Below are 56960 nucleotides of genomic sequence, written 5' to 3'. Positions count from 1 at the left end.
CCCTGAATTATCAAACAATAGAAGAATTTAACAATCAAAACAAAATTTACAAAAATGTAGCTTAACTCTAACTGGAAATTTTATTTGCATATCCATTTCTTTGTGTACCTTGTCTTTTACATGATAAGGAAAACTGCCTTCATAAATAGAATGAGTGTCATTTTGTGAGTGTCCGGTTAATTCTTTTATTACATCTCTGTTAAGATAAAGCTCCTTACCTCCAATATTGATAAAGGTATATCTGGGTGATTTTGAATCGATATAGGATTCAATCTTCAGTAATTTAAATTTTTTCCGAATTTCCCTGACGTATTTATCTCTGTAAGGCTTGTAAGAATATTTATGAATTGGAGTAATAAAATCTGAATCTGGATCGTGGAAAAAATCAAGAATTTCCTGTGCTTCTTCAAAAATAAAATTGTCGATGAATTCCTGAGTATTTCCTTTGAATCTTACAAATTTCACGCGCCCTTTTATGATATGTTCTTTTTTCAATGATGCAATATCAATAAAATCCAAACCTCCTAAGTAAAATGACAGCATAAAATATCTATAGAAATTATTATCTATAGGATTTTTGAATAAAATTTTCATTTCAGAAATTGAAAGATACTTGTCTTTCGTTTTTACTTTGGCCTCCATTATTCCGTCAAATGGATTTCTGAAGGATTCCGGGGAATATACGCCTCTTTTTATTGCTTCGTTATATACAGCTCTCAAATTAGCCATATAGGTATTTATACCACCTTCATTGCACGTTGATGATTTTTTTAGTTTGAATTGATACAGGAAATTATAAGTAATGTCCGAGAAAAGTAATTCTTTTTGGTACTTTTTAAACACGCTTAAATTATTAGAATATTTCTTTGCCGTTCCACCGGTATTAATATCAGTTTTAGATCTGTTTTGTCGGTGTTTTTCCAACTCTTTAATACGGAGCTCCCAAAAATCATAAATACTTTCTGAATTTCCAATCAAATAACTTTCGATCTGGTTTGATGTTTTTGTTTCCCTGGAGTTTAATAAGTTTAAAATTTTACGCCTTTTTTCAAAAAGAAAGTCAGATATAGCATTGTACAGCGGGTGGCTTCTTTTGGGTTCTTCTTTTGTAAAATCCCAATCGTTGGCTTGGGAATAATATTTTGTAAACGGATATTTTCTATCTTTACTCGAAACGTAGATATAAAGTCGAAGAGGGTGCCCCTCTTTTTTAGTAATTGACTTATCTAAGTAAAATCTAATTTTCATAAGTGCATTTTTGGTTTGTAAATAGTTTGTAAAATTGGCATATTTTATCCCTATTTTATCCATATTTTATTATGGTAAAACTATGAAAATTTTCAATATTTTTCAAAAGAAGAAACTATTAGAATAAAAAAAGTACTGAAAATCAGTACCTTAATATGCAGAAAGGAAGGGATTCGAACCCTCGATACAGTTACCCGTATACTACCTTTCCAGGGTAGCTCCTTCAACCACTCGGACACCTTTCTAATTGAGATTGCAAAAATAGAGTAATTTCTCGAATTAGCAAACTATTGATAAAAATTAGTCAGAAATTTCTCCACAAAGGCTTTTTGTAAAGTTATCGGTAAAACTTCCGGTATACTGAGGATTGTCGATTAAATGCATTGCTTTTGTAATCGCACTTTCCGCCGTAATGTCTTTTCCGCTTATCGCCCCGATTCTTGAGAAAATATTGCTATTTTCATATTTTCCAAATGATATTCCCCCTGAAATACATTGACTTACCACTACGATTTCTGTCCCGTTGTTTCTTATTTCCTGCAAAGTCTGCTGTGTATTTTCGCTGCTAAAAATCGTTCCTGAACCAAAAACCTGAAGAATTAAAACCTTCATTTTGGGAATTTCTTTAAAATGGTTCAGTTTCATTCCCGGAAAAATTCTCCAAAACAAAACATCTTCCGAAATATGGTCATCCACATGAAATTCTACATCAGGATTTCCACGGTGAAGATTTTCTTTAATAATATTTAGATGAACCCCGGACTGCCCAAGAATAGGGTAGTTCGGGCTCGCATAGGCATCGAAATACTCTGCCGAGTATTTCAAAGTACGGTTTCCTCTCAATAATTTATACTCAAAATAAATCGCAACTTCCTGAATAACCGCTTTGTCATTTTCATACAAACTGGCATAATAAAGGCTGGTCAGAAGATTTTCTTTCGCATCCGTCCTCAAGTCTCCGATTGGAAGCTGGGAACCGGTTAAAATTACAGGCTTGTTCAACCCTTTTAGCATAAAACTTAAAGCAGAAGCCGTATAAGACATTGTATCTGTTCCGTGAAGAATTAAAAATCCATCATATTTGTCATAATTTTTATGGATGTAATGGGCTATAATTTTCCATTCATTCGGCCCCATATCCGAAGAATCAAGTGGTTTAGCAAAAGGATGAACGAAAACCTCACATTCCATCAGCTTCATTTCGGGCATTTTCTCAAAAATATTTCCAAAATCAAATGCGCGAAGGCTTCCGGTTTCATAATCTTTCTCCATACCGATCGTACCACCGGTATATATTAGCAGAACTTTTCGTTTCATAAAAAGGGCTTTTGTTAGAAATTTCATCTCCTGTTCAGGAGGATTCCTCAAAATTACGTTAAATTTGCAAAAATTTGAAAATGAATGAAACGTTTATGACAAAAATTATAATTAAGGCTATCATTATGAGTATTATATCTGAATATTGAAAAATATATATTATCAGATGAAAGATTTGGCGAAAACTTTTGAGTACTTAAAACAGTTTTTAACGGAGGAAAGATTGGCAAAAATTGAGTATTATTCCCAAGAAAGTTCAGATTTTGTCTTACCTGTGATGGAAGATATTTATCAGTTCAGAAATGCTGCTGCCATTGTCCGTTCTGTGGAAGCATGCGGTTTTCATAAAGTGATCGCTTTGCAGGAAGAATATAGTTTTGAACCTAATCTCCGAGTTACAAAAGGAGCTGATACATGGGTCGAGGTGGAAAAACTTCCCAGAAATATAGAATCTTTTCAGAAAATCAAAAATCAAGGGTATAAAATAGTGGTGGGTTCACTGGAAAGCCACGCAAAAATGCTGCCTGAATATGAGATTACAGAACCTATTGCCTTAGTTTTCGGGACGGAAATGAAAGGAGTTTCCCAGGAAATTCTGGATTTTGCAGATGAAACACTGGCGATTCCTATGTACGGTTTTACGAAAAGCTTTAATGTTTCGGTGGCGGCATCGATTTGCATGTATGATTTGAAGCAAAAGCTTTTAAAATCTAATATTGATTATAAGTTAAATGAAGAAAAACTCTTTAAAATGAAAATTCGCTGGGCAGTAAATTCAATAAGAAGTGGACAGCAGATTTTTGATAAATACTTGAAAGATAATAATTTAAAATCTTGCTTTGATTAAAATTGCTCTATAAAACACAATATTTATATGCAAAAATATACCAAATATCTTTTTTTTATTTCCATATTCCTTTCTTTTGTTTCGTTGTATATAATTGAAAAAGGAGGGAAGGAGATTTATCCTTTTTTCAGTTGGAAGTTATTTACCAGCCCAAGTGGAAGCGAGAAATTTGAGGAGCAATACAGGCTATATAAAGTTAAAGGAAACGATACGATTCGTGTTTTATATAAGGCGACCGATCTGTATGATGAAAATAATCTGGCTTTAATTACAGGGTTTTATGGAAAAAAAATTGAGAAAAACGAAGACAGAGAAAGAAACATCCGAAAGATGAAAATTTTCATTAAAAGTTATCAGCAGGAAAATATTAATTTTCTTTTGTTTAAAGAAAATTTCAATCCGTGGGAGTTGGGAAAACCGACTTTTAAAATTAAAAAAACTCTTATAGCCAGACTGTAATGAAATACAAAGAACTTACTGTTTTCAATTATAAAATTGCGTATTATATAATGCGTATTTTCGGGCTGTATTGGTTGCTGATGCAATATTTAGTATTTAAAAGAATAAGCCGTTGGCCGAAAGAAATTTATGAACCCTTTTTAGATATTCAACGATTTATTTTCCCGGAATATCCAAGTGAGATTCTATATGTAAGTATTTTGATTCTTTGTGCTGTATTTTTAATTATAACATTGTTTAGACAGAATTATTTTCTTAATTTTTTAATATTCGTTTTAATAGCAATTATTAATTTCCCCATTTCTCTTAATTTCAGTGTAGGGCATAATAATCATCTTGTTATTATCGGCTTTTTTATGGCAATTTTTCTGCTTCCAAAGAACCTGAACAAAGTAAATGATTTCAAATGGGTTCAATATTTCTACCTCGGAATTTTGACAACTTATAGTCTGGCGGGGTTCTCAAAGTTTTTAGGTATTGCAAAAAATCTAATCAAAGGAACCGAAAAAATAACATGGCTCGATAAAAATGCTGCAAAAATCAATACGTTAGATAACTATTGGATGGCTGATATCAAGGTCCCCAACTGGATTCTTCACTTGTACACCTATGAAAATTTCTGGGTTTTTATAACGCTTATCGGAATTATTGCCCAGGCTTCGAGTTTTTTAGCAGCGTTTAATAGAAAATATCTAACCTTTATAATGATTTTCCTGTACGTTTTTCATTGGTATACAGACTTTTTTGTATTGGCGGATTTCCAGGATGCCAAAAATTTCGTCCTAATTTCATTATTTCCTTACCATATTTTTGCCCCTTTATTAGGAAGCTTTAAACAGAAATTAGAAAATAATAATTAGCTGCTCATTTTGGAATAGTTCCAGGCTGCTACAAAAATCCCTGCAGTTTCTGTTCTCAATCTTTGATTTCCAAGAGAAACCGCTTTTATTTGGAGGTCCGCCAAAAAAGAAATCTCTTTTTCCGAAAAATCACCTTCCGGCCCGATCAGGAAAACAATTTTTTCCAGCGCCGGAATTTGTTTCAAATCTATTCTTTCCAGATTTTCATGGCAGTGTGCCACGAAAGTATTTTCAGGGTTAATTTTTTTCAGAAAATCCTGAATTTTAATTAAATCATTAATGATAGGAAAATGAAATCTTAAGCTTTGCTTGGACGCTGCAACGGCTTGTTTTCTTAATTTATCGATATTAATGTTTTTACGTTCAGTTTTTTCTGTATTTAAAATCGTTATTTCAGAAATGCCCATTTCTACTGCTTTTTCTACAAAAAACTCAATGCGGTCAATATTTTTCGTCGGAGCAATCGCAATGTGAAGTTTAGGATTAAAATCACTCAGCCCTGCTTTAATTTCATCTACTTCAATATTTGCTTTTTTACCTTCAATCAACAGTTTTCCGAACGCAAGATTTCCTTTTCCATCTGTCACATGGATTTCTTCACCATCTTTCATTCGAAGGACTTTTACAATATGCTGTTGTTCTTCATCATTGATTATTACTGTATTTCCGTTGATTTCTCCGTAGAATAGTTTCATTTTTTTTCTTTTTTTAAAGAGCCACGAAGTGGCGGAATAATTAGCAAAGACTGTAGGTCTTTTTGTTCTGATTAAGATTATTTATGAGCTCTGAAAGAGCGAAATATTAATCCCAAACATATTTTTCATCAAATTCAATTTCATAGTTTTTTAAAAACAGTAAAAACTCTTCTTTAAAACTTTTAATTCTATGATATTCTTTTTGGTTACTAATATACTGTACTACAGTTTCAACCTCTCTCGGATTTACTGAAAAACTTCCATATCCATTTTGCCAATAAAAATTGGAATATTGAATATCTTTGGTCTTTATCCATTTGGAGGAATGAGATTTTAAACTTTCCAAAAGTTTCACTAGAGTTATTTTTTTTGATAAAAGACAAAGGATGTGAACATGATTTTTGTATCCTCCGATTTTGATAGGATTGCATTCCATATTTTTGCAGATTCCGGCTAGATATGAAAATAATTCTTCCTGTATTGCTTCAATTATGGGTTCTCTGTTTTTAGTAGAGAATATAATATGAATATAATTTTTAACAAGAGATTGTCCCATTTTATCTCGCTACTTCGTAGCTCGTGAATATTTACATTTAATCAAAATATTTTCAAAGGACTGAAACCCTTTGCTTTTTACGTCACCACTTCGTGGCTCCGCATTCTCCTACAAATCGTATTTTGCTGTCGCCGTTGTCCTCAAATCCGTAAATTCTCTTCTTTCAAATTTCAACTGTGCCACCATGGCAATCATTGCTGCATTATCGGTTGTGTATTCAAATTTTGGGATGTAAATATTCCAGCCCAGCTTTTCATTATTGTCTTGCATGGCTTTTCTTAGGGCAGAATTGGCGGAAACCCCGCCTGCGATTGCTACTTCTTTTATGTTTAAATCTTTTGCTACTTTTTCTAATTTATTCATTAAAATTTCAATGATGGTTTTTTGTACAGAGGCACAAAGATCATTGATATTATTTTTTATGAAGTCATTCTCTTTTTTAACTTCTTTTTGGATAAAATATAATACAGAAGTTTTTATTCCGCTGAAAGAATAATCGTAATTCTCTAGTTTTGGTTTATTAAATTTAAAAGCGTCAGGATTTCCCTCCCTGGCCAGCTTATCAATGATAGGTCCTGCAGGATAGTCCAGGTCAAAGATTTTTCCGATCTTATCGAATGCCTCTCCGGCCGCATCATCAGTGGTTTTCCCGATGATTTCCATATCAAAATAATCTTTCACCAGAACAATCATGGTGTGTCCACCGCTTACGGTAAGGCATAAGAACGGAAATTTTGGCGGCATAGGATTTGCATCGTCAATGAAATGGGCTAAAATGTGCGCCTGGAGGTGGTTTACTTCAATTAAAGGAACGTCCAGACTCATTGCCAATGACTTAGCAAATGATGTTCCGACAAGAAGTGAGCCTAAAAGTCCGGGGCCGCGCGTAAATCCTATCGCAGAGATTGCATTTTGTTGTATATTTGCTTTAGTTAGAGATTTTTCAACAACGGGGATGATATTTTGCTGATGTGCACGCGATGCCAGTTCAGGGACGACACCGCCATATTCCTTATGGATTACCTGATTCGCTGCAATATTCGATAGAATAGAATTTCCCTTGATGATAGCTGCTGATGTATCGTCACACGACGATTCAATACCTAAAATTATAGAGTCGCTCATAATAATGGCAAAGTTAGAGAATAATAACGAGAATGAGAACAAAAAATCAGTAGCTGAAAACTTAGGTAATCAGGTACAAAAAGCTGTTGAAAATGCAGAAGGTGTTGTAAAGGAAACAGTTAAGGAGGCGTCTGAGCTGGCTTCAGATGCTATTCATCATCCCATTGAGACGGCTGAAGAGTTTGGTAAACAGGCGGTGAAGGATGTTACCAGTTATTCCTGGTGGGCAAGGCTTCTGCTCATTCTTTTCTGGCTTGGCTTGGGGCTTGTGGGTGCCATTTTCATTATTATTAATCTTCCGGTAACTAAGCAATGGGCTGCAAACCAGGCATTACAGATCGTCAATAGAGATTTTAAGGCACAGATGTCTACTCAGAGTGTTGAAGTAAATTTTTTTGGAAATGTAAAGATAAAGGGCTTAAAAATCAAAGATTATAAAGGTTATGATTTTATTGAGGCTAAAGAGTTTACAGCAAATTCCGACTGGTTTTCACTTGCTACCAATATAGGAAAAAACAATTCTTTAAGTTTCAATTCGCTTACTTTAAAAAATGCGGATGTAAAAGTCATTACCTATAAAGGAGACAGTATTTCCAACTTCATACGCTTTACCCAGTTATTTGACAGCGGTAAAAAAAGAGATCCCAATAAACCTCCATTTCAGCTAAACTCAAGATTGCAAATCCTTGATTCTAAGGTTTCTATTGTCAATCAGAATTCCCCGGGTGAGGCAGGAAAATGGCTTACTGCTACAAACTTTAATTTGAAAGCTCCCAACGTAAAAGTAAATGGAGCCAATATTTCAGCTTTAATCAACAATATGTCTTTTGTTACAAAAAGATGGGGAAAATCTCATTTTGTAGACACATTTTCCACGGAATTGTCAATGACGTCGGATTATCTTTCTTTAAAGGACCTTACCCTCAATACAGATCATACCCTTTTGCAGGGAAATATTAAATTTCATTTAAATAAAGGTTCGTGGGCCGAGTTTGCAGACCGTGTCCGCTGGGATATGAATCTTCATCAGGGAAGCCAGTTAAGTGGCTATGATATAAGCTATTTTGTGACCAATTGGGATAATTTCAAGCCATTTAATGTTTCTGGTAAAATGACTGGCCCACTGAATAATTTTTATCTCGAAAATTTTCTTATCCGAAATCCAGCGGTAAATATTGCTACCAAAACGATGAAGGTGAAAGATCTTCTGAAAGGTAAATTTTTAATTGAAACCAATAATCTTTCAACAGATTTTACCTATAAAGATCTGAAAGCAATGATGCCTTCCTTTATTTCTAAAAAAATGAAGAACTTTGCTGATGATTTTGGAAAATTAAAATATAATGGATCTGCAAGGGTAAATCCTGATCAGGTCTATGTTTCCAATGGAAATTTAATGACCGGAATAGGGCAGGCAAAAATTACAAAATTTTCACTGACAGGCTATAGCACGCCAATGCCGAAATATGTAGGGATTGCTGAGGTAAAAGACTTAAACACATCCGTCATTACCAAGAATAAAACTGTCGGATTGATCTCGGGAAGATTTGACATTAATGGACAGAGTTTTGATGTAAATACCATGAAACTCACCACAAAATCTCAAATTTCCAGTATTGAGATCATGAACAAGGAGATCAATAACCTTTATCTCGACGGATTATTGGATCATAAAAAATATAACGGATTAATTACTGTTAATGACGAACAGGCGAAGGCTACGGTAAAAGGATTAATTGATTTCAGTACTTCAAGGATTTCTATGAATGTGGATGCTGATGTTAATTATTTAAATATGAATTATTTTACTAATAAGCCCGGAAACCAGATTGTAAGTGGAAAGGTAAGCGGTAAAATGGCCATGTCTTCCATCAATGATCTTACATTGGATGTTGATGCAAATAATATCAATTTTGCAACAGCGACTCAAAAATATACGATTCCAAATGCAAAAATGAAGACCTTTATTGAAAATGGAGGCCGTGTCATTGATGTGGATGCACCGGGAGCAGTTAATGGTAAAATATCAGGACGATATAACCTTGGTGATCTTGCCGGAATGGTGGAAAACGGTTTAAACAAAATTTTAGTAGGGCCGACTCCAAGAAAAATGTACAGAGGGCAGAATTTTACAATGAGTTTTGATGTTCAGCAGGGGTTGGTGAGTTATTTCATGCCTGATCTTAAGATTCCTCAGGGGGCAAAAGTAGAAGGCCAGTATGACGGAAATTCAAACAACCTGATCCTGAATGTAGATGCTGCTTCTTTGAAATATATTATGACCAAAGTTGAGGAAATCACAGAAGCTGATAAAGCATTAGCCGCGGCGAATCCTGAATATAAGATCAATGAAAGGGATAAGGTCACCAGAGACAGTGCGCTGGTTGACAGTGTCATGGTGAGGATTAATACAGCTAATCTGGATGAGCAAATTTTTGCCAAGATCAACAGAGTAAAATACAATAAGAACATCCTTAAAGATATTACCTTAAGCGGCAGAAATGAAAACAATACAATACTTCATTTAGCTACAAAATTCAAGCACGGAAGTTCGGAAGAGGAATTGGATGATCAATTGAAAGAATATGCTATCAATATTAATCAGTCAACCAATAATGCAGGAGATTTTGTTTTCCGTTTTGAGCCTACACAGGTGAAATTTAATCAAGTGACCTGGACCATTGATACGAGCCCGGATCTCAATCACTCCATTACCTACAGGAAGAAAGAAGGGGATTTTGACATCAGAAACCTGAGGATTTACTCTGATAACAGTGCACTGTTTGTGAAAGAAGCCCAGTTCAAATCTGCTAAGGATTTTTATCTGGATGCTGAAGTAAAAGATTTTGCCATAGAAAAGCTTCTGGAAATGGATGCAGGTGGAAATTCTCTAGATCTTCAGGGGCTGGCAAATGGAAGTGTTAAGATTAAAATGGATAAAAGCACGCTTCAGCCTTTGGTAGATATGACGGTTGATGATATCAGGATGAATGGAAATGATATGGGAGATATTACCATTTCTGCAACCAACGGATTTTCATTAAATGTTTATGATATTGATATTAAGGTAAATTCTGCCGGGGTTATAGGAAATAACAGCCTTCATGTAACCGGAACTGTCAATAACAATACAGCCTCGCCAACCATTGACCTGACTGCAGAAATGAGAGATTTTGATGTAGCTTTTGCGCAGCAGTTTGTCAAAACTGTTTTTGGAAATATGCGAGGGAAGGCTACAGGAGACCTAAAGATTACCGGTAAATTCAATGACTTGGATTACAGCGGGGATATTGGTCTGAAAGGTTTCGGACTAAAGCTTCTATTCACCGGGGTAGATTACTCTTTTGGGAATACGGTAATTCCTTTGTCTAAAGGGTTAGCAATTTTAAATAATATTGAAGTTCACGACGGAAGATCAAATTCCAACGGAAATATTTCCGGAGCTATTCAGTTTGAAACACTTTCTTCAATGGGGGTGAACCTCGTGATGCGTGCTGATAATTTATTAATGTTGAATACCACTCAGAAAGATTTTGATCTGTTCTGGGGAAGGGTTTACGGGCAGGGTGACTTATATGTTGACGGGCCAGTTTCAGGATTAAGTATTACTACACCTAATATGAAGGCTTTGAACGGAAGTACGTTTACTTTCAATTCCGGTTCTACATCTAATGTGGAAGAATTTAAAATGTTGAGATTCTTAAATGAGGGGAAAGATGGTCTGGTAACACTTGAGAAAAAGAAAAAGGCTGGGGCAAATATGAATATCGATTTCTCTTTGGATGTAGATAAGGGAACTACAGTAAATGTTTTAATTGGTGATGATGTAGGAAACATTATGGTAAAAGGGGCGGCTGAAAAACTGCGTTTTCAGATGAGCAGACAAGGAAATATTGCAATGAATGGTGCTTATAAGGTAGATAATGGTACTTTTGTTTCTAAAGCAATTCTGAATAAAACTTTCCAAATCCAAAAAGGAAGCAGTATTCGCTGGGATGGGGATGCAATGAAGCCAGCTCTTGATATCACGGCAAACTATGTAAGAATGGTATCTAATGCTGGGGAATATCTTAATCTAGGAAAACTGCAGCCTATCAGTATTTTGCTTCAGGCTAATATTTCACAATCCCTCATTGATCCTAAGGTAGATTTAGGCGTTACTGCGATGGATGTTTCAAGCCAGGTAAGTGAGACGCTGGCGGCCAAGATGAGTCAGGAGGGAGAAAAAGTGCTCCAATTTGGATCTGTGCTTCTATTAAGTAGTTTCAACGTTTCCAATACAGGTGGAGTGGATGTAGATGTGGCAGGGGTAGCAAAATCTTCCGGATATAATATGCTGTTAAAACAATTAGGCTCTGTTCTGAACACAATGAGCAATGAATTTCAGATTGATCTTAATTATGTTCAGGGTGATCAATATTCCAATACTGGAGACCGTGCCAATGCAGGGGTGAGCTTTGCTCTTTCGCCAAGGATTAAAGTAAAAACAGGCCTCGGGATTCCTTTAAATAAAACTGAAAATACAGAAGCCAATTATCTTTCCGGGGAGGGTACCATTGAATATGATATTTCTAAAAAGAATGATGGAAGTCTGATCTTAAGAGGGTATTCCAAACCGTCAAACATAGGTATGGTAAACGGTGCCGGATCAAACGGTACTGCTAATCAGGCTTATGGAGGGGGAATTGTCTGGAGTAAGAGCTTTAATTCTTTATTCAAAAAAAAGAAAAAAGATAAAAAAGTTCAAGATTCTAAAAATGAAATAAAAACAGATTCTACAAAATCAGAAGCAAAATAATTGTAAATTTTTAATGATTTTTATCATCTGTGTTAATTATTGTTAATGTTTGATATAATTTTTTTAGTTAAATTATTTTTTATAAATTTGCAAAAAATACATAGATTTTTTAAGAAAATTGTAATTTAACTAATATGAACTATCAACTGGACGAAATAGACAAGAAAATTCTTGATTTCTTAGTAGAAAACACAAGAATGCCTTTTACTGAAATTGCAAAACAGATGGATGTGTCTGCAGGAACAATTCACGTAAGAGTGAAAAAGATGGAAGATGCAGGTATTATTTTGGGATCATCTCTTAATATCGATTATGGAAAATTAGACTATCATTTCACAGCCTTCATCGGGATTCTTTTAACAAAATCAAACAGAACTCAGGAGGTTTTAAAAGAATTATCAACGATTCCAAACGTAATCGAAGCTAGTGTTATTTCTGGGAAATATAATATTTTCTGTAAGGTAAGAGCGAAAAATACGGACGACGCTAAAAGAATTATCTATCAAATAGATGATATTCAGGATGTAATGAGAACTGAAAGTATGATTTCTATGGAAGAGTATCTAAGTGACAAAAACAGACTGATTAACGCGATCTCTATCTAATTCAAATTTTAAACGAATTATATAAAAGAACTTATGAAATTTCTCGTAAGTTCTTTATTTTTGTATCTATGGAAGAATACAGCTATTTTGATGAAGATCCAAAAAAAGGATGGGGTTTTATTCTGGCATTTGCGGCCTTATTGTTATTTACTGTAATGGGGTTTGGGATTGATCTGGATGAATATCTGCAGCATGAGACATTAAATATTCCGGCTTGGTATGCTTATACTGTTTTTGCGATCGATGCATTAATGGTCATAAGTCTCATTTTAATGTTTTTCTACCGTAAAATTGGCACCTTTGCCTTTCCTGCGTTGTTGGTTTTGCATTTCTTTATGCATAATTATTATTTATCGACATTTTTATACACAGACGTTACGAATCTTTTCCTTTTTACAGGCTTTGGAATGTTAGCAATTATCCCAAAATGGAAGTTTTTTAGATGATGACCAATATTAAAAAAAATTAAATTTTATATAATTTTATTGGAAATTTGCAGAGTGCAAAGGCTTTTTAATTTTAAATGCTGTTTTTAAGAAGCAAGAAAAGATTTTCATTTTATACATAATCAATTTTATCAAAGATAAAATCCTTGCGCCTTGCGAATTTCCAACAAATCCAAAATAAAAAAGCATCCAAAAAGGATGCTTTCATATTATTTTAAAATAAAATTAAGCTAAAATTCTCTTCACAGCCTCTTTCACCGCAGCAGCATCGATTTTATATTTTTTCATCAATTCAGCAGGAGTAGCAGATTCTCCAAAAGTATCGTTTACAGCAACGAATTCCTGTTTTGTTGGCCTTTTTTTAGCTAACATTCCCGCAATAGATTCACCCAAACCACCAATGTAATTGTGCTCTTCTGCAGTTACAATTTTTCCTGTCTTTTCAACTGATTTTAAAATGATTTCTTCGTCCAAAGGCTTAATTGTGTGGATGTTGATTACTTCACAAGAAATTCCTTCTTTTTCAAGCTCATCCGCAGCCATCAGAGATTCCCATACAAGGTGTCCGGTAGCAACAATAGTTACATCCGTACCTTCCTGAAGCATGATTCCTTTTCCGATCTTGAAAGGCATATCTTCCGGAATGAAAACCGGCACCGTAGGTCTTCCAAATCTTAAATATACAGGACCTTCATGATCAGCAATAGCAATGGTGGCAGCTTTAGTCTGATTGTAGTCACATGGGTTAATAACAGTCATTCCAGGAAGCATCTTCATCATTCCGATGTCTTCCAAAACCTGGTGTGTTGCCCCGTCTTCACCCAAAGTAAGGCCTGCATGAGATGCACAGATTTTTACATTTTTTCCGGAGTAAGCGATTGACTGACGGATCTGGTCATACACTCTTGATGTAGAAAAGTTGGCGAAAGTTCCCGTAAAAGGAATTTTGCCTGTAATACTCAAACCAGCAGCAAGCCCCATCATATTAGCTTCAGCAATGCCCACTTGGAAGAATCTTTCTGGTGCTTTTTCAATGAATTTTTCCATTTTTAAAGAACCGATAAGGTCTGCACAAAGCGCTACAACATTAGGATTCTTATCGGCAAGCTCAGCTAATCCGGCTCCAAATCCTGAACGTGTATCCTTTTTTTCTGTATATGTATATTTCATTATTGATTTAAAAATTAAAGATTTAAAAATTACTTATTACTAATTACTTATAATAATTAATAATCCGCAGGAGCTTCTATATATAATTGTTTGAAAGCAGTATCCAATTGCTCATCGTTAGGAGCTTTACCGTGCCAAGCGTGGGTTCCCATCATGTAATCCACTCCGTAGCCCATTTCTGTATGAAGAATAATGGCAACAGGCTTTCCTTTTCTGGTTTCTGTTTTTGCTTTTTCCAAAATAGCGATTACGGCTTCAAGGTCGTTACCGTTTTTCTCATTAAGGACGGTCCATCCGAATGCTTCTAGTTTAGCATGAAGATTTCCAAGGCTCAGTACATCATCAGTATCACCGTCAATCTGGCGTCCGTTATAATCAATGGTAGAAATGATATTATCCACTTTTTTTGCAGCGGCATACATCAATGCTTCCCAGACTTGTCCTTCCTGCAATTCACCATCGCCGTGAAGTGAGTAAACAAGAGAGTCATCACCATCTAATTTTTTACCTTGAGCAACACCAAGAGCCACAGAAAGTCCCTGCCCAAGAGAACCCGAAGCGATTCTTACACCCGGAAGCCCCTCATGAGTGGTAGGGTGCCCCTGTAATCTTGAATCTAATTTTCTGAAAGTTCTCAACTCATCCACCGGAAAAAAGCCGAATCTGGCTAAAGTAGAATAAAATACCGGTGAAATGTGCCCGTTTGAAAGATAGAAATGATCTTCATTTTTACCTTCCATTGTGAAAGGAAGCTTATAGTTCATTACTTTTCCGTAAAGGGCTGTGAAGTACTCAGTACAGCCTAAACTTCCTCCCGGGTGGCCGGAATTTACAGCATGAACCATTCTTAAAATGTCTCTTCTGATTTGCGTAGTAAGAGATTTTAACTCTTCGATACTTTTACTCATTATATAAGATTTATTTGATCGCGAATTTACAATTTTTTACTGGGTTACGGAAATACAAAAATCCGGACATAAAACCCGGATTATGAATTATTTAAATATTTTGATACTTTAGCAGCCCTCGTTGATGAAAACCGACATCTCAGTTACAATATTATTTACGATTGTAAAGCTAAGAGTGGTTCCTGCATCAAGGTCGTTTAATACAAAATTGCTTGAGTTGTTCTGCTTGTTGCCTTTATCGTCATAGTTGGGATAAACGCTGTAACTCGGGTAGTTTTTATAAGCATTAATGATATCATCTTTTGTGCTTCCAATCCCGATTCCACTTTTTGTTTTAAATTTTTTACTTTTTGTGGAAAGTCCCTGGATCACCATTTTTCCATTTTCTTTACCCTGATCGTCATAGTCTGTATTGGTGGCGATTAAAATTGTTTCGCCATTGTATTTTACAACATTTTTGAGTTCATAGTTGGTTTGCTTTAATTTTATCCCGAATTTATCAGCTTCATCATTTTTCATAAAAATTTTATACGGCCCAATTCTCAATGTGGAAATTTCAAATTCCTGGGCAGAAATAAAGCTTACAGAAAAGGCTAATAAGATTAACGGAATAATTTTTTTCATGATTTAATATTAAGTTTAATATTCTGAGTTTTTCGTTTAAAGTTAATAATTTTGTGTCACTCATGTAATTCTGACGAAGGAAGAATCTCTAGATAATTTTTAGATTACATCTTCATTAATCAATAAATTTTGCGGTAATTATTCAATAGGAACGGGCTTTAGCCCGTTTAAAATAAAAAGATTCTCAAATTTGGCTTCAGCCCAAACTTAAAAATCGGCCTTACTTCTTCCTAATCAGCCAAAGCCCGATAAATGTCAGTAATCCATTAATAATCAAAAGCTCCAATCCGATTTTAAAATCTCCGAAGAGATTTTCCTGATACTTATCGATAAAGAATGATATTACCGGCGCAGCAATGCAAACGTACGGAACCAATTTGTCCTTAACTTTATATTTCGTGAAAATTCCGAAGGCAAAAAGCCCTAAAAGCGGCCCGTAAGTAAATCCTGCCATTTTAAGAATTAAACCAATCATGGAATTATCATTAATAATTTTAAAAATAATCACCATAATCAGGAAAGACAAAGCAACAATCAGGTGAATATTTTTTCTGAATTTCTCTTTCTTACCATTGTCCCAATGTGTTTTTTCTCTCATCCCGAAAATATCGATACATAAAGAAGAGGTCAGGGCTGTCATTGCCCCATCCGCGCTTGGGAAAAGTGCTGAGATCAATGCCACGATAAAAATGATTGAAATGAACGGCGGCATATGGTTCAGTGCAATATCCGGGAACAGCTGATCTCCAACGCTGCTCACATTTTCCTGAGCTCCATAAAGATGCAAAAGACCGCCCATATAAAGGAAAAGCGAAATTACCCCAAGCAAAATGAAGCCTAATGTCACCATATTTTTCTGGGAGTCTTTCAACCTGGTTACGGATAAGCTTTTCTGCATCATTTCCTGATCAATTCCCGTCATGGTAATTGTGATAAAAGCTCCTGCCAAGATCTGCTTTATAAAAAAACTTTTCTGATTTGGGTCGAAATCAAAGATTTTTGTATAGCCTTTTTCATTCATTACTGTAAAACTTTCATCCAAGCTTAAACCTAAATGATTAAGCATATAAATCGTACAGATGATTAATCCTAAAAGCATACAGGAAGTCTGCAGCGTATCCGTCCAGACAATGGTTTTTACTCCTCCTTCGTAGGTGTAAAGAATGATCATTGCTAAAATAATCAGCGTGGTTACAATAAACGGAACGCCTAAACTGTCAAGAATGGAAACTTGTAAAATATTCACCACAAGATATAACCTCGCCGTAGCTCCTACCAATCTGGAAACAATAAAAATCCAGGCCCCTGATTTGTAAGAAAACTGCCCCATTCTTTGCTGAAGATAACCGTAAATTGACGTTAATTTTAACCGGTAATATAAAGGAAGAAGAATATATGCAATCACAACATATCCGATCAGATATCCAATGGTGATCTGCAGGTAAGTAAATTTGTCGTTTCCTACTGCTCCCGGAACGCTCACGAAAGTTACCCCTGAGAGCGATGTTCCGATCATCCCGAAAGCAACCAGCATCCAATTACTTTTACGGTTTCCGATGAAGAAACTCTCATTATCACTCCCTTTTCCGGTGCGGTAGGCTACCCAGAGCAGCAATGCGAAATAGATGATAATGATAGACAATAATATAATTGGCGACATATTTATTCAATTAAAATTTTACAAATATAGTTTTTTTATGTTCTGTTGAAAAAGAAAAACCCTTCCGGATTTTACTCTGGAAGGTTTCTGTATTTTAGTCTGTTTGTGATGCTTCGACGGGCTCAGCGTGGAAGCGTTGTAAATTTGCTGTTAAATAAGACAGTTAGTATTAATAATGTTATGCTGAGCTTGTTGAAGCATCATTGAGATTTAGATTAAATTTAAAATAATCAATCTCAAATCTTAGCCTGAAACTAAGCCTGCGTCTGATTTACCAGAACATCCTGGAGCTCTTCATGTTTCTGGAAGGTAGCTTTAGCAAAAGGGCAAAGCGGGATAATGGTTTTTCCATTTTTTCTTGCAAAATCTACTGCCGCCAAAAGCATATCTTTTCCTACGCCTTTTCCGTTGTATGCTTCTTCCACCTCAGTATGGTCTATGATAAATCTTTCGTCTCCGGCCCACGTATAGGTCATTAAACCTGCTCGGTTTCCGTCTATGAATGCTTCAAAATTTCCGTGTTTTTCGCCGTTGTTTTGTTTTACTTCAGTCATATTATGAAAATTTGGTTAGTATTTCTATTTCGTTTGTTAGTATTTTATGTATTGGACAGGCATCTGCAATGGTGGTAAGCCTTTTCATTTGTTCTGCATCAAGATTCGTACCTTCAAAGCTGATATTTCTTTTGAAAACAGCTCTTTTGGTCAGGGAAAAATTTTCCAGCTCTACTTCCACATTAATTTTTTCAACCTCCCATTCTTTTCTGTCGATGTACATTCTCAGTGTTGCTGCTGTACAGCTTGCAAGAGAAGTTGCGAGGATCTCTAAGGGATTGAAACCTTTATTCTGGCCTCCTTTATCTACAGGTTCATCTGTGATTAAAGTATTTTCTCCGGCTAGTACTTCTGTATAATATTTTTCTTTTCCTAAGGTTGCTTTTACAACTATCGCCATTATTTTTCAGTATTGAATTTATAACTTAAAGCACCGGAAGGGCATAAGTCAATTTGATTTTTAAGTTCTTCAGGCGTTGCATTTTCAGCCTTCAGCCAGGGTCTTTCTTTAGGGTTATATACTTTAGGAAGTGTTTTTACACAGATCGCAGCGTGGATGCATTTTTTCGGCTGCCAGATCACGGTAATATCTCCGTTGATGTATTCGTGTGTTTCCATATCAATTTTCTTTTAAGGATTTTTCAATTCTTTTGTCAGGAATCAGCCATATTAAAGCTACAATGTAGTATAAACCAATGGCAAGATAAGGATAAAAAAACGAAGCTGAGAATCCGGAAACATAAAACACAATAGAAATATATTCTTTGGATTTGTTTCGGATAGCTTCTTTTAATCTTGAAGTTTCACCCTCATTTTTTATAATTAAATTTTCTAAAATAGTATAAGCCACAGCGCTCATGATCAATCCTATACCATAGGCTGCAACAGGATTTTTGGCAAAATGGGTTTCCCCGATCCATTCTGTGGCAACAGGCATCAATGAAAGCCAGAACAGCAGATGGAGATTGGCCCATAGAATTCCTCCGTTCACTTTTTTTACGATCTGAAATAAATGATGATGGTTATTCCAATAAATTCCGATATAAATAAAACTGAAAATATAAGCTAAAAATTTGGGTAGGATAGGTTTAAGACTTGCCCAGGTATCACCTTCCGGCAGTTTAAGTTCAAGTACCATAATGGTGATAATGATGGCAAGGACACCATCGCTGAAGGCTTCTATTCTTCCTTTTGTCATTGGTTTTTCATCTGATTTTTAAAGTTGGCTATTTTGTCTTTCAGTTCTTTCAGTATATCCGGATTGATGACACCGCTTTCGAAATCAAAATTTTCATAAAATTTCGGAAGGGAAAAAGTATCTTTAATATCCGCCCCGAAATTCGGGAAGAATGTTTTTGCTGTATTCATCACATTTCCACCACCATAGCCTCCGGGGGAGGTAGACATCAGAAACATTGGTTTATTGTGAAATACCTTTACATCAATCCTTGAAGCCCAGTCAAAAAGATTCTTAAAGGCTGCGCTATAAGACCTGTTGTGCTCGGCTAATGAGCAGATGATGACGTCACATTCTTCAATAACCTTCAAAAAATGGTGGGCCTCATCCGGAAAGCCTTTCTTTTCACGGTCAACAGAAAAAACAGGCATGTCAAAATCATTAAGGTCTATTAAATTAATCTCTTCGTCCTGAAAGTCTTTCAAAACAAATTTTACCAATTCTCTGTTGATAGAGGTGGAAGAGGTGCTTCCTGCAAATGCTAATATTTTCATCATTTTATTATTTTTGAAATTAAATTACGGTTTTCTGTTTAAAATTGCTTTCGGAAGCGGAACATATTCTTCTTCATCGCCCGGAACCAAAGGGAAAGCTTCATGATTCTGATCGTGCCAGTCTACTTTTGCTTTTTCAATCAATTCTTTGTCTGAATTTACAAAATTCCAGAATATAAAACGCTCTTCATCAAAAGGTTCGCCTCCGAAAAGATAAACCGTTCCGTTTTCGCTCATATCAAATTCGCATAGTTTTGTATCTTTGGCTATCATTAATTGTTTGGAACCGTAAGAATTTCCGTCTGTAGAAACTGTTCCGTCTAAAACGTACATTGCAGCTTCTCCATAAAGGTCTTTTCCAATGCTGATTTTTTTGGCGTCTTTCGTTTTAATTTCAATAAAAAATAATTTGCTGTGAACTGGCACCGGGGATTTTTTGTCAAAAGCTTCACCCGCAATGAGCTTATACTGAACCCCGTCTTCCTTCCAAACCGGAAGTTCGTCGGCTTCGGTATGATGAAAGCTGGGCTCTGATTGTTCCAAATGTTTCGGAAGCCCCACCCAGATCTGGAAGCCGTGGAGTCTTTTGTCAGAATGTCTCAGGTATTCCGGTGTTCTTTCTGAGTGTACAACGCCTTTTCCTGCCGTCATCCAGTTAACAGCTCCGGGCTGGATTTCAATGGCGCTTCCCACACTGTCTCTGTGGAAGATTGACCCTTCAAGAAGATAGGTTAAAGTTGAAAGCCCGATATGCGGATGTGGCGGAACATCAAGGTTTTGATAATCTTTCAGATCTGCAGGTCCCATGTGATCAATAAAAACAAATGGTCCGACCGCTCTTTTTTCGCGGAATGGCAGCAGTCTTCCGACTAAAAAATTTCCTATATCTGTTGATTTTTCTTCAATGATAAGTCCGATATTTGACATGATAAGTAAAGTGATTTTTTATTTTTGTTTAAGCTAATGTAATTAATTCTCCAATGTTTATGGTAGTTTAAGGAAATTAAAGTTGGTCATATGCGTGGAATCTTTGATCGACAACACGCTTCCATTCTGGATTTTTTTTAATGAATGAAAAAATATAAGGGCAAAAAGGAAGTGCTTTCTTTTTATGGTCTTCTATATAATGCAGTGTTTTCTTCTTTCGATTTCATATTTTTTCCATCTGAAATGTGTAGCCTTCGGAAAACAAAGCCGGATAAAATGGTAAGAATTCCTATCGTTAAAAATGTCCATCGGAAAGCATTATGGGTTTCATTATTGATCAGCTCCGGACTATTTTCGAAAATTTTTAAGACGATTAAGCCAAAAGCAATCCCGAAACCGATCGCAAGCTGCTGATTAACCGAAATTAATGAATTCCCACTGCTGGTCTGGAAGTTTCTGAGATCTGCAATGGAAATAGTGTTCATCGAGGTAAACTGGATGGAATTAAAAAATCCTAAAACGGCAATAATAGGAACAAACCAATATATAGATGAATGAATATCGGGAATAGCCAAAATACAGATCAATGTTCCAATCACAAAGGTATTGGCCATTAAGGTCTGCCGGTAGCCGAATCTGTCTAAAATTTTAATGACATAAGATTTTCCAAACATAGCTGTAATAGCCATCGGGGCAATGATCCAACCGGAAGTGACTGCCGACTGCTTGTATGCAATCTGAATCATCAAAGGCAGCAATAAAGGTACGGAACTGATTCCCAGCCTTGTTGCAAGGTTCCCGATAATGCCAACCCGGAATGTTCTTACCTGGAAAAGGTTTAAAGGAAAAATGGGGCTCTCATCCCGCTTAGCATGCCGGTAATAATAATACATAAAAAGAAAGCCTAAAATGAAAATAATCAAAACCGGAGTCGTATTCTGCATATTCCCGAAAAGCTCCAACGAAATGGAAAGCAGGAGAGAAGCGGCAGCAAAAATCAGGAATCCTTTTAAATCAAAATCTACATTGGAAGATCTGTAATTAGGCATGAATTTTAACCCTAATGTAATTCCCAGCATTCCAATCGGAATATTGATTAAAAAAATCCAGTGCCAGGAAAGGTAATCAACCATATAACCTCCCACCAAAGGTCCTAAAACCGGCCCGATCAGCGCAGGTATAATAGCGAAATTCATCGCCTTTAATAATTCATTTTTATCAAAGGTTTTTATTAATGCCAATTTTCCTACAGGAGTCATCAGACTTCCTCCAACTCCCTGGATAACACGCGATATTACAAGATGTGTAAGGTTTTGAGAAAAAGCACAAAATAAAGATCCCAGACTAAATAATATTAAAGAAAAAATAAAAACCTTTTTCGTTCCAAATCTGTCGGCTAAAAAACCGCTTGCAGGCATGAAAACTGCCAGTGTAAGCACATAGCTGATAATTGCATTTTGCATATTGAGCGGAGATTCCTGCAAATCTTTCGCTATAGACGGTAAAGAGGTGTTAAGAATTGTAGAATCAAGCATCTGCATGAAAATTGCAGTCGCAAGAATCAGTGGTAATATTTTTTTTATTGAATTATTCGGTTGATTGATGACTTCTGACATTTTTATTTTTACTGGAAAATCCAGGTTTATTTTTAATTCAGGAAATGAGAATGTTATGCTAAAGCAATATTTATTCCTTAATAAAATATTACAAAATCTTTTGTGACTTTTGTGGTTAAATATTAAAAAAATCCTGCGAAATTTCACAGGATTTTAATTTTTATTTTCTAGGCTTTTCAACTCCTTTCCACTCGTCGCCGGCTTTTCTGTACTGGCTTAATGAGTACGTTTTGAAGTCTTTAGTTTTGTATTCGATGTTGTCGGTATTCTGCTCGAATGGCATGATGTAGTAATAATCTACGTCTGTTTTGTCAGTTTTCGTACCTTTTTTCACCGAAGGGACGTATTTCGAGAATTTGTAGTTGGGAAGATACTGTTTCACTCTTGCGTAGAAATCTTTGTTGTCCTTTTCATTAGGAATGATGTCTACAATATTGAAATCATCTTTTTTCTTATCAATCCAAAGGTAATAGGTTTTGTCCTCTCCCGTATTTCTGTTGTTTGAATTGAAGGCATAAAGCTCTTTCGGTACCAGCTCCTTGATTTTTTCAGGGTCTACTTTTGTATAGTACTGACCTTTTGACGGGTCTACATAGGTCTCAAGGTTATACATCAATACAGAATTATTTTCAAAATTTTTGTTCTTGAAATATTGATTCAGAGATAATTCTGCAGTTTCTCTTAGTTCTTTTCCTCTTGTATCCAATGTTTTGGTAGGGTTCTGGGGGTTTACTTTCTTCACAAATTCGTATAAAACCACAGGCTTTATATCTTTAAGGTGAGGATACGTTTTAAGCTGCTCAGCTTTTGCCAGCCAATAGTATTGTTGATAATAATCGTCTTTATCTTGGTCCTTCACATTTTTATACACCATTGCCAGTTTTTTAGAGCTAAGATATTTGCCGTATTTACCCTGTCCAAAAGCAAAAGTCATGGATAATAAAGCAAATAAGATAGTAATGTTTCTTCTCATTTTTTTATAATTGATTTTTCGTTTTCCAAATATAATTATTTATTAGATATTATTTTGATTAACGGTTAAATTTTGACAATATTATTATCGTTAATTCAAAAGAAAATCCCGTATTGCTACAGGATTGATAAATTTTACTTGAGAAGTTAGAAATTAGAAGCGGGAAATTAGTTTAAAAACTCATCACTCATCACTCATCACAGTTTCGCTAAAACTCTAAAACCCTCAGACCCCTCCCTTAAACTATTTTCCATACGATGTTTCATGCACCTTCACTGCTCTGCCACTCGGATCGTTCATATTTTTAAAAGCTTCGTCCCATTCCAAAGCTATAGGAGTAGAGCAGGCAACTGAAGGTACGGAAGGCACTGTCGCAGCAGCTGTTTCGCTTGGGAAATGTTCTTCAAAAATACTTCTGTAGCGGTATTCTTCTTTATTTTGAGGAGTATTCAATGGAAACCTGAATTTCGCATTCGCCATCATTTCATTGGTTACCTCTTTTTCGGCAACGGATTTTAAAGTATCGATCCATGAATAGCCAACCCCGTCAGAGAACTGTTCTTTCTGTCTCCAGACGATAGAATCGGGGAGGATGTCTTCAAAAGCCTTTCTTAATACCCATTTTTCAATTTTTCCTTCTGCGGCGTTTACCATTTTATCTTTTGGGTTAATGGTCATTGCAATATCCATAAATTCTTTATCTAAAAAAGGAACGCGCCCTTCAATTCCCCAGCTCATCAAAGCTTTATTGGCTCTTAAACAATCATAGAGATGTAGTTTCCCTAACTTTCTCACCGTTTCATCATGGAATTCTTTTGCATTCGGAGCTTTATGGAAGTATAGATATCCTCCAAACAGCTCATCTGAGCCTTCTCCGGAAAGCACCATTTTTATCCCCATAGACTTAATGACTCTTGCCAAAAGGTACATCGGAGTAGAAGCTCTTACCGTCGTCACATCGTAAGTTTCCAAATGATAAATCACATCACGAATGGCGTCCAAACCTTCCTGAACCGTGAAATTTACTTCATGGTGAACTGAGCCAATATGTTCCGCTGCTTTTTGTGCTGCCGCCAGATCCGGCGAACCTGTTAAGCCGACCGCAAAACTGTGTAACCTCGGATACCAAGCCTCCTGTGTATCTCCACTTTCAATTCTTTGTCTTGCAAATTTTGCAGTAATTGCCGAAATAACAGAAGAATCTAAACCGCCGGAAAGTAAGACTCCGTAAGGAACATCGCTCATCAGTTGCCTGTGGACGGCATCTTCAAGGCCTTTTCTTAATTGTTCAATATCAGTTGTGTTGTCTTTAACTTGGTCAAAGCTTTCCCAGTCTCTTTTATACCACTGCTGAAGTTCGCTTCCATCTTTACTGTATACAAAATGTCCCGGTAAAAATGTTTCGATTTTTTTGCAAACACCTTCCAAAGCTTTTAATTCTGAAGCTACATAATAGTTTCCGTTTTTGTCCCAGCCCTGATAAAGAGGACAAATTCCCATATGATCGCGGGCTATCAGATACACATCATTTTCAGTGTCATATAAAGAGAAGGCAAAAATTCCGTTAAGTTTTTCGATGAAATTTTTTCCGTATTTTTTATAAAGTGATAAAATTACTTCACAATCAGATTGAGTCTGGAATTCATAATCGGGAAATTCTTCCTTTAATTCTCTGTGATTATAGATTTCTCCATTTACCGCCAAAACTATTTTCCTATCCTTTGTAAATAGAGGTTGTTTTCCTGAAGTAGGGTCTACAATAGCGAGCCGCTCATGAGAGAAAATTATTTTATCATCCTGAAACACACCACTCCAGTCCGGACCTCTGTGACGTATCTTTTTAGACATTTTCAGGACCTGAGGTCTTAAAGCTTCGGTTTTTTGTTTGGCATCAAACAAACATACAATTCCACACATTTTATTTTTTTGTTTTGAAGCGAAATTAGATTACTAATTTAAAAATAACAATAATAAAAATAATTTAATTTATATTTTTAATTAAATAACATTATTTTAAGAAATATTTTAATTTAAATGATGGAAAATCGTTATTTAAGTTAATTTTTTTCGTTGCTAGTTTAAATACAAATTGCATACGAAATAAAAATGACATATTTATTAATCTATGATAATTAATTATAGAAATTTTAGCCATTACTTTGTCGCTCGAAATAATTTTTTTTCATCATTTGTGTTTTTACCTTCTTGCAATTCAGTTTGCGAGAAGGTTTTTTTATTCAGTTCCTAGCAAAACCCCGGAAACATTCCAATGACTGAAACTTGTCCCTTCGGTAGGCCCCTGTGGAATTTTCACCTGTATGGTATGCTTTCCGGCTTTTAAGTACCCAAGCGGAATGAAATTAGGATTGGTAACCGTTCCCGGACACCAGTTTGACCTGCTTAAATCTGAAGATGAAAGACCATTCGGAAAGTTTCCTGATGCAGGATTATAAAGACGGTAAGAGCCACAGTCTGATCTCCATGGTATAAAAGAATAGGTCATTTTCCCGTCAAGAAAGATAGAATTAGTTTTAGGTACGAATTCATCGCCATTTTCCCATCCACCATGACCTGTTGTGATGTATTTTAGCTGTGCGTTTTTCAAGTCTTTTTTTAATGTGAATTCTACAAATAAACCTTTGTCGCTATTAAACATTGTAGAATAGTCCTGCCCCGCCATTTCCATGATATTCAGTGTGTTGAATAAAGGTATTATTGCATTATTCTTATAAATATTCTGGTTGCTTTTGTGAATGGTGATTTCCAGGCTTACTTTATGACCGCCTTTGTCATAGTTTCCGATGAATATCCCTACCCATAATTCTTTTTCTGATAAAGAAGGTTGAAGATCGGTAATATCCTGACGGTAAGGGTTTATTGTCTGCCAGTTTTTATCTTTTAACTGAATATGGTTAAATTTATTCACTCCGAAAGCGGTAAAAAATCTCATCATTTCAATTGCCGGACTATAATTGTCTGTAGCGGTTATTCCGTAATATTGCTTTCCGTTTCCGTTATCATAGGCAGGAAGGGTTTTTGCCCCTTTTTCAAGGCCGTCAAAAAATGATTGGGACTTATCCTGCGGAATAAAAAAAACAGTACCCGTCCTGTCATAAGCATCGCCATTTGATTGCTGTTTTACCTCAACGAAAATATTTTCGCCTTCCGAGATTTTTGGAAACTTAATTTTTTTAAGAATAATGGTTCCGTTTGCGAATTTTTTTATGTTTTCATCAGGTTTGGATTCATCAGAAAAATTAATAGTTTCATTATCGAAAACTTTCAATGTGGTAAATCTACTTTTCCAAAGAAGATACTTATAGCTAAGTTGGTCAGTAGAATTAATTGAGCTTTTAAGGATGTCTTCAATATCAGTTTTCTTTACTTTTTTGATGGATTTTGCTGTTATTAAAGAATTTTTATTTCTTTCAATTTCTAAAACCAAGCCAAGATTTTGGCCAATTGGTGAAGGACCTCCCTGGATTTTCAAATCATTGGTGTACCAAACTTCAATGGTGTTTGAGTTAATCTTTGTTACAGCTTTCCTACAGGTGTATCCTAAGATGTTTTTTGTTTCTTTAGTGAGTTCAAAAGTTTGTTTTTTAATAGATTCTGGGTCTGAAGCTGAAATAATTTCGTCAGGCTTTAAAAAACCAAAAGAAATTACCGTATTGGATGGTTTTTCAATTTTAGTTATTTCAAAAGGATATTCTTCTTTTTTTTCTTTTATTTTGTTATTTAAGATGAAATTTTCTTTTTCATTTGCCCAAACGAGAGTAGGTGATTGTTCAGTTAAAATCTTACCATTATAAGAATTAATATATTGTATTTCGTATGTCTGTGTGAAAGACAAATAGTATAAGAACATAAAGAAAAATAAGAAAATTCTTTGATACATATTTAAAGATTTGTTTTTTTACAAAGATAAATTTTAGTTAACATAATATCAGCTTTGTGAATTTTTATACTAGTTTTTAATCGTATTGGAGTGAAAGAATATGTAAAAGTTACGCTCATACGAAAAGTGTTACAAAGAATTATTGAATAATAGATTTTTATTTTTACGTGTAAATGCTAAAGATCAATAAAAAACTACCCAAAAGGCAGGGTAGTTCAGGTAATTTATTTTTTTAAACATTTGTTTAAGAAATTCTTTCTATCAAAGCCATATAAAATCCATCGTAGCCTTCGCTTGGCATCACTTTTTCGTCTTTTATCATTTTGAAGTTAGGATTGTTTTTTAGGAATTCTTCTACCTGCTCATTATTTTCAGAAGGTAAAATCGAGCATGTTGCGTAAACCATTTTTCCTCCTTTTTTAAGCATTTTTGAATAATCCTGAAGAATCTGCTGTTGTTCTACCTTGATCCGGTCAATAAAATCCTGATCAATTTTCCACTTGCTGTCCGGGTTCCTTTTTAGAACTCCAAGACCTGAGCATGGCGCATCAATAAGCAATCTGTCTGCTTTTTCATGAAGCCTTTTGATCACTTTATTGTCTGTAATCAGGCGGGTTTCGATGTTGTGTGCACCGGCTCTTTTTGCACGGCGCTTCAGTTCTGCCAGCTTCCAATCGAAGATATCCAATGCGATGATCTGTCCTTTATTCTGCATCAAAGCTGCCAGGTGAAGAGTTTTTCCGCCGGCTCCTGCGCAGGCATCTACTACTCGCTGGCCTTCTTTCACATCAAGAAAATATCCGATTTTCTGGGAAGATGCATCCTGAACTTCAAATAATCCTTCTTTAAAAGCTGTTGTAAGAAAAACATTCTTTTTTTCTTCTAATTGTACTGCATCGGGATAATTTTTAATAGGATAAGAAATTACGTTTTCATCAGAAAGGTCTGAGATAAGCTCTTTTGTGGTGGTTCTCAGTGAGTTTGCCCGTAAAACAGTCGGAGCCTGCTCGTTCAGGGCTTGCATTTCTTTTCCCCATTTTGAGCCTAATTCCTTTTCTAATGTTTCTGCAAGCCAGTCAGGAATAGAATATTCTATAGCTTTTGTAGGAACTGTACCCTTTTTGAGCTTAGTAAGGATATCGGCGATTTTTATTCCGTCAAATTCTTCAAATTTTTTATAATTTGTTTTGCTCCAAAGCAGATAAGCAATGATCAGTTTATAAACATTGTTAGGCTTTACCCCTTCGCCCATATAGTATTCAAGGCGTTTTTTCCAACGGATGATATTATAGAAAATCTCAGAAACAACGGCTCTATCCTGGCTTCCCCATTTTTTGTTGGCTTTCAAAAGTCTTTCGATTACTTTATCAGCATATTTATTTTTCTCGAAAAATGTTTCCTGTAAAGCATCGTGAATTCCGATTGCCAGGTTTCTGTGTATCAATTCCATAAGATTGGGCTCTGCTATTTTCAATCTGCAAAAATACGAAAATTTAAACTTTATATAGTTATAAATTATAAGTTATGAATTATGAGTTAACTTCGCTAATCTTTATACTCTATGAACTTATAATTCATTAATTTTTTAACTCATAACTCAAAAATCCTACCTTTGCAAAAAAATAAGAAAATATGAGTGATACTGTACCTTGCCCAAAATGCGGCTCTGAATTTACTTATCCGGGTGATAATAATATGATGATGTGTTCCCAATGCTTTTATGAATGGAATCCGGAAGAAACGGCTGCCGATACATTAAACGCCGGTAAAATTTTAGATTCGAATGGTAATGAATTACAGGATGGCGATTCTGTGGTGGTCATTAAGGATCTTCCTGTGAAAGGAGCTCCCAAACCAGTGAAAGCCGGTACGAAAGTGAAAAATATTCGTTTAAGACCTGATAGTGATCATAATATTGATTGTAAAATTGATGGTTTTGGATCAATGGCCCTGAAATCAGAATTTGTGAAAAAAGCATAAAAAAAGGAAAGAATTGGACAGTGTAATCTTTCAAAAAACTGGATCGCAGATTGCTGATCTTCGTTTTTAGGAGGCAGAAAGAGAATTAACCAAAAATTTCCTTATGCTGTGGAGATACAAATGTAAGAAAAAGTTTTAAACCATTTTCTTATGTTTGTATTTTTTATAAACAATTTAAAATAAAAATGACTAAAAAAGTTCCTAAAGTAAAGATAATTCAACAGTTTTCTCATTATAGGCAACGGAATAACCTACAAAAGCTTAAACAAAAGAAATTTTAACCCGGCCCCCAATTCTCGAATCGGTGTAGATGATTAATTCCTTATCCTTTACTTTCACTTTGTTCCAAAAATGATTTCCCGCAAATCTGCTTTCCAAAACCTCGGCTTCAAACCCATTTTCAGAAGTTTTTATTTCCTTCGGATGGTAAGAAAACTTTGAAATTTGAAAATCGGCCATTTCAATTTCATTAAAAATATTCACCTCACCGAAAAGTTTGGCAACATAGGAATTATAAGGATTTTTGAATGTTTCTTCCGGGAGGCCGTTTTGAATTAACCTTCCATTTTGCAATATAATAATCTGATCCAGCCACGGAATAATATCCTGAAGCTCATGCGTAGAAATGATTAAAGAAATGTTCTGCTGCTTTACATATCTGAACAATTTTTCACGCAATTCAATTTTTCGCGGAAAATCCAAATTACTGAAGGGTTCATCCAGAATTAAAAGTTTGGGAAGGACAGAAAGTGCCCTTGCAATCGCGACTCTTTGCTGTTGGCCGCCGCTCAGGTATTTGGGTAAAACATTTGAGAATTCCTCAAGCCCTATGACTTCCAGAAGTTCGGCAACCGTTTCTTTTTTCTTGGTTAAATTAATATTTGAAATAAATTTTCCTACATTTTCCGCCACGGTAGCATAGGGCATCAGGTCAAAATTCTGTGCTACAAACTTCATTTGCGATTCACCCGGAACAAGATTGCCTTTTGGACCCATCAGTTTTTTTCCGTCAAAAATAATATCACCGCTTTCCCAATCAAGAAGCCCATAAATTAAGCTTAATAAAGTAGACTTTCCGCATCCGCTTTCGCCGGCAAGAGCAATGATACGACCCTCATCAAATTTTAGATTAAGGTTTTGGAAAAGCGGTCTTTCCTTAGAATATGAGAAGTATAAATTGTTTATTTCTAATAGCATAATACAAATGTAATGAATGAAATGTTTAGAAAAGAACAATTTTTTTATTATATTAGCAGGACATTGAAAAATTAAAAATTATGAAAAGAAAGCTGTTTTCGTTAGTTATTCCTGTATTTTTTGCTGTTACTCTAGTGGTTTCCTGTAAGAAGGAGAAATCGGTTTCCAGTGAAAGCAACGAGGTGACGACGACGAAGGACGGAGCTCAGTATGTGGTGGACACTTTAAACAGCAGGGTAGAATGGAAAGGTTATAAAATTTTTAAATCTGAAAATACGAGTCATTTCGGGACTATTAAGTTTGAAAGCGGAGATGTAACGGTAAAAGACAGTAGGCTTGAAAGCGGAAAATTTGTAGCTGATATGAATTCTCTTACCTCTGTTGATTTAAAAGATGATGCTGATCAGTTGGGAAAACTAAACGGGCATTTGAAAGGCAGAGATTTCTTTGCAACAGAAAAGTTTCCTACGGCTTCTTATGAAATTACAAAAGTAACACCGTCTGCAGAAGGGGATTATAATACGCTTCTGGATGGTAATTTAACAATCAAGGGAATTACAAAACCGGTGCAGTTCAAGGCTAATATTTCCGTAAAAGAAGGACTTGTTAGCATAGCCACCGAGCCTAAAGATATTAAAAGAGAAGAGTTTGGGGTAAAATTCCAGGCTCCTGCCGAAAATGGGGTGATCAAGGATGAAGTAACCCTTCAGATCAACGTGAAGGCACTTGAAAAGAAATAAAGATGAACTCTTATGAAAAAGCATACAATTTGGGATATATGGCTGGGCAGCTTCTGACCGTAGCATTTTTTATACTCCTTATCTATGGCATAGTTCGTCTCGTAAAGAAAAGTAAAAAATAATTTTTTTATTTAAGTGAAATAAGTGATTGAAGTCTGCCTCCATAAACAGAGGCAGATTTTTTTAACAAAAGATGGAAAATTATTCAACTGAAAAAACGTATTTTTGCAAAACATTTTGAAAGGGCAAAACAATGATAGAAAAGATAGAAGAATTACTCGTCGAGGTAAACGGCTTCAATGCTACATCTAAAGAAGAGATTGAAAACTTCCGAATCAAGTATAATGGTAAAAAAGGAATTCTTAATGATTTTTTTGAAAAATTTAAAGAAGTTCCCAACGACCAGAAAAAAGAATTCGGACAGAAAATCAATACTCTGAAAAATGCGGTGAATGTAAAGCTGGAGGATTTAAAAAATGCTTCCGCATCTTCTATTATATTTGAGAAAGAAGACCTTACAAAACCTGCTTTTCCGTTGGATCTTGGGTCCAGGCATCCGATCAACCTGGTGAAAAACAGGATTATCGAGATTTTTAAATCTATCGGGTTTGCCGTGGCAGACGGCCCGGAGATTGAGGATGACTGGCACAACTTTACCGCACTGAATCTTCCGGAATACCACCCAGCAAGAGATATGCAGGACACCTTCTTCATTGAGCAGAACCCTGATATTTTATTAAGAACGCATACTTCTTCGGTTCAGATTCGTTATATGGAAGAGAATCAGCCACCGATCAGGATTTTATCACCGGGAAGAGTGTTCAGAAATGAAGCTGTATCTTCACGTTCACATTGTATTTTCCATCAGATTGAAGGTTTGTACATTGATGAAAATGTGAGCTTTGCAGATTTGAAGCAGACCATCCAATTCTTCACTACGGAGCTTTTCGGAAAATCAAAAATCAGATTAAGGCCATCATATTTCCCGTTCACAGAACCAAGTGCCGAAATTGATGTATATTGGGGATTAAACTCTGAAACAGATTACAGAATAACGAAAGGAACTGGCTGGCTGGAAATCATGGGCTGCGGAATGGTAGATCCTGCCGTTTTGAAAAATGTAAATATAGATTCTGAAAAATACTCAGGATATGCCTTTGGAATGGGGATTGAAAGAATTGTAATGCTTCTTTATCAAATGAGTGATATCAGGATGTTCTTCGAAAATGATATCCGAACTTTAGATCAGTTTAAAACGTTATAAAAATAAACCTCCGAAATTTTTGGAGGTTTTTGTTTTTAATTACTGACCTAAGAAACAAAACGTAATTAAAAACAGATTTATTGAAAAATTTACTATGGTTTACAAAAATGAAGTTTATTATTTTAACATTAAGTAATTAAGTTTTACGGCTTACCTTATATACCTTAAATAAAATCAATTCATTGATTTCTTAATTAAGAATAAAAACAATTCCTTAACTTCTTAATGTTTTAAAAGAAAGTAAACAAGTTTATTTAGATTAAGAAACTGAAAAATTTGAATTTTAAAAATAATTAGCTTTTAATATTTTTCTTCTTCATCCAATGCTTCGCCCTGTTATAATCCAGGAAATATGTAAGTTTCAAAGAAAAATTATTTACGGTGGGCTGGCTGAAAAGCATATCGTAATTCTTCATGACATTCAGCCTTGAAAATTCAAGATAATTGGAGGTAGCATTCCGGTAGAGAAGTGTCAGTTGGCTTCCCGGGGCAAACCACCAAGAAAACCTCAGATCAACATTCCAGGCGTTGTAGGTTCCATTTAAATTCTGATCAAAATGGCTGGTTTCTGCCAGGCTACCGTCCTGATTCAGGGTGTAGAATTTTTTATAGGTCACATCAGAGAAATAATGCCTGAATGTAAGTGTAAGAGAGGTTTTTTCATTGAAAGTATATTTTGAGGTTAAGGCATTTTCATAGGTATTTCTCTGGCGCCTTCCGATGAAAATATTGCTGTCATTTTTCCCTGCAAATCCGGTTTCATTATTACTGAAACTCGGGTTGAAATTCCAATTGATATTAAATTTATCAGAAAACCTGTAGCGGATCCCAAATTCAGTAAGAACCTGATTTCTTCCTTTTTCGTCAAAAGCATAATAATCTACGGTGAAATTGTACTGCAGCTTTTTTCTGCTGTCACTCTCAAACCAAACCCAGGAATCGAAATATCCGGGAACCTTAAGGTGTCTTCCGAAAGTTCTTGGTTCATAAATGTCATTTTGAGTCAATGGTGAAAATTCTATTCCACCTCCAAAATTTCTGAAATTCTTATCTGTAAAGCTGTTGTTATGATTAAACACGAAGCTCTGGAAGATGAATGGCTCTAACCGGTGGAAATAATTAAGATTAAAGTTTAAATATATATTATTAAAAGCCATGGTAGGCTGCAAAATTCTGTAGCCGTACCACGCATTATAATTCCCGAAATTGGTTTTTGTTGAAAATCCTGCATCATTGATATCCCAGTCTTTTGTCGTCACATTTCCGTTGATGGAAAATCGGTGCTTTCCTGCAATTTTTTCAAAGCCGGCTTCACCGCGTGTCCCGAATTTTGTTTCACCGTCCATGACCCAGCTGCCTTTAAGGCTTCCGAATGTTTTATAGGTGTTTTTCTTGTTGTTGATATCCCAAAGAATTCCCGTTGCATTGGCATCGCGAAAGCTTCCGTCCCTTGTAACATTCGTGTTGACCAGTGACACAGAAGAATTTCCGTTGAATCTCTGATCAAAAACAAGGACGTTGTAATTGGCCCAGGGTTCTACGACTTCTTTTCTGGTTTCACCTGTTTCTTGATTAATGATCGTAGCTTCCATTTTCTGCGTGACACTATTGAAAAAGCCGATTCCCAGACCCTTTTTTGTCCTTCCTGAAATTTTAAAAGCATTAAATAATTTCACTTTTGCCGGATATTCGGTAACTTTTTCATTAGCGGCAATCGCGGGGTAAGCTGTAGCCTCTCCACCGACTCTTCTTGAGTAAAACATACCTCCTTTATTGAAAAGCTCGGTTCCTTCGGTGAAAAAAGTTCTTTGCTCGGAAAACTGCTGCTCAAAAGGGGTTAAATTTAAAATAGAATTATCAAAATTGGCCTGCCCAAAATCCGGAATCAAGGTCATATCAAAGGTAAAGGCATCATTAATTCCGTACTTAACATCCATTCCGCCGTTGAAGCTTGAGGTCGTTTTCCCGTCGTAACTGTTGATATACGTTGAGAGATAAGGTGTGAAAGACAATCGGGTAGGAGGATTGATGTTCTGAATACCCTGCAAAACCCCATCAAAAAGGGTGTAGGAGTTTTTTGCATTATCCACGAAGTTCCAGTCGTAGGATGCTTTGATTCTCTGGATTTTCCGGAACATATTCATTCCCCATTCCTGAATATTTTCTTTTGGAAACCTTAATTCTGAATAAGGAATTTTTATTTCTACGGCCCAACCTTTTTCATTGATTTTTGCACCGCTATACCAGATGGAATTCCATGTTGCATCTTCACCGTCAGACGTCATTTTTGCATCAAACTGAACTCCGGCAGCTGTAACTACAAACTCCAGGCTTTGCTGCTTGTCATTGTATCCGTTGAGGGTAACTCCGAAGAAATCATCATTGTTGATCCCGTCTCTTTCAGTTAGTTCTTTTGCGATTTTATTGGGAGTCGGGTCATACATTTGTGCGGCAAAATAAATTCCGTTATCGTCATACAGAATTTTTACCTCTGTTTTTATGGAGTCTGCCTGTGGTCTTCCGTTATTGGGATTCCTTTCAGTAAAATTTGTGGCAACCGGAGCACTCTGCCATTCTGCATCGTCAAGAATTCCATCTATTTTGGGCGAAGATGAGGTTTTTGTGATCAGTATTTTTTTTCTGACAATTTGATCGCCTTCCTTTTTCTGCGCTGGGACAAATGTGGAATAAAATAGAATGCATAAGATCAGTAATTGAGTTTTCATGGTTTTAGATTCTTAAAGTTTTATAAATAAAACAATCTTAATTTGAAATCTATTACATGCAAGTAAAAATTAGGCTGTCTCAAAAATGAGACAGCCTAATTTTATATAATATTGATCTTTTATTCTCTTATTCTCTTATTCTATAAATTTTAAAGGATATTTTACATTTTTATAATCATCAATACTTGCTTTTAAAGAACCTACGGCCAGCTCGGCTTTTAATAGCATCGGAATATGATTGGCATCATTGGAAACCCACATCGTAACACCTTCTTTTTCCTTAAAAACTCTTCCGCTCTTTACTGAAGGAATAATTTTTAGGCAATTAATGGTTCCGAATTTAGTCTTAAGGTTTTCAGTTCCTACTACTTTCAGCTGGAAAGGAAACATCTCATCATCAATCCATACATTCATATTAATGACAGTTCCTATTTTCAGCTCGTCCGGGCTTTTACTTCTTAAGTAATAAAAGCAGGAAAGCATATCCTGAACACCTTTTACCGATTTTATAACTTTTGACCCGTTAGCCGGAGTTTTTCTATCCGTTAAAATCAAAGTATTGTTATCATGGTTAAAAACCGTCTCAAAATGCTGAGTGTAGCTTCCTTCTCTTACATTTCTCACGTAAAAGCTCGGAAGCCCGGTGTTTACATTGATAAAACTTTCATATAAATCTTCAACTTTAAAAAACGCCTTTACAGCTCCTGTTGTAGCTCCTGTACCTTTAGCATATAAATGGGGAATTCCTTTATAATTGGTTTTCTGAGTAGTAAGAGTGGCTGTTCCGGCGTTCAGAAACCCATAATGAATCCTGAAAATGATAGATTCGCCGTCTGCAATATTATCAATCTGGCCAAATCCCAAAAAGAATATAAATATTGCTAAAAAATTCAAAATTTTCTTCATAAATACATTTTTACAAAAACACTGCCAAATTCAAGACCTTAAAATTTTTGTGGGATATTTGACAAATCTCAGTTTTTTATTTAGAATGAATTAAAGCTGCTTAGTCTTAAAATTAGTAAATTTGCAAGTGCAAGTATAATTAAATTATCTTAAATTATGATAACTACTGATATATTGATCATAGGAGCGGGACCTACGGGGCTTTTTGCGGTTTTTGAAGCTGGTCTGTTAAAAATGAAGTGCCATATTATCGATGCGCTTCCTCAACCTGGAGGGCAGTTGGCCGAGCTTTATCCTAAGAAACCTATTTTTGATATTCCTGGTTATCCGTCTGTAAATGCAGGTGAGCTTATTGATAATTTAATGGAGCAGATTAAACAGTTCCAGCCAGGTTTCACGCTCGGTGAAACTGCCGTTTCGTACACAAAAGTAGACGATGAATGGTTTGAGGTAATTACCAATAAAGGAACCGTTCACAGGGCAAAAGCTATTGCTATAGCAGGTGGTCTGGGAACTTTTGAGCCCAGAAAACCCACGATAGAAAATATTACTGACTACGAAGAGAAAGGTCTTGAATATTTTGTAAAAGAACCAGAGCATTTCAGAAATAAAAAAGTGGTGATTGCAGGGGGAGGAGATTCCGCGCTTGACTGGAGTATTTTCCTTTCTAATGTGGCAAGTGAGGTTACTCTGATCCACAGGAGAAATGAGTTCCGCGGGGCTTTGGATTCTGTAGAAAAGGTTCAGGAATTGAAAAATCAAGGGAAAATTAAATTGATTACTCCGGCAGAAGTTACAACTGTTAAAGGTAACGGAAAAGTGGAAGCTATTACGGTAGAAGTTGAAGGTCAGGAAGCTTACGATATTGAAACGGATTATTTTATCCCGTTATTCGGATTAACTCCAAAGTTAGGGGAGATCGGAAACTGGGGCTTAAATATTGAAAAAAATGCGATTGTTGTCAATAACGCGTTAGATTATCAAACCAATATTGATGGGATCTATGCTATCGGAGATATTAACACCTATCCTGGAAAATTAAAACTGATTCTTTGCGGTTTCCACGAGGCTACGTTGATGTGTCAGAGTGTTTATAACAGACTGAACCCGGGTAAAAAGTATGTATTGAAATATACAACGGTAAGTGGTGTAGACGGTTTCGACGGAAGCAGAAAAGAAGCGGAGAAGGCTGTTGTGAAAAAAATTGACTAATTTTGCAAAATTATGTCAGATATTAATATAAAAATTACCGATAGAGACGGTATAAGTCACGATGTGGTAGCTCCAACGGATATGTCCATGAATTTAATGGAAATTATTCGTTCTTATGAATTGGCAGAGGAGGGAACTATCGGAGTTTGTGGAGGAATGGCGATGTGCGCATCCTGTCAGGTGTATGTAATCAATGACCCGGGGCTTGATGAGATGGGCGCAGAGGAAGATGCAATGCTTGGAGAAGCTTTCCATGTAAAAGATAACAGCAGATTGGGTTGCCAGCTGCATATCGTTCCCGAAATGGAAGGTTTGGAAGTGGAAATTGCTCCTTATCCTTAAAAAAAACTTAATTTAAAATAAAAAACTCCTGAAGATTTTTCTTCGGAAGTTTTTGGTTTATTTTCAGATATAAGAATTTTTAATTAACAGAAATATATTAAACTTCCTCCTTCGAAATCCACTTTCCAACCACCGGAGCTTCATAATTTTTCATCATCTCCAGCAATTCGTCAATATTATCATTAATCAACAACATATCCCTGTTGATTTGCTTTAAAAATCCTTTATCTACCATTGTTTGCGTTAGCCTAATTAAATCATCATAAAATCTGTCAATATTCAAAACAGCAATTGGCTTCTTGTGAAGTCCAAGCTGTGCCCATGTTATCATTTCGAAAAACTCTTCCAACGTTCCGTAACCTCCGGGTAAAACGATGACACCGTCGCACAAATCATTCATTTTGGTTTTTCTTTCGTGCATGGTTTCAACGAGAATTAATTCTGTTAATTTTTTATGGGCAATTTCTTTTTTCTGTAAAAAATATGGAAGCACTCCAATTACTTTTCCACCGGAATTTAGTGCTCCATCGGCAACAGCGCCCATCAAACCGGTAATTGCACCACCATAAACCAATTGAATATTTTGTTTTGCCAATGTCTCCCCAAGTAAAATAGCCTGTTGTCTATAAATATCATTCGAACCAAAGCTTGATCCGCAAAATACTGTGATACTTTTCATTGTTTATTTTTTACTCTTTTATTTAGATGCTTCGACAAGCTCAGCATGACGCCGCTACAAATTTACCGTTTTAATAAAACGATTAGTATTAGAAATGTCATGCTGAGCCTGTCGAAGCATTTTTCTTTAATTAAATTTAAATAAATTTTATATAAAACTAAAAATATCCAAAATCAAAACGACTTTGGATATTAAATATAGCAATTTTACAATTTTATTTTTGAGGAATATTCGCTAAAATATCTTTCAGAAAACGCCAGAATTTTTGTGTTGAAGGGATATTTGCTTTTTCATCAGGAGAGTGAGCTCCACGGATTGTAGGTCCGAAACTTACCATTTCCATTTCAGGATAATTGGCTCCGATGATTCCACATTCCAAACCTGCGTGACAAGCCACAACATGAGGCTTGTCTGTGAATTTTTCCACATATATTTTCTCCATCAGCTGTACAATTTCAGAACCCGGTTTTGGCTTCCAGCCGGGATAAGATCCGCTGAATATTGTGTCCATTCCAGCCAGTTCTGCAACAGATTTTAATTGTTCTGCAACAGAATATTTTGAAGATTCTACAGATGATCTCGAAAGGTTTAAAATTTTAAGCTCTCCGCCTTTTAATTCAACTCTTGCAACGTTGTTTGATGATTCAACCAAATCTTTTACATCCGGACTCATCCTGTAAACGCCGTTGTGAAGAGATTTCAAAGTCAAAATAATTTTCTTTGAATCTGCTTCTGAAATAGCTTTATCCGAAGAGGTAGCATTTTCAATATTAATATGAATATTCGGTTCTACCGTAGCAAATTCTTCTAAAATTTCTTTTTTAAGTCCGGAGGCTAATTCTTCAACGAATTCTTGAGCATTTCTTACAGAAATTACAGCAAAAGCTTCTCTCGGAATGGCATTTCTCAAGCCGCCACCGTCAATAGAAATCAGCTGAATATTCTCTTTTTCAAGACCTTTGTAAAGAAGTCTTCCCAAAATTACATTTGCGTTTCCAAGACCTTTGTGGATATCCATTCCGGAGTGGCCGCCTTGCAAACCTTTTACCTCAAGTCTTACTATTTGGCCTTTCGGAGCTTTAGTTTCATAATTTTGAGTAATTGTCACATCAATTCCGCCTGCGCAGCCAATATCGATTTCATCATCTTCTTCGGTATCAAGATTTAAGAGAATGTCTCCGGTTAATTGGCCTGGTTTTAATCCCAAAGCTCCCGTCATCCCGGTTTCTTCGTCAATTGTAAAAAGTGCTTCCAGAACCGGATGCGGAATATCTGAACTTTCTAAAATAGACATGATTGTAGCAACTCCTAAGCCGTTATCAGCACCCAAAGTAGTACCTTTTGCTTTTACCCAGTCGCCGTCAATCTCCATTTTGATTCCTTCAGTTTCAAAATCAAAATTCACATCATTGTTTTTCTGGCAAACCATATCAAGATGGGACTGTAGGACAACAGATTTGCGGTTTTCCATTCCCGCTGTTGCCGGCTTTTTGATAATTACATTTCCTACTTCATCCACTGTAGTTTCCAATCCCAGATTTTCACCGAATTGTTTGATGAATGCAATTACTTTTTCCTCTTTTTTTGATGGTCTTGGAACAGCATTTAATTTGGAGAAATTTTTCCAGATTATTTGTGGTTCTATATGAGATAGTTCCATGAAATTTTTATTTTTCTCAAAATTACGAAATAAAAAATGCTTCCGTAAATCAGAAGCAATATTTTTGAAGGAAGCTAGAAACTGACTAGCATCCGCATTCTCCATAAATAGGCATTGTAATCACTGTTCCGTCTGATTTTTCGATCGTCAGGATACCTTGAAATAATAAGGCTTCTTCACCATTTATTTTCTTGCCTTTTACAGAAATTTTATAATCTTCATTTTCGATTTCCTTGTTCATCACTTCATCTACTTCCATATCACTTGAAGAGATGAGATTCATGGCCAGTCTTTTGCCATCGAGTTTCATATAGGCGGTTTTGCCGGCATCATCGGCGTAGATATACTTTTCTGCCTCAAAGTCTGCTTTATTTTTTGCAAAATGGCATGAACATTCTTTAATTTCTTTTGGAAAAGGAAAGGTTTCAACTAATATTTTTCCTGAGGTTGCTAAATCCGACATTGCAGAATCCTGAATTACAGATGTAGAATCTTTACGTTCTAAATTGGATGTTGTTTGTTGTTCTTTTTTACAAGAAACTAATGTAATAGCCGAAAAGAAAATGATTAAGTATTTCATTGTTTGTGGTTTAAATTTTTTTATCCTCTAGCTCTTTCAAGAAGAGTCATCATTAATAGAGAAAGAATTACAGAACTTTCGTCGTTATCGTCAATATCAATCAGCCTATCCAATTGAAATCTTCTTCCGAAGAAAGAAGGCATTTTTTTTAGTTTAAAATATTCTTTACCGTCTATACCGGTAACAGTATAAGATGGATTTAAAAAATATCCTGTAAATATTCCAATAATTGGAATTTCGCCTACAAAATTATCAAAAACTTTCACCAATGCATTGTCTTCCTGAACTTTAAACTTTGGTTGATCATTTGCATCCAAAATATCATAGCTTGCCTTCCAAAGAGAGCGCATTCCTTTTCTTGCGAGTCTTCCGAAATTTTTGCCTGTTGCTATTTCATTCAAAGAATAAGATGCATTAAAATCGATCCACTGGTTTGCTTTGATTCTAAAAAGCTCTTTAGACTTACTTTCGTCATTGAAAACAATAACATCTTCTTTGAATTTAAACATTTTCTGACGAACATACGCCACATAATTTCCATGTCTGTCGGTAATATTGAAGTCGCTTGCAAGCGTTGTAATTTTAAATTTAAAATCCAGAGGATAATTTAAATTATTAAGTGCCATTGGATTTATTTTTTCAAGTTAATATTTAGATTCTCAAAGATAAGATTTTTAGAGTTATGAGTTATGAATTTTGAATTATGAGTTTCCGAAAAATCCTTTTAGTTTTAATTAAAATGAATACTAAATAATTAAAACATATAATTCAAAATTCATAACTTATAACTAATTTCAGCAATTATCATTATTTTTGTATCATGGATTACCCAAGTAAAGTTTTGGCGAAAGCAGTAGATGAAATTTCCGGACTCCCCGGAATTGGCAGGAAAACGGCTTTACGATTAGCATTGCATTTATTGAAACAACCTAATTCCAGGGCAATGAGCCTTGGAAATTCATTGATTAATCTAGTAAATGAAATAAAGTACTGTAGAGAATGCCATAATTTTTCTGATTTTGATATCTGTGAAATTTGTAGCAATGAAAAAAGAGATGATGGACTGATCTGCATCGTGGAAGACGTTCGTGATGTAATAGCCATTGAAAATACAGGAAAATATACAGGAAAATATCTTATTTTAGGAGGGAAGATTTCCCCGATGGAAGGCGTGGGGCCGCATCAGCTAAATATTCCAAGTATTGAGAAGAAACTGAACGATGGAAATACAAAAGAACTAATTTTTGCTTTGAGTGCAACAATGGAAGGCGATACGACGGCATATTATATTTACAAAAAATTTAAAAACTTTAATGTAAATTTTTCAAGTATTGCAAGAGGTATTTCTGTAGGAGATGAGCTTGAATATGCAGATGAAATTTCTTTGGGAAGGTCAATTATGCACAGGTTGCCTTACAACGAAGGAAATCCTTAATTCCTCAATTTTCATAAATGATTTCTGTAATAATTCCTTTATACAATGCTGAAAAAACGATTATTAATGCTTTAAATTCTATTAAAGTACAGACAGTCGGGGCAGAGGAGTTTGAAATTATCATCATAAATGATGGGTCTACAGACAAAAGCAAAAGTCTTGTTGAAAAATATATTAAAGAAAACCCGAGTTTACACATTCAACTTCTTGAATTGGCAAACGGAGGGGTTTCGAAAGCTAGAAATTTGGGGTTAAAAATAGCAAAAGGAGAATTTATTGCTTTGCTGGATGCCGACGACGAGTGGCTTCCTGAGAAAACAAAAAAACAATTACATTATCTCAATAATAAAAATCTAGATTTTATTGCAACAAGAAGAAATAATAATAAAATTCTTTTGCCTTACCGTGTAGAAAATCATCTTGCTAAAATTACTTTTACAAAATTATTAATCAGAAATGAAGCACAGCCTTCAACGGTTATTTTTAAAAGAAAAATTTTAGAAAATACGGGATATTTCAATGAAAATCATCGATACGCAGAAGATCTTAATTATTGGATGAAAATCGCCAAAAACAATAATAAAATGTACATTCTTGATGAAAGTCTGCTGATTGCCGATGGGGGAAAAAGGACATTTGGTGCGGCTGGGCTTTCCGCGAATCTTTATGCGATGGAGGAGGGATTTCAGAAGAATTTGAAAGAAATGTATCTTCTGAAGCATATTAATTTTACTCAATATCTATTTCTAAGAGCCTTTTATAAAGCGAAATACTTACTTTTGCTGGGGAGAACTTATTATTATAATCTAAGAAAATAATAACAAAACGCAGAATCATATGAAGTTGTCAGTCATTATCGTTAATTATAATGTCACCCAATTGCTCAAAAATTGTCTTTTATCTCTTCAGAAATATTTGAAAGAGATAGATTATGAAGTGATTGTGATCGATAATGCGTCAACGGATTCATCTTGGGAAGATCTTATTCCTGAATTTCCAAAGGTTCATTTTATTACCTCTGAAACCAATGAGGGTTTTTCAAAAGCCAACAATAAAGCCATAAAAGCAACAAAAGGTGAATATCTTTTATTGTTAAATCCGGATACGGAAATCGAAGGTTTTTACATGAATGAAATTTTAAATTTTGCAGATTCTCAGGAGAATTTAGGTTGTCTTGGCGTAAGAATGCACGATGCAAACGGAGTTTTTCTGCCGGAAAGTAAACGCTCAGTTCCGGATATGTTCAATTCATTTGAAAAATTATTTACGAATTTTAAAAAAAATAATTCAAAATCATATTACAGATGCGATATTGATGAAAATGTAGTTGCAGAAGTGGATGTTATTACGGGTGCTTTTCTTCTGATAAAAAAAGATGTTTATGAAAAAATCGGAGGGTTGGATGAATCTTATTTCATGTACGGAGAAGATATTGATCTTTGCTATACTTTATTGAGAAACGGATTTAGAAATTTTTATTATGGTAAATCTTCAATCCTTCATCACAAGGGTGAAAGTACGGTAAAAAATGACCTGTATCTCGAAAGATTTTATGGAGCTATGCATGTTTTCATTAATAAATACTATAAAGAATCAAAACCGTTACAATATTCATTTTTAAAAGCAGGTCTTAGAATAAGATATAAAATTGAAAAGATTAAGCTAAAATAAAAAAGCAACCCAGAAAAGAGTTGCTTTCTTTATATAAAGATATTATTATTTGCTTATTTCGTAGCTGGTGCAGGAGTCTGGGCTGGCGTAGATGTAGAAGCCGGAGCAGATTGCGCAGGTGCTTCTTTTTTCACTGGCTGTTGTTGAGCCGAAGTTGCTGCTGATGGTTTACCTGTAATCACAACGCTTATAAGAATAAGAACAATAATTACTGCTCCTAAAGTCCAGGTTGATTTTTCCATGAAGTCATTAGTTCTCTGTACACCAAACTGTGCAGAAGATGCACCTCCGAATGTACTTGAAAGACCCCCGCCTTTCGGGTTTTGAGCCATAACAACGATTACCAATAAAATACTAGCAATCATAATAAGAACCATCAATAATATAAATATAGTATCCATTAATTTTGATATCTTTTTGAATGGGCAAATTTAATCTTTTTTTATCGAACCGCAAAGAAAGAACCCGGCAAATGTTAATAAAATAAAAACGGCAACATTTGTTACCGTTTTATTATAGATATATTTTTATTTAAAATCAGCGTCTGTAGCTTTATTTACATCGTATGATTTTACATTCATTGTCATGTCCATTCCCATTTGGTTTACAGAAATGGTGAATGGCATTTTTACACCGTTTACCTCTTTATAGTTAGAGAATGTGGAAGGGATGGTCATTTCCTGCCCCTGAGCCTTGATCTTTTTGGTTTCACCGGTTTTTAATCCTGTTACAACGCTGTAGTAATAGGTCGTATCACCATCACCTTTGATTACGTAAGAATCTTCACCATTGATTTTCTCAATTCCTGCTACTTTATAATCTGCAGATTTTGCAAAACCTAATTCTTCGAAAAGCTCAGTATTTTTTTGTCTTTCCGCGATCTGCTCAGGCTTCATATCAACTTTTTTACCCATTTGCTCAGAGTAGCCTGTTTTTCCGTCGAATACCTGCTTCTGAACAACCTGTCCCATTGCCGTTACGGTGGTCATTTCTTTTCCGCCCTGAGCTTTAACTATTTTAAAATCAATATTCTGCCCCTGCATAGACATGGAAGCATTCATAATATACGAAGAGATTTTGGATACATTTGCTTTTCCTCCGATTGCGTTGATATATTTATCTGCAATAGAGCCCACTGTTACATTAGCATCAACTTTCTGAGTAGTAGGTTTTGCAACAGGGTTGGCATCTTTATCGTAATATTTTACAGGGAATCCTAGTTTTTCCAATCCTTCAGAAATGTCAGATGCTTTACCGGCAATGAAAATTCTGCTTTGGTTTGGCAAAATGGTAGATTTTGCAGCATTCGAAACATCTGTTGCTGTCACTTTATCAATAGATTTCAGGTAATTGGTATAGAAATCAGCAGGAAGGTCTTGGACTTTTTGGTTTAATGCAAATCTTGCGATGGTAGCCGGCTGTTCAAGAGACATGATGAAAGCGCCCTTCAGTTTTGCTTTAGCATTTTCAAGCTCTTCAGGTTTTACGGTTGAGATGGCATTAAGCTCATTCATGAATTCCTTAACGGCTTTGTCTGTAACCTCATTTCTTACACTTGAGCTGGCAGAGAAAGATGGTGAATACTTGCTTGCAGTCATACTTGAGTAAGCTCCGTAAGTGAAACCGTTTTTCTCACGAAGGTTCATGAAAAGCCTGGCTTCACCCCCGCCGCCAAGGATATAATTAGCAATGGTTGCTGCGAAATAGTTAGGATCCTTCATTTTAAGAGTGTTCAGGTTGTTTAATGAGACAACAGACTGTACAGCAGAAGGTACATCAACTACATTGATCTCTGTTTTTGAAACATTACCTGCCGGCTCTAGCGGCGTTACAGGTGTATTAGCTTTTTTCCATCCGGTGAATGCTTTTTCGATTAATGGTTTTACCTGGTCAAATTTTACGTCTCCTACGATTACCAGGTAAGCATTATCTGGAGCGTAATACTTTTTATAGGTATTTTGTACGTCAGCTAATTGAATTTTGTTAAGAGATTCTATCGTTTCAAATTCTCCTCTTGATGTATTTTTTCCGTACATTAAAGCGTTAGAAACTCTTTCAGCAATAGAAGAAGCATTTTTCTCGTCAGATTTCAAACCTTCAATGGCTCTTTCTTTAGAACTCTGAATTTCTTCTGCGGAAAACTTAGGATTAATGATTGCATCTGCCATCAGGCTTAAAACCTGAGGAAAATACTTTGAAAGCGAGTTGGCAAAAGCTCCGTTTGAGGAAAAGCTAAGATTGGCCCCAAGATAATCCACTTTTTTGTTGAAATCATCTTTGCTCATGTTGGTGGTTCCGTTTTCGAACTGTTCAGCCATGATGTTGCTTACCCCTGCCACGCTTCCTTCGTAGTATGGAGGTCTGTCCATAGAAAGGTTGGCGCTTACTCTGGGAAGCTTGTTATTTTCCACCACCATTACAGTAAGGCCGTTGCTTAGCTGAAAAGTCTTTGGCTTAGCAATGTTAATAGCAGGGGTAGGTCCCGGTTTTGGCATTGCATTAAGATCTATTTTTTGTGCAGAAACCATTCCTGTAAAGAAAAATGCTGCAGCTATATATGTTAATTGCTTTTTCATTTGTAAAAATTTAATTTTTAATAATCATATTTTAACCAAAAAGTCCTAAATGATTACTTTTTTTCAGGTATGTAGTTGATGATTATTCTTTGGTTGGAATTAAGATACTTTTTAGCAGCATTCTGAAGGTCTTGTCTTGTAATCCCTCTATAAATGTCAATTTCTTTATTAATAAGGTTTGTATCGCCCATCAATACGTGGTTGGTAGCCAATGAAGCTGCAATTCCCTGGATGCTTGAGTTTGCATTTACAAACTGGTTTTCATATTGGTTTTGAAGCTTTTGGTAATCTTCTTCAGAGATTAATGTTGTCTGCAGTTTTTTGATTTCAGCATCAATGTCTGATTGTAATGCCTGTTTTGTTGTCTGCCCCATTGGGATCGCAAAGAATGCGAAAATACTGTAATCCTCAAGACCTTGGTTGAAAGCTGCTACCTGAAGCGCTTTTTTATACTGGTCAACTAATTTTTTATATAAAACTGAAGACTTTCCGTTGCTTAAATAAGAAGAAAGCATATCTAGCACATAAGCATCTTTTTCTTTGTTGCTAGGTGTTCTGTAGGCAAAAACATAAGCCGGAAGCTGAATATTCGGGTCAGTAGCCGTTACTTCTTTTTCCTGGGTTATAGGTGCATCCTTAGGGAAATCTTTTGGATAAACGGTTCCTTTAGGAATGCTGCCATAATAAGCCTCGATCCATTTTTTAGTCTGTTCAGGCTTGATGTCCCCTGCAACGACCAAAGTAGCGTTGTTCGGAACATAATATTTTTTATAAAATGCCTGGAACTCTTCAAGCTTTGCAGAGTTCAGATCTTCCATAGAACCGATTGTTGGCCAGTTGTACGGGTGATTGGTAAATAAGTTTTTCTGAATGGTTGTGAATAGGTTTCCATAAGGCTGGTTGTCCATTCTTAATCTTTTTTCTTCTTTTACAACCTCTCTCTGAGTGTCTACACCTACTTGGTTAATCACAGCATGACGCAACCTTTCAGCTTCCATCCAAAGGCCCAATTGCTCATTATTTGAAGGAAAGGTTTCGTAGTAATATGTTCTGTCGTTTGTTGTGTTCGCGTTGTTTTGTCCTCCGTTTGAAGAAACAATTTTGAACCAGTCACCTCTCTTGATATTAGGTGTTCCTTCGAATAAAAGATGCTCGAAGAAGTGGGCAAAACCTGTTCTTCCTTTTACTTCATCCTTTGCACCTACGTGGTACATTACCCCCGTAGTTACTACCGGTGCAGAATTATCCTGATGAAGAATTACGTGAAGACCGTTTGGTAAGTCATACTCTTCAAATTTAATTTGCTGTGCATTTAGGACCATTCCGAAGAAAGCCGCTGTGGCAACAGAAAGAAGTCGCTTTTTCATAAAGTAGAAATTGTTTTGTCAATTAGTGCCAAAAATACTTTAAATGTTACATATATATTTATATTGTATAAAAAACATCTTAAAGTGCATCTAAGATGTTTTTAATTTATTTAAATCACAAAAGTGAAAAAGTTTCTGTATTATTTGCTGTCTCTGGATTTGTTTTTTCAGAATTCTGCCTGTTCTTTTAGTTCTTTGATGTGTTCTTCATATTGCTCAATAAGTTTTTCAGAAACGTAGTAATTTTTTGCTTTAAACTATAAAACCAAAATTTGAATTCTCCTCATAATACATTAATTTTGTATTCCTAATTTTTTTTGCAGCATGGAGGATTATTTGAAAGGACTCAATGAATCACAGTATGAAGCCGTTACCTCTTTACAAGGGCCCCTGATGGTACTTGCCGGAGCAGGTTCCGGGAAAACGCGTGTGCTTACGATGCGTATTGCTCATCTGATCACAAACGGGGTAGATCCTTTCAATATTCTGGCGCTTACCTTTACCAATAAGGCGGCACGCGAAATGAAAGACCGTATTGCAAAAGTGGTGGGGCAGAGCAACGCAAGGAGTCTTTGGATGGGAACTTTTCATTCTGTTTTTGCAAGAATTCTGAGAAGTGAAGCACATTATCTGGGCTATCCTTCCAATTTTACCATTTACGACCAGCAGGATGCTTTGAATGTCATTAAAAAAGTGCTGAAAGATATGAATATTGATCCTGATCTTTACAAACCTAAAAAAGTTCAGGCAAGAATCTCAACCTATAAAAACAATCTGATTACTGTAAAAGCCTACTTCAACAACCCGGAATTGATCGAAGCTGATGAAAAAGCTAATATGAAATTCATCGGGCAGATTTATCAGAGATATGTTGAGCAGTGTTTTAAAAACGGATCTATGGATTTTGATGATTTGTTGCTGAAAACCAATGAGTTATTAACCCGTTTTCCGGAGGTTCTGGCAAAATATCAGGACAGGTTCAGGTATATTCTGGTGGATGAGTATCAGGATACCAACCATTCTCAATATTTGATTGTCAAAGCATTAGCCTCAAAATTTGAAAATATTTGTGTGGTGGGGGATGATGCACAGTCGATCTACTCCTTCCGGGGCGCGAATATTTATAATATTTTAAATTTCAAAAAAGATTATACGGATGCCATTACGGTTTCTTTGGAACAAAACTACCGTTCGACACAGAATATCGTCAATGCAGCCAATGTTGTGATTGCAAAAAACCTTCAACAGTTCAAGAAAAATGTTTTCAGCGAAAATGAAGAAGGAGAAAAAATTAAAGTCTACCGTTCACTTTCCGATGCAGATGAAGCTAATTTCGTAGCCGGAAATATCTGGGAGCTTCGCAACCGTGAGCAAAGAAAATACAGCGATTTTGCCATTTTATATAGAACCAATTCCCAGACCCGTGCCTTTGAAGATGCATTAAGACGTAAAAATATTCCTTATAAAGTCTATGGTGGCCTTTCTTTCTATCAAAGAAAAGAGGTGAAGGATTTATTGGCGTATTTAAGGCTTTTAATCAATGAAAATGATTCTGAGGCCTTGATGAGAATTATCAATTATCCGGCAAGGGGTATCGGAGAAACTACCCAAAATAAGCTGATTGTTTTCGCGGATAATCAAAATGTTTCCGTATCAAAAGTACTAGACAATCTTCCGATGTATGCCCCGCATTTAGGCTTTAATAATGGGGCTTTGAATAAATTAAATGATTTCTGGTCAATGATTAAAGCGTTTCAGGTATTATTAAAAACCGAAACTGCTTACAACGTCGCCATGGAAGTCGCAAAACGAAGCGGATTAATCAAATTTTTAAAAGACGATCAGACTCCCGAAGGGATTTCGCGTGTAGAAAACGTTCAGGAATTAATGAACTCCATGCAGGGATTCATAGAAGAGCAGCAGCAGCTGGAAGACGGAGACCCGAGCTTGTCAAATTTCCTTGAAAATATCGCGCTTTCTGCTGACACGCAGGATAAGGAAAGCGAAGATGATATGGTTTCATTAATGACCATTCACCTTTCAAAAGGGTTGGAATTTCCTGTCGTACATTTAGTGGGACTGGAAGAAAATCTTTTCCCGAGCTTCATGAGTTCGACCACCAGGGAAGACCTGGAAGAGGAAAGAAGATTGTTTTATGTTGCTTTAACTAGAGCTGAAAAACAGGCCTTCTTTTCATATGCTATTTCCCGCTTCCAATGGGGAAAAATCACTGATGCGGAGCCTTCAAGGTTTTTAAGCGAAATAGATGAAGAATATATCGAATTTGTAAATCCAACCATTGAAAAACGTTTTATCAATAATTCGGGGATCAAATCCAATATTTTTGATGAGCATCCTTCCGAAATCAGAAGCTTTAAAAAAGTGGAAAAGAAAACGATCGAAAGAAGTGACAGTTCAAAGCCTATTGCTGAACCTCGTAAGCTGAAGCCGGTAAGCACAGCGAAAATTATCAATCCAAGCGGTGCTTCTTCGCAGGACATCGAAGTTGGTGATAAAGTGAGACACGACCGTTTCGGAATCGGGGAAGTAACTTTCCTTGATGGTACTGATCCCCAGAATATTAAAGCAAAAGTAGTTTTCCAGCATGAAGGCGAAAAGAATTTGATTTTAAAATATGCTAAGCTAACGAAGATTTAATGTATAATTATTAAGATGCTTCGACAGGCTCAGCATTGACATTCCTAATACTAACCGTTATAAATATAATGTTATGAGCTAATTTTTAGGAATGTCAATGCTGAGCCTGTCGAAGCATCTTAGCCAATATCAAATCAAATTTTTAATCAAACTTCCACCTCACAAAAGCCTCCATTGCTTCATATTCCGCTAATCCTAATTTATCATAAGCTTTCGCTGTTTCACGATTCCGTTCTTCCGCACGCTGCCAGAATTCCCTGGAATCATCACCTGGAAAAACTGCCTTGTCTTTTTGGCTTTGATGCTTGAAAATGGCCTGCTTTTTACGCTCCAGTTCCTGAGGGCTTAAAGGAACTGCCATTTCAATTTCATGAATTTCAAATTCATGCCACGCCCCGCGGTACATCCAAAGCCAGCAATCTTTTGCCCAGTTTTCAGTTTTTCTTAAATGCTTTAAAGCTTCCAGAATAATACTAAAACAGATAAGATGGGTTCCGTGAGGGTCCTCAAAATCTCCAGCTGCAAAAACCTGATGAGGTTTGATTTCCTGAAGAAGGTGTATGGTTAATTCAAAGTCTTTTTCGTAAATCGGGTTAGTTTTATCGGTTCTGTTGTCATAAAAAGGAAGCGACTGAAAATGAATATGGTTGTCTTCCAAACCACAGTATCTTGCGGCAGCAATGGCTTCACCTTTCCTGATCAGTGCTTTTACGGCCTTAATTTCAGGAATATCAATATCATTTAAAGTCTTTTGATCAAGGAAAGCTCTCATTTTCTGATATATTTCCTTTAGTGGTTGATTCTCAATTCCCATCTCAGCAGAAAAATCAAGATCAAATTCTATAAAACGAAGCGCATCGTCATCCCAAACCGCCGTATTTCCCGAAGTTTGATAGGCAACATGTACATCGTGGCCCTGATCGATCAGGCGGATAAAAGTTCCTCCCATGGAAATGACATCATCATCAGGATGCGGCGAAAAGATAAGTGAACGTTTTTTTGCCGGTTCAGCTCTCTCCGGGCGCTGAGAATCATCAGCGTTCGGCTTTCCACCGGGCCAGCCGGTAATGGTATGCTGTAATTTGTTAAAAACCTGAATGTTAACGTTGTATACCGGCCCTTTTTCTGTGGCAAGCTGTGCCATTCCGTTGTTGTTGTAATCATCTTCTGTCAGTTTCAAAACAGGTTTTTTCAAAGTTTTTGACAGCCAGATCACTGCTTTATGGATCAGATCATCTGTCCATACACAATCTTTTACCAGCCATGGCCTATTAAAACGAGTAAGCTCAATAGCAGCGGAAGTGTCCAAGATATATTCAACATTATTGGACAATTGAAGATAGGTTGCAGGAACTTCACCGGAAATTTCTTCTTCAACCGCTTTTTTTATAATGGACGCTTTCTTTTTTCCCCAGGCCATAAGAATAATTTCTCTTGCTTTGAGGATAGTTCCGATTCCCATGGTAATGGCTTTTGAAGGAACAAAGCTTTTCCCGCCAAAATCATGGGCCGCATCTCTTTTGGTCAGATCATCAAGGCTTACCAGACGAGTCCCGGAATTTGGGGCAGAGCCGGGTTCATTGAAACCGACATGCCCGGTACGCCCGATTCCTAAAATTTGGATATCCATGCCGCCTAAACTTTCGATCTTTCTTTCGTATTCAAGACAAAAATCAGGAATTCCCTCCAAAGCAATGGTTCCATTGGGTATATGAACGTTTCCTTTCTGAATATCAATGTGATTGAAAAGATTTTCATTCATAAAAGTTACGTAGCTCTGAACGGCATTTGGCTGCATGGGATAGTATTCATCAAGATTAAAGGTGATGACGTTTCTAAAGCTCAAACCTTCTTCTTTATGAAGCCTTACCAGTTCTTTATATACCAAAACCGGCGTAGCACCTGTAGCAAGACCAAGAACTGCAAAAGCGTTTTCTGTTTGTTTTTTACGAATAACACCAGCAATTCTTTGAGCCACATGAACAGAGGCAATTGAGGGATTTTCAAATACACTTACGGGAATTTTCTCGAAGCGTGTTTCTTCAAGTAAATTTAATTTCATCATTTTTATTTTAATTTGGTGTTTAAATATAAAATATTATGAATAAAATTGTAAATAATTAACAACCATTTTTTTGAATGAACGATAATTTGATTTTTATTATTTAATTTGATTAAAAAAATAAATTGTAAGCTGAAAAATTTAGATAAAAAAACATTATTTCTCAAAAGGAGACAATATAAATTTTGCATATTTTAACTCTAAAATACTCCAAAATGAATAAGCTTCTGATATTTTAGTTCTTACTTGTAGTTTCAACACCTTTGTTTTCACGAAAATATCAAAGCATTGATAATATTCATTATTATTATGAAAAAGTAAGTAAGTCTGTTGCTTATATTAATGAAAGATGTGTTTCGGATATTTATATTCCTGAGAATGCTAAAAATTTCCCTACAGTGATATGGTTTTCATGGAGGCCGTTTCACGGGCAGACAAAAAGAAGTTCCCGAAGAGCTTAAAAACAAAGTAATTAGTAATCAAGATAAATTATTCGCTATCCCCAAAAGTTATTGCTCCAAAGTATATCGAAGATAGGATGTGGCTACAGCATAGGTGTATACAGTTACATGACCAATTCCTGAAATAATTTATCAAAAGTGCTGTCAAGATTCTTCGATTTTCCGGGATGAGGTCTGGACGTTTGTACTACAGAGCTTCTTACGGCGGTCAGCCATCGAAAACGTTCAGGGATTTCCAGCAATGCAATAGGGCCACCATCTTTTTCACCGTTGGCTATCTTTTGGAAGCTTTCAAGATTCTGGATAATATCTTCGTAATCTAACTTGCTGTGCATCAGCCTGAATTTATCAGGACATAAGTAAAACTCTACCCGGATATATTTCTCTTTTTTCGAAAACATCATCAATCCTATGTTGAAAAACTCTTCTCTTTCAACCTTCGGAACCAGACGTATTACTGCGTATTCATAGATTTTATCTTCTTGCATTTTTGGCTTCGTTTAAAAATAGATGAGAGTTTTCCAGCCTTGTTTTCAAAAACTGGAAATATATTTCACGAATTTCTTCCGGCGTTTCATCAGCGTCATCCCAATGCAGCCAGTCTTCCGGAATGAGATTGACAATTTCCCTGAAAATAATTTCACTTAAAACTTCTTTTGCGAAAGCGTCGGCTTCATCCAGTTTTGTGGCCTGTGAAAATAATACATGGTCTTTTACATATTTAAAAGGTGTTTTTGCAGCCACATCAAAATTCTGCCAGGAATGGTGAAAGTAAAACGACGCACCGTTGTCAATAACCCACAGTTCTTTATTCCACATCAAAAGATTGGTATTCTTAAAAGTACGGTCGATATTGGTAATAAAAGCATCAAGCCATACAATTTTTGAAGCCAGGAGAGGATCAATTTTTACGCTCGTATCATAAGCAATCGAGCCAGATAGGTAATGCAGTCCCAAATTCAGGCCCTCCGAAAATTTTAATAAATCCTGAATTTCTTCATCAGCTTCTGTTCTCCCGAAGTCTACGTCAAGGTTTATAAAAACAAGCTCGGGGATTTTTAACCTTAATGCTTCCGTAATTTTTCCACCTAATAATTCTGAAATCAACATCTTAACTCCATGGCCTGCACCACGAAATTTCAAAACATATTTAAAATCGTCATCAGCCTCTGCCAGAGCCGGAAGCGAGCCTCCTTCGCGAAGCGGCAGAATATAACGCATCACAGTTACTGTTCTTAAATCCAACATACCGCAAAAATAAGGTTTTCCTTTGTGTTTATTTCTATTTTTAATATTTTTAAATTGAAAATCAATTTTGATTGAGGATTAACTATAAAAAATTTTCTTACAGATGTTTGTGCTTTATAAAGAACCTGCTTCATTTTGAAAAATCTTTGAGAATTATAAAAAATAATAAATAAGAATATGCAAATCACAAAAAGACAAAATATAATCATTCAAAATCCAGAAACCAACGAATTTCTTGCCGATGCATTTTATCCTGAAATTGAAGGGAAACTACCTTTAATCATTTTCGTTCACGGATACAAGGGCTACAAAGATTGGGGTGCATGGAATTTAATGGCAGAAAAATATGCAAAAGCCGGATTTTTCTTTGTAAAATTTAATTTCTCCCATAACGGGACTACGGTGGATAATCCTCATCAATTTACTGATCTGGAAGCTTTTGGTAATAATAATTACACTAAAGAACTTTCAGACTTAGAGGCTGTGATCGATTTTTTTGTGATGAATGAAAAAGTGAATAACGAAAAAATTGTGCTGATAGGTCACAGCAGAGGAGGAGGGATTTCCATTATTAAAACTTATGAAGATGAAAGAATAAATGGTTTGATTACTTTAGCGAGCGTTGATACTTTAGACCGTTTTCCAAAGAACAGTGCTTTTGAAAAATGGAAGGAAAGCGGAGTTTTCTATGTTATAAATGGTAGAACAAAACAAGAAATGCCTCATTATTACCAGTTTTATGAAGATTTTGAAAAAGATGAACATCGTTTTGACGTTGAAAGGGCAGCGGAAATGGCGAAAGCCCATCTTTTAATCATCCACGGAACAAACGATGAAAGTGTATGTGTAAAAAATGCGGAACATCTTCATATTTTAAACCCAAATTCAGAATTGTATTTAATCGAGAATGCAAATCACACTTTCGGAGCCAAGGAACCCTGGGAAGAAAATATTTTACCTGAAGATCTGAATGAAGTGGTTGAAAAATCTATTGAGTTTATTAATGATAAGCTTGTGAATGAGTGAGAGCTGGAGGAGCGAAGCTGGAGGCTGGAAGTTTTAGAACTGAGCAAATAGACGCTCAATAATAAACTCGAGCCTTCAGCTTTGCTCCTCCAGCCAAATTATTTAACCAAAACTTTCCAGGCTTCTTCAATCTTATTTTCCAAAAGTAATTTTTGGGCATCATGATGAACGGTTTCTTCGGAATGATAGGTTCCGGCTGGCAATACTTCTACATTGGCAAGCATCCCAAGATCATTTCCAGTAAAGATTTTGCTGTATTTTATTTCTTTAGGAAGAAGATCAAAGCCAATTCCTTTGGTGACCACTGGTTTTGGGACTTCAAAAAGATTATTTTCATTATTTCTTGAATACCAGTTTCCTCCTAGGCGGGCTACCATATCCAATTTTGCCTGATCCAGATTTCCGTTTTCATCCAGATATTCTTCTTTGATATGGATTTTCTGAACCTCACAGATTACCAGATTTCCTGCACCACCCTGATCTCCCAAATGTTTTATTTCTAAAACTTTACACTCAAAATTCACAGGACATTCTTTAATTAATTTAGGCTTTACCAGATCAGCGTCTTTCATGGTAAGGCCGGATTTAATAAACTCGTTGACACCCAGCTCATATTCCGTAGAAGCCAATGAAATCTGCTGTACAATTGGGAAATTTACCGTACCTATCACCACTTCAGGGACTTCCATGACATTTTCCAGGCTATGTTTGGTCGTATTATCACGAACTCTCCTTGATGGAGAAAAAATCAGAATCGGAGGAACCGTGCTGAACATATTGAAAAAACTGAACGGTGACAAATTAATATTTCCCTCTTTATCAATGGTCGAAGCCAACGCAATCGGGCGGGGTGAAACGGCTGTCTGCATAATCAGCTGCAGCTGTACTGGAGTTATTTCGGATGGGGTTACTGTTTTCATGTTTTTTTGACACTTAATAGATTTAAGTATTTAATGATATGAAAAGAAATGCTTCGACAGACTCAGCATGACATTTCTAATACTAGCCATTATAAACTTAATGTTTAGCAGTTTATTGTAGCGATGTCATGCTTAGCCTGTCGAAGCATCTCAAATATTTGTTTAAAATTATAAATTTAAATTGCAGGAATAATTTTACCGGAAACTTCACCAAATCCAACTCTTATACCGTCTTTTTCAGCCCAGGCTTTCACGGTAACGGTATCATTATCGTTGATGAATCTTCTTTCTTCTCCGTTGCTTAGCTGGAGTGGATTTTGGCCTCTCCATGTTAATTCAAGCATAGATCCGAATGATTTTGGGTCACTTCCTGAGATGGTGCCACTTGCGTACATGTCGCCAACTTCTACATTACAGCCGTTTACTGTGTGATGGGCCAGCTGCTGAGTCATATTCCAGTACATGTATTTGTAATTGCTTTCACAGACCAGGTTCTGCTCACCGTTTTCAGGCTGGATATACACTTCAAGATTGATATCGTAATTTTTATCACCTTCAAATTTTAAATAATCTAAAACTTCAGGATCCTGTTTAGGAGAAGCAACTCTGAATGGTTCTAAAGCTTCCAGGGTAACCACCCAGGGAGAAATGGAAGATCCGAAATTTTTAGCCAAAAACGGGCCCAGCGGAACATATTCCCAAGCCTGGATGTCTCTCGCAGACCAGTCGTTGAAAATCACCATTCCGAAAATTGCGTCTTCAGCCTGATTGGTAGAAATACTTTCGCCCATTTCTGTATTCTTATTAATAATAAAGGCCATTTCCAATTCAAAATCCAATTGTTTTGAAGGTCCGAAAACTGGTTTTTCTGCATCTGCGGGCTTTGTCTGGCCTTTCGGACGGTTGATTTCCGTTTCTGAAACTACGATTGAGGAAGCTCTTCCGTGATAGCCTACCGGAAGATGTTTCCAGTTGGGAAGCAATGCATTTGCCGGATCTCTGAACATTTTTCCTACATTGGTAGCGTGCTCTATACTGCTGTAGAAATCCGTGTAATTCGGGATGTGTACAGGCATCATCATTTTTACCTTATCCAGGTCATAGAATGCTTCTTCAATGGTTTTTTCATCTTTGGATAGTGTAGAATCTTCTTTTAATAATTCCTGGATTCTCAATCGAACGGGATTAGTCACCGGTTTTCCAAGTTCTATGAACTCATTTAGAGTGTAGGCT

Annotated in this window: 52 protein-coding genes and 1 tRNA gene (1 of these 53 only partly in view); 17 read left to right on the top strand and 36 right to left on the bottom strand. The window is 35.9% G+C overall.

Going from position 1 to position 56960, the window contains the following annotated elements:
* Positions 1-27: 27 nt before the first annotated feature.
* The 3 genes from BW926_RS06490 to BW926_RS06480 form a co-directional block, all read right to left on the bottom strand.
* Positions 28-1248, bottom strand: a complete 1221-nt coding sequence (locus BW926_RS06490; protein ID WP_143756509.1) for a phage integrase SAM-like domain-containing protein — start codon at positions 1246-1248, stop codon at positions 28-30.
* A gap of 158 nt (positions 1249-1406) precedes the next feature.
* A tRNA-Ser gene (locus BW926_RS06485) sits at positions 1407-1493 on the bottom strand.
* Positions 1494-1548: 55 nt separating this feature from the next.
* Entirely contained in the window at positions 1549-2565 is a 1017-nt protein-coding gene (locus tag BW926_RS06480) for an asparaginase (protein WP_076445338.1), read from the bottom strand.
* Between the two features lie 166 nt (positions 2566-2731).
* On the opposite strand from BW926_RS06480, the gene BW926_RS06475 reads away from it, so the two are divergent.
* Genes BW926_RS06475 through BW926_RS06465 form a run of 3 tightly spaced genes read left to right on the top strand, consistent with a single transcriptional unit; the run spans position 2732 to position 4731 of the window.
* On the top strand, positions 2732-3412 hold the full coding sequence (locus tag BW926_RS06475) for a TrmH family RNA methyltransferase (RefSeq protein ID WP_076445319.1): 681 nt from the start codon (positions 2732-2734) through the stop codon (positions 3410-3412).
* Positions 3413-3439: 27 nt separating this feature from the next.
* Entirely contained in the window at positions 3440-3871 is a 432-nt protein-coding gene (locus BW926_RS06470) for a hypothetical protein (RefSeq protein ID WP_076445318.1), read from the top strand.
* Positions 3871-4731, top strand: a complete 861-nt coding sequence (locus BW926_RS06465) for a hypothetical protein (protein WP_076445315.1) — start codon at positions 3871-3873, stop codon at positions 4729-4731. The genes BW926_RS06470 and BW926_RS06465 overlap by 1 nt, the downstream gene beginning before the upstream one ends.
* Here the strand turns inward: BW926_RS06465 and BW926_RS06460 are convergent.
* From BW926_RS06460 to tsaD, 3 genes are all read right to left on the bottom strand, one after another.
* Positions 4728-5426, bottom strand: coding sequence for an RsmE family RNA methyltransferase (locus BW926_RS06460; RefSeq protein ID WP_076445313.1), 699 nt, complete (start codon positions 5424-5426; stop codon positions 4728-4730). The genes BW926_RS06465 and BW926_RS06460 overlap by 4 nt on opposite strands.
* 106 nt (positions 5427-5532) lie before the next feature.
* Entirely contained in the window at positions 5533-5982 is a 450-nt protein-coding gene (gene tnpA / locus BW926_RS06455; protein ID WP_076445311.1) for an IS200/IS605 family transposase, read from the bottom strand.
* A 108-nt stretch (positions 5983-6090) separates the two neighbouring features.
* A complete protein-coding gene (gene tsaD, locus BW926_RS06450; RefSeq protein ID WP_076445309.1) occupies positions 6091-7107 on the bottom strand; it encodes a tRNA (adenosine(37)-N6)-threonylcarbamoyltransferase complex transferase subunit TsaD in 1017 nt (338 codons plus the stop codon).
* Between the two features lie 4 nt (positions 7108-7111).
* On the opposite strand from tsaD, the gene BW926_RS06445 reads away from it, so the two are divergent.
* From BW926_RS06445 to BW926_RS06435, 3 genes are all read left to right on the top strand, one after another.
* Positions 7112-11905, top strand: coding sequence for a translocation/assembly module TamB (locus BW926_RS06445; RefSeq protein WP_076445306.1), 4794 nt, complete (start codon positions 7112-7114; stop codon positions 11903-11905).
* 134 nt (positions 11906-12039) lie between these two features.
* A complete protein-coding gene (locus BW926_RS06440) occupies positions 12040-12510 on the top strand; it encodes an Lrp/AsnC family transcriptional regulator (protein ID WP_034682046.1) in 471 nt (156 codons plus the stop codon).
* Positions 12511-12578: 68 nt separating this feature from the next.
* Complete coding sequence (locus tag BW926_RS06435) at positions 12579-12956, top strand: hypothetical protein (protein ID WP_076445304.1); 378 nt, start codon at positions 12579-12581, stop codon at positions 12954-12956.
* 225 nt (positions 12957-13181) lie between these two features.
* Here the strand turns inward: BW926_RS06435 and BW926_RS06430 are convergent, their stop codons facing one another.
* The 15 genes from BW926_RS06430 to BW926_RS06360 form a co-directional block, all read right to left on the bottom strand.
* A complete protein-coding gene (locus BW926_RS06430) occupies positions 13182-14126 on the bottom strand; it encodes a transketolase family protein (protein ID WP_076445302.1) in 945 nt (314 codons plus the stop codon).
* Positions 14127-14182: 56 nt separating this feature from the next.
* A complete protein-coding gene (locus BW926_RS06425; RefSeq protein WP_076445300.1) occupies positions 14183-15034 on the bottom strand; it encodes a transketolase in 852 nt (283 codons plus the stop codon).
* Positions 15035-15142: 108 nt separating this feature from the next.
* Complete coding sequence (locus BW926_RS06420) at positions 15143-15658, bottom strand: hypothetical protein (protein WP_076445298.1); 516 nt, start codon at positions 15656-15658, stop codon at positions 15143-15145.
* Positions 15659-15878: 220 nt separating this feature from the next.
* The gene (locus BW926_RS06415; RefSeq protein ID WP_076445296.1) at positions 15879-17318 is read right to left on the bottom strand and encodes a sodium:solute symporter; all 1440 of its coding nucleotides are present in this window, start codon (positions 17316-17318) and stop codon (positions 15879-15881) included.
* Positions 17319-17572: 254 nt separating this feature from the next.
* On the bottom strand, positions 17573-17872 hold the full coding sequence (locus tag BW926_RS06410; RefSeq protein WP_076445294.1) for a GNAT family N-acetyltransferase: 300 nt from the start codon (positions 17870-17872) through the stop codon (positions 17573-17575).
* A gap of 1 nt (position 17873) precedes the next feature.
* Complete coding sequence (locus BW926_RS06405; protein WP_076445292.1) at positions 17874-18272, bottom strand: OsmC family protein; 399 nt, start codon at positions 18270-18272, stop codon at positions 17874-17876.
* Positions 18272-18490 carry a (4Fe-4S)-binding protein gene (locus BW926_RS06400; protein WP_076445290.1) on the bottom strand — a complete coding sequence of 73 codons (219 nt, stop codon included), beginning with the start codon at positions 18488-18490 and terminating at the stop codon, positions 18272-18274. Before BW926_RS06400 ends, BW926_RS06405 begins: the two co-directional genes overlap by 1 nt.
* Position 18491: 1 nt before the next feature.
* Positions 18492-19070 carry a TMEM175 family protein gene (locus BW926_RS06395; protein ID WP_076445288.1) on the bottom strand — a complete coding sequence of 193 codons (579 nt, stop codon included), beginning with the start codon at positions 19068-19070 and terminating at the stop codon, positions 18492-18494.
* The gene (locus BW926_RS06390) at positions 19067-19603 is read right to left on the bottom strand and encodes an NADPH-dependent FMN reductase (protein ID WP_076445336.1); all 537 of its coding nucleotides are present in this window, start codon (positions 19601-19603) and stop codon (positions 19067-19069) included. Before BW926_RS06390 ends, BW926_RS06395 begins: the two co-directional genes overlap by 4 nt.
* Positions 19604-19627: 24 nt before the next feature.
* Positions 19628-20530, bottom strand: coding sequence for a pirin family protein (locus BW926_RS06385; RefSeq protein WP_076445286.1), 903 nt, complete (start codon positions 20528-20530; stop codon positions 19628-19630).
* A gap of 182 nt (positions 20531-20712) precedes the next feature.
* Positions 20713-22146, bottom strand: a complete 1434-nt coding sequence (locus tag BW926_RS06380) for an MFS transporter (RefSeq protein WP_076445284.1) — start codon at positions 22144-22146, stop codon at positions 20713-20715.
* Positions 22147-22306: 160 nt separating this feature from the next.
* Positions 22307-23119: a hypothetical protein gene (locus BW926_RS06375; protein WP_076445282.1), complete on the bottom strand. Its 813-nt coding sequence runs from the start codon at positions 23117-23119 to the stop codon at positions 22307-22309.
* 243 nt (positions 23120-23362) lie between these two features.
* Positions 23363-25036, bottom strand: a complete 1674-nt coding sequence (gene asnB / locus BW926_RS06370) for an asparagine synthase B (protein ID WP_076445280.1) — start codon at positions 25034-25036, stop codon at positions 23363-23365.
* Between the two features lie 316 nt (positions 25037-25352).
* Entirely contained in the window at positions 25353-27017 is a 1665-nt protein-coding gene (locus BW926_RS06365) for a GLPGLI family protein (RefSeq protein WP_083672276.1), read from the bottom strand.
* A gap of 244 nt (positions 27018-27261) precedes the next feature.
* Positions 27262-28467, bottom strand: coding sequence for an RsmB/NOP family class I SAM-dependent RNA methyltransferase (locus BW926_RS06360; protein ID WP_076445278.1), 1206 nt, complete (start codon positions 28465-28467; stop codon positions 27262-27264).
* A gap of 182 nt (positions 28468-28649) precedes the next feature.
* Between BW926_RS06360 and BW926_RS06355 the strand changes: the two genes are divergently transcribed.
* Positions 28650-28997 (top strand): zinc ribbon domain-containing protein YjdM, encoded by a 348-nt coding sequence (locus BW926_RS06355; protein WP_076445276.1) that lies wholly within the window; start codon positions 28650-28652, stop codon positions 28995-28997.
* A 261-nt stretch (positions 28998-29258) separates the two neighbouring features.
* On the opposite strand, the gene BW926_RS06350 is transcribed toward BW926_RS06355, so the two are convergent.
* Positions 29259-30194: a sulfate/molybdate ABC transporter ATP-binding protein gene (locus tag BW926_RS06350; protein ID WP_076445274.1), complete on the bottom strand. Its 936-nt coding sequence runs from the start codon at positions 30192-30194 to the stop codon at positions 29259-29261.
* An 80-nt stretch (positions 30195-30274) separates the two neighbouring features.
* On the opposite strand from BW926_RS06350, the gene BW926_RS06345 reads away from it, so the two are divergent.
* On the top strand, positions 30275-30934 hold the full coding sequence (locus tag BW926_RS06345; protein ID WP_076445272.1) for a YceI family protein: 660 nt from the start codon (positions 30275-30277) through the stop codon (positions 30932-30934).
* A gap of 253 nt (positions 30935-31187) precedes the next feature.
* Positions 31188-32198: a phenylalanine--tRNA ligase subunit alpha gene (gene pheS / locus BW926_RS06340; RefSeq protein WP_076445270.1), complete on the top strand. Its 1011-nt coding sequence runs from the start codon at positions 31188-31190 to the stop codon at positions 32196-32198.
* Positions 32199-32491: 293 nt separating this feature from the next.
* Here the strand turns inward: pheS and BW926_RS06335 are convergent, their stop codons facing one another.
* Together BW926_RS06335 and BW926_RS06330 are read right to left on the bottom strand one after the other, a co-directional pair.
* Positions 32492-34924, bottom strand: a complete 2433-nt coding sequence (locus BW926_RS06335) for a DUF5916 domain-containing protein (RefSeq protein WP_076445268.1) — start codon at positions 34922-34924, stop codon at positions 32492-32494.
* A gap of 135 nt (positions 34925-35059) precedes the next feature.
* A complete protein-coding gene (locus tag BW926_RS06330; protein WP_076445266.1) occupies positions 35060-35830 on the bottom strand; it encodes a DUF3108 domain-containing protein in 771 nt (256 codons plus the stop codon).
* A gap of 156 nt (positions 35831-35986) precedes the next feature.
* On the opposite strand from BW926_RS06330, the gene BW926_RS06325 reads away from it, so the two are divergent.
* Positions 35987-37042 carry an NAD(P)/FAD-dependent oxidoreductase gene (locus BW926_RS06325; RefSeq protein ID WP_076445265.1) on the top strand — a complete coding sequence of 352 codons (1056 nt, stop codon included), beginning with the start codon at positions 35987-35989 and terminating at the stop codon, positions 37040-37042.
* Between the two features lie 12 nt (positions 37043-37054).
* Positions 37055-37384, top strand: coding sequence for a 2Fe-2S iron-sulfur cluster-binding family protein (locus BW926_RS06320; protein ID WP_076445263.1), 330 nt, complete (start codon positions 37055-37057; stop codon positions 37382-37384).
* A 97-nt stretch (positions 37385-37481) separates the two neighbouring features.
* Here the strand turns inward: BW926_RS06320 and BW926_RS06315 are convergent, their stop codons facing one another.
* The 4 genes from BW926_RS06315 to BW926_RS06300 all read right to left on the bottom strand — a co-directional run bounded on the left by BW926_RS06315 (position 37482) and on the right by BW926_RS06300 (position 40929).
* Complete coding sequence (locus BW926_RS06315; protein WP_076445262.1) at positions 37482-38063, bottom strand: LOG family protein; 582 nt, start codon at positions 38061-38063, stop codon at positions 37482-37484.
* A gap of 214 nt (positions 38064-38277) precedes the next feature.
* Positions 38278-39723 (bottom strand): aminoacyl-histidine dipeptidase, encoded by a 1446-nt coding sequence (locus tag BW926_RS06310; RefSeq protein WP_076445332.1) that lies wholly within the window; start codon positions 39721-39723, stop codon positions 38278-38280.
* Between the two features lie 85 nt (positions 39724-39808).
* Positions 39809-40303, bottom strand: coding sequence for a hypothetical protein (locus tag BW926_RS06305; RefSeq protein WP_076445260.1), 495 nt, complete (start codon positions 40301-40303; stop codon positions 39809-39811).
* Positions 40304-40323: 20 nt separating this feature from the next.
* Entirely contained in the window at positions 40324-40929 is a 606-nt protein-coding gene (locus tag BW926_RS06300) for an LURP-one-related family protein (protein ID WP_076445258.1), read from the bottom strand.
* 194 nt (positions 40930-41123) lie between these two features.
* Between BW926_RS06300 and recR the strand changes: the two genes are divergently transcribed.
* From recR to BW926_RS06285, 3 genes are read left to right on the top strand one after another with little or no spacing between them, the layout of a single operon-like run.
* Positions 41124-41738 (top strand): recombination mediator RecR, encoded by a 615-nt coding sequence (recR, locus tag BW926_RS06295; protein WP_076445256.1) that lies wholly within the window; start codon positions 41124-41126, stop codon positions 41736-41738.
* Positions 41739-41755: 17 nt separating this feature from the next.
* Complete coding sequence (locus tag BW926_RS06290) at positions 41756-42556, top strand: glycosyltransferase family 2 protein (RefSeq protein ID WP_076445254.1); 801 nt, start codon at positions 41756-41758, stop codon at positions 42554-42556.
* A gap of 19 nt (positions 42557-42575) precedes the next feature.
* Positions 42576-43409, top strand: a complete 834-nt coding sequence (locus tag BW926_RS06285) for a glycosyltransferase family 2 protein (protein WP_076445252.1) — start codon at positions 42576-42578, stop codon at positions 43407-43409.
* 53 nt (positions 43410-43462) lie between these two features.
* On the opposite strand, the gene secG is transcribed toward BW926_RS06285, so the two are convergent.
* The 3 genes from secG to BW926_RS06270 all read right to left on the bottom strand — a co-directional run bounded on the left by secG (position 43463) and on the right by BW926_RS06270 (position 47352).
* On the bottom strand, positions 43463-43810 hold the full coding sequence (secG, locus tag BW926_RS06280; RefSeq protein ID WP_076445250.1) for a preprotein translocase subunit SecG: 348 nt from the start codon (positions 43808-43810) through the stop codon (positions 43463-43465).
* A gap of 126 nt (positions 43811-43936) precedes the next feature.
* Complete coding sequence (locus tag BW926_RS06275; protein WP_076445248.1) at positions 43937-45985, bottom strand: M16 family metallopeptidase; 2049 nt, start codon at positions 45983-45985, stop codon at positions 43937-43939.
* Positions 45986-46038: 53 nt separating this feature from the next.
* Entirely contained in the window at positions 46039-47352 is a 1314-nt protein-coding gene (locus BW926_RS06270) for a M16 family metallopeptidase (RefSeq protein WP_076445247.1), read from the bottom strand.
* 324 nt (positions 47353-47676) lie between these two features.
* Between BW926_RS06270 and BW926_RS06265 the strand changes: the two genes are divergently transcribed.
* Complete coding sequence (locus BW926_RS06265; RefSeq protein ID WP_076445245.1) at positions 47677-50010, top strand: ATP-dependent helicase; 2334 nt, start codon at positions 47677-47679, stop codon at positions 50008-50010.
* Between the two features lie 142 nt (positions 50011-50152).
* On the opposite strand, the gene nagB is transcribed toward BW926_RS06265, so the two are convergent.
* Positions 50153-52075, bottom strand: coding sequence for a glucosamine-6-phosphate deaminase (gene nagB / locus BW926_RS06260; RefSeq protein ID WP_076445243.1), 1923 nt, complete (start codon positions 52073-52075; stop codon positions 50153-50155).
* 260 nt (positions 52076-52335) lie between these two features.
* On the opposite strand from nagB, the gene BW926_RS14190 reads away from it, so the two are divergent.
* Positions 52336-52533 (top strand): hypothetical protein, encoded by a 198-nt coding sequence (locus BW926_RS14190; RefSeq protein ID WP_143756508.1) that lies wholly within the window; start codon positions 52336-52338, stop codon positions 52531-52533.
* 104 nt (positions 52534-52637) lie between these two features.
* Here BW926_RS14190 and BW926_RS06250 read toward each other — a convergent pair whose 3' ends face one another.
* Both BW926_RS06250 and BW926_RS06245 read right to left on the bottom strand, forming a co-directional pair.
* The gene (locus tag BW926_RS06250; protein ID WP_076445240.1) at positions 52638-53021 is read right to left on the bottom strand and encodes a DUF3037 domain-containing protein; all 384 of its coding nucleotides are present in this window, start codon (positions 53019-53021) and stop codon (positions 52638-52640) included.
* Complete coding sequence (locus tag BW926_RS06245; RefSeq protein WP_076445238.1) at positions 53008-53781, bottom strand: HipA family kinase; 774 nt, start codon at positions 53779-53781, stop codon at positions 53008-53010. Before BW926_RS06245 ends, BW926_RS06250 begins: the two co-directional genes overlap by 14 nt.
* A gap of 177 nt (positions 53782-53958) precedes the next feature.
* On the opposite strand from BW926_RS06245, the gene BW926_RS06240 reads away from it, so the two are divergent.
* Positions 53959-54807 carry an alpha/beta hydrolase family protein gene (locus BW926_RS06240; protein ID WP_076445236.1) on the top strand — a complete coding sequence of 283 codons (849 nt, stop codon included), beginning with the start codon at positions 53959-53961 and terminating at the stop codon, positions 54805-54807.
* Positions 54808-54905: 98 nt separating this feature from the next.
* Here the strand turns inward: BW926_RS06240 and BW926_RS06235 are convergent, their stop codons facing one another.
* Positions 54906-55727, bottom strand: a complete 822-nt coding sequence (locus tag BW926_RS06235) for a flavin reductase family protein (RefSeq protein ID WP_076445234.1) — start codon at positions 55725-55727, stop codon at positions 54906-54908.
* 176 nt (positions 55728-55903) lie between these two features.
* On the bottom strand, positions 55904-56960 hold the 3' portion of the coding sequence (gene fahA, locus BW926_RS06230; RefSeq protein WP_076445232.1) for a fumarylacetoacetase. 191 nt of this gene lie beyond the right edge of the window; only the last 1057 of its 1248 coding nucleotides appear in the window; its start codon lies off the right edge, out of view; its stop codon occupies positions 55904-55906.

Source organism: Chryseobacterium sp. RU37D, from assembly GCF_900156075.1.
Classification (GTDB): Bacteria; Bacteroidota; Bacteroidia; order Flavobacteriales; family Weeksellaceae; genus Chryseobacterium.
The sequence above is the reverse complement of the archived record's forward strand: the minus strand, read 5'-3'. Positions and strand labels throughout refer to the sequence as shown.

Coding starts and splice junctions, on each gene's coding strand:
- BW926_RS06490 (WP_143756509.1), bottom strand. CDS start 1,248: ATGAAAATTAGATTTTACTTAGATAAGTCAATTACTAAAAAAGAGGGG.
- BW926_RS06480 (WP_076445338.1), bottom strand. CDS start 2,565: ATGAAACGAAAAGTTCTGCTAATATATACCGGTGGTACGATCGGTATG.
- BW926_RS06475 (WP_076445319.1), top strand. CDS start 2,732: ATGAAAGATTTGGCGAAAACTTTTGAGTACTTAAAACAGTTTTTAACG.
- BW926_RS06470 (WP_076445318.1), top strand. CDS start 3,440: ATGCAAAAATATACCAAATATCTTTTTTTTATTTCCATATTCCTTTCT.
- BW926_RS06465 (WP_076445315.1), top strand. CDS start 3,871: ATGAAATACAAAGAACTTACTGTTTTCAATTATAAAATTGCGTATTAT.
- BW926_RS06460 (WP_076445313.1), bottom strand. CDS start 5,426: ATGAAACTATTCTACGGAGAAATCAACGGAAATACAGTAATAATCAAT.
- tnpA (WP_076445311.1), bottom strand. CDS start 5,982: ATGGGACAATCTCTTGTTAAAAATTATATTCATATTATATTCTCTACT.
- tsaD (WP_076445309.1), bottom strand. CDS start 7,107: ATGAGCGACTCTATAATTTTAGGTATTGAATCGTCGTGTGACGATACA.
- BW926_RS06445 (WP_076445306.1), top strand. CDS start 7,112: ATGGCAAAGTTAGAGAATAATAACGAGAATGAGAACAAAAAATCAGTA.
- BW926_RS06440 (WP_034682046.1), top strand. CDS start 12,040: ATGAACTATCAACTGGACGAAATAGACAAGAAAATTCTTGATTTCTTA.
- BW926_RS06435 (WP_076445304.1), top strand. CDS start 12,579: ATGGAAGAATACAGCTATTTTGATGAAGATCCAAAAAAAGGATGGGGT.
- BW926_RS06430 (WP_076445302.1), bottom strand. CDS start 14,126: ATGAAATATACATATACAGAAAAAAAGGATACACGTTCAGGATTTGGA.
- BW926_RS06425 (WP_076445300.1), bottom strand. CDS start 15,034: ATGAGTAAAAGTATCGAAGAGTTAAAATCTCTTACTACGCAAATCAGA.
- BW926_RS06420 (WP_076445298.1), bottom strand. CDS start 15,658: ATGAAAAAAATTATTCCGTTAATCTTATTAGCCTTTTCTGTAAGCTTT.
- BW926_RS06415 (WP_076445296.1), bottom strand. CDS start 17,318: ATGTCGCCAATTATATTATTGTCTATCATTATCATCTATTTCGCATTG.
- BW926_RS06410 (WP_076445294.1), bottom strand. CDS start 17,872: ATGACTGAAGTAAAACAAAACAACGGCGAAAAACACGGAAATTTTGAA.
- BW926_RS06405 (WP_076445292.1), bottom strand. CDS start 18,272: ATGGCGATAGTTGTAAAAGCAACCTTAGGAAAAGAAAAATATTATACA.
- BW926_RS06400 (WP_076445290.1), bottom strand. CDS start 18,490: ATGGAAACACACGAATACATCAACGGAGATATTACCGTGATCTGGCAG.
- BW926_RS06395 (WP_076445288.1), bottom strand. CDS start 19,070: ATGACAAAAGGAAGAATAGAAGCCTTCAGCGATGGTGTCCTTGCCATC.
- BW926_RS06390 (WP_076445336.1), bottom strand. CDS start 19,603: ATGAAAATATTAGCATTTGCAGGAAGCACCTCTTCCACCTCTATCAAC.
- BW926_RS06385 (WP_076445286.1), bottom strand. CDS start 20,530: ATGTCAAATATCGGACTTATCATTGAAGAAAAATCAACAGATATAGGA.
- BW926_RS06380 (WP_076445284.1), bottom strand. CDS start 22,146: ATGTCAGAAGTCATCAATCAACCGAATAATTCAATAAAAAAAATATTA.
- BW926_RS06375 (WP_076445282.1), bottom strand. CDS start 23,119: ATGAGAAGAAACATTACTATCTTATTTGCTTTATTATCCATGACTTTT.
- asnB (WP_076445280.1), bottom strand. CDS start 25,036: ATGTGTGGAATTGTATGTTTGTTTGATGCCAAACAAAAAACCGAAGCT.
- BW926_RS06365 (WP_083672276.1), bottom strand. CDS start 27,017: ATGTATCAAAGAATTTTCTTATTTTTCTTTATGTTCTTATACTATTTG.
- BW926_RS06360 (WP_076445278.1), bottom strand. CDS start 28,467: ATGGAATTGATACACAGAAACCTGGCAATCGGAATTCACGATGCTTTA.
- BW926_RS06355 (WP_076445276.1), top strand. CDS start 28,650: ATGAGTGATACTGTACCTTGCCCAAAATGCGGCTCTGAATTTACTTAT.
- BW926_RS06350 (WP_076445274.1), bottom strand. CDS start 30,194: ATGCTATTAGAAATAAACAATTTATACTTCTCATATTCTAAGGAAAGA.
- BW926_RS06345 (WP_076445272.1), top strand. CDS start 30,275: ATGAAAAGAAAGCTGTTTTCGTTAGTTATTCCTGTATTTTTTGCTGTT.
- pheS (WP_076445270.1), top strand. CDS start 31,188: ATGATAGAAAAGATAGAAGAATTACTCGTCGAGGTAAACGGCTTCAAT.
- BW926_RS06335 (WP_076445268.1), bottom strand. CDS start 34,924: ATGAAAACTCAATTACTGATCTTATGCATTCTATTTTATTCCACATTT.
- BW926_RS06330 (WP_076445266.1), bottom strand. CDS start 35,830: ATGAAGAAAATTTTGAATTTTTTAGCAATATTTATATTCTTTTTGGGA.
- BW926_RS06325 (WP_076445265.1), top strand. CDS start 35,987: ATGATAACTACTGATATATTGATCATAGGAGCGGGACCTACGGGGCTT.
- BW926_RS06320 (WP_076445263.1), top strand. CDS start 37,055: ATGTCAGATATTAATATAAAAATTACCGATAGAGACGGTATAAGTCAC.
- BW926_RS06315 (WP_076445262.1), bottom strand. CDS start 38,063: ATGAAAAGTATCACAGTATTTTGCGGATCAAGCTTTGGTTCGAATGAT.
- BW926_RS06310 (WP_076445332.1), bottom strand. CDS start 39,723: ATGGAACTATCTCATATAGAACCACAAATAATCTGGAAAAATTTCTCC.
- BW926_RS06305 (WP_076445260.1), bottom strand. CDS start 40,303: ATGAAATACTTAATCATTTTCTTTTCGGCTATTACATTAGTTTCTTGT.
- BW926_RS06300 (WP_076445258.1), bottom strand. CDS start 40,929: ATGGCACTTAATAATTTAAATTATCCTCTGGATTTTAAATTTAAAATT.
- recR (WP_076445256.1), top strand. CDS start 41,124: ATGGATTACCCAAGTAAAGTTTTGGCGAAAGCAGTAGATGAAATTTCC.
- BW926_RS06290 (WP_076445254.1), top strand. CDS start 41,756: ATGATTTCTGTAATAATTCCTTTATACAATGCTGAAAAAACGATTATT.
- BW926_RS06285 (WP_076445252.1), top strand. CDS start 42,576: ATGAAGTTGTCAGTCATTATCGTTAATTATAATGTCACCCAATTGCTC.
- secG (WP_076445250.1), bottom strand. CDS start 43,810: ATGGATACTATATTTATATTATTGATGGTTCTTATTATGATTGCTAGT.
- BW926_RS06275 (WP_076445248.1), bottom strand. CDS start 45,985: ATGAAAAAGCAATTAACATATATAGCTGCAGCATTTTTCTTTACAGGA.
- BW926_RS06270 (WP_076445247.1), bottom strand. CDS start 47,352: ATGAAAAAGCGACTTCTTTCTGTTGCCACAGCGGCTTTCTTCGGAATG.
- BW926_RS06265 (WP_076445245.1), top strand. CDS start 47,677: ATGGAGGATTATTTGAAAGGACTCAATGAATCACAGTATGAAGCCGTT.
- nagB (WP_076445243.1), bottom strand. CDS start 52,075: ATGATGAAATTAAATTTACTTGAAGAAACACGCTTCGAGAAAATTCCC.
- BW926_RS06250 (WP_076445240.1), bottom strand. CDS start 53,021: ATGCAAGAAGATAAAATCTATGAATACGCAGTAATACGTCTGGTTCCG.
- BW926_RS06245 (WP_076445238.1), bottom strand. CDS start 53,781: ATGTTGGATTTAAGAACAGTAACTGTGATGCGTTATATTCTGCCGCTT.
- BW926_RS06240 (WP_076445236.1), top strand. CDS start 53,959: ATGCAAATCACAAAAAGACAAAATATAATCATTCAAAATCCAGAAACC.
- BW926_RS06235 (WP_076445234.1), bottom strand. CDS start 55,727: ATGAAAACAGTAACCCCATCCGAAATAACTCCAGTACAGCTGCAGCTG.